Source organism: Streptomyces sp. NPDC060205, from assembly GCF_042728395.1.
Taxonomy (GTDB): domain Bacteria; phylum Actinomycetota; class Actinomycetes; order Streptomycetales; family Streptomycetaceae; genus Streptomyces.
The window spans coordinates 1-51797 of record NZ_JBHWZP010000025.1 but is presented as its reverse complement, the minus strand read 5'-3'; the positions used below and the strand labels follow the sequence as shown (position 1 = coordinate 51797).

General features: G+C 70.7%; 37 protein-coding genes. 26 read left to right on the top strand and 11 right to left on the bottom strand.

Annotated elements, in window-relative coordinates:
* Nucleotides 1–1046 (bottom strand): amidase family protein (locus ACFWGJ_RS07020; RefSeq protein WP_387321541.1); only part of this gene is annotated, 1046 nt, incomplete at its 3' end.
* Nucleotides 1047–1450: 404 nt separating this feature from the next.
* On the opposite strand from ACFWGJ_RS07020, the gene ACFWGJ_RS07015 reads away from it, so the two are divergent.
* The 4 genes from ACFWGJ_RS07015 to ACFWGJ_RS07000 all read left to right on the top strand — a co-directional run bounded on the left by ACFWGJ_RS07015 (nt 1451) and on the right by ACFWGJ_RS07000 (nt 6961).
* Nucleotides 1451–2239 (top strand): BTAD domain-containing putative transcriptional regulator, encoded by a 789-nt coding sequence (locus ACFWGJ_RS07015; protein ID WP_387321540.1) that lies wholly within the window; start codon nt 1451–1453, stop codon nt 2237–2239.
* Nucleotides 2240–2365: 126 nt separating this feature from the next.
* Entirely contained in the window at nt 2366–5311 is a 2946-nt protein-coding gene (locus ACFWGJ_RS07010; protein ID WP_387321539.1) for a polyketide synthase, read from the top strand.
* Nucleotides 5308–6486: an L-prolyl-[peptidyl-carrier protein] dehydrogenase gene (redW, locus tag ACFWGJ_RS07005; RefSeq protein WP_387321538.1), complete on the top strand. Its 1179-nt coding sequence runs from the start codon at nt 5308–5310 to the stop codon at nt 6484–6486. Before ACFWGJ_RS07010 ends, redW begins: the two co-directional genes overlap by 4 nt.
* Before the next feature lie 130 nt (nt 6487–6616).
* Nucleotides 6617–6961: a RedY protein gene (locus tag ACFWGJ_RS07000; RefSeq protein WP_387321537.1), complete on the top strand. Its 345-nt coding sequence runs from the start codon at nt 6617–6619 to the stop codon at nt 6959–6961.
* A gap of 47 nt (nt 6962–7008) precedes the next feature.
* Here ACFWGJ_RS07000 and ACFWGJ_RS06995 read toward each other — a convergent pair whose 3' ends face one another.
* The 6 genes from ACFWGJ_RS06995 to ACFWGJ_RS06970 form a co-directional block, all read right to left on the bottom strand.
* Nucleotides 7009–7740: a DNA-binding response regulator gene (locus ACFWGJ_RS06995; RefSeq protein WP_387321536.1), complete on the bottom strand. Its 732-nt coding sequence runs from the start codon at nt 7738–7740 to the stop codon at nt 7009–7011.
* A 364-nt stretch (nt 7741–8104) separates the two neighbouring features.
* Nucleotides 8105–9409: a RedV protein gene (locus ACFWGJ_RS06990; RefSeq protein ID WP_387321535.1), complete on the bottom strand. Its 1305-nt coding sequence runs from the start codon at nt 9407–9409 to the stop codon at nt 8105–8107.
* A gap of 95 nt (nt 9410–9504) precedes the next feature.
* Nucleotides 9505–10287, bottom strand: coding sequence for a 4'-phosphopantetheinyl transferase family protein (locus ACFWGJ_RS06985; RefSeq protein ID WP_387321534.1), 783 nt, complete (start codon nt 10285–10287; stop codon nt 9505–9507).
* Between the two features lie 10 nt (nt 10288–10297).
* The gene (locus ACFWGJ_RS06980) at nt 10298–11188 is read right to left on the bottom strand and encodes a DUF6206 family protein (protein WP_387321533.1); all 891 of its coding nucleotides are present in this window, start codon (nt 11186–11188) and stop codon (nt 10298–10300) included.
* A gap of 10 nt (nt 11189–11198) precedes the next feature.
* Nucleotides 11199–11642 (bottom strand): DUF6041 domain-containing protein, encoded by a 444-nt coding sequence (locus ACFWGJ_RS06975; protein WP_387321532.1) that lies wholly within the window; start codon nt 11640–11642, stop codon nt 11199–11201.
* A gap of 94 nt (nt 11643–11736) precedes the next feature.
* Nucleotides 11737–12975 (bottom strand): beta-ketoacyl-[acyl-carrier-protein] synthase family protein, encoded by a 1239-nt coding sequence (locus ACFWGJ_RS06970; protein ID WP_387321531.1) that lies wholly within the window; start codon nt 12973–12975, stop codon nt 11737–11739.
* Between the two features lie 526 nt (nt 12976–13501).
* On the opposite strand from ACFWGJ_RS06970, the gene ACFWGJ_RS06965 reads away from it, so the two are divergent.
* The 12 genes from ACFWGJ_RS06965 to ACFWGJ_RS06910 all read left to right on the top strand — a co-directional run bounded on the left by ACFWGJ_RS06965 (nt 13502) and on the right by ACFWGJ_RS06910 (nt 34468).
* Complete coding sequence (locus tag ACFWGJ_RS06965; RefSeq protein ID WP_387321530.1) at nt 13502–14509, top strand: beta-ketoacyl-ACP synthase III; 1008 nt, start codon at nt 13502–13504, stop codon at nt 14507–14509.
* Nucleotides 14510–14580: 71 nt separating this feature from the next.
* The gene (locus tag ACFWGJ_RS06960) at nt 14581–14835 is read left to right on the top strand and encodes an acyl carrier protein (RefSeq protein ID WP_387321529.1); all 255 of its coding nucleotides are present in this window, start codon (nt 14581–14583) and stop codon (nt 14833–14835) included.
* Between the two features lie 61 nt (nt 14836–14896).
* Nucleotides 14897–15157, top strand: a complete 261-nt coding sequence (locus tag ACFWGJ_RS06955; RefSeq protein WP_387321528.1) for an acyl carrier protein — start codon at nt 14897–14899, stop codon at nt 15155–15157.
* Nucleotides 15154–17121 carry an aminotransferase class I/II-fold pyridoxal phosphate-dependent enzyme gene (locus ACFWGJ_RS06950; protein ID WP_387321527.1) on the top strand — a complete coding sequence of 656 codons (1968 nt, stop codon included), beginning with the start codon at nt 15154–15156 and terminating at the stop codon, nt 17119–17121. Before ACFWGJ_RS06955 ends, ACFWGJ_RS06950 begins: the two co-directional genes overlap by 4 nt.
* A 7-nt stretch (nt 17122–17128) precedes the next feature.
* Nucleotides 17129–18862 (top strand): amino acid adenylation domain-containing protein, encoded by a 1734-nt coding sequence (locus ACFWGJ_RS06945; protein ID WP_387321526.1) that lies wholly within the window; start codon nt 17129–17131, stop codon nt 18860–18862.
* 11 nt (nt 18863–18873) lie between these two features.
* On the top strand, nt 18874–26784 hold the full coding sequence (locus ACFWGJ_RS06940; protein WP_387321525.1) for an aminotransferase class I/II-fold pyridoxal phosphate-dependent enzyme: 7911 nt from the start codon (nt 18874–18876) through the stop codon (nt 26782–26784).
* A gap of 20 nt (nt 26785–26804) precedes the next feature.
* The gene (locus ACFWGJ_RS06935) at nt 26805–27653 is read left to right on the top strand and encodes a thioesterase II family protein (protein WP_387321524.1); all 849 of its coding nucleotides are present in this window, start codon (nt 26805–26807) and stop codon (nt 27651–27653) included.
* A 13-nt stretch (nt 27654–27666) separates the two neighbouring features.
* Nucleotides 27667–28791, top strand: a complete 1125-nt coding sequence (locus ACFWGJ_RS06930; protein WP_387321523.1) for an SAM-dependent methyltransferase — start codon at nt 27667–27669, stop codon at nt 28789–28791.
* Nucleotides 28792–28810: 19 nt separating this feature from the next.
* Complete coding sequence (locus tag ACFWGJ_RS06925; RefSeq protein ID WP_387321522.1) at nt 28811–31543, top strand: PEP/pyruvate-binding domain-containing protein; 2733 nt, start codon at nt 28811–28813, stop codon at nt 31541–31543.
* A 67-nt stretch (nt 31544–31610) separates the two neighbouring features.
* On the top strand, nt 31611–32837 hold the full coding sequence (locus ACFWGJ_RS06920) for a Rieske 2Fe-2S domain-containing protein (RefSeq protein ID WP_387321521.1): 1227 nt from the start codon (nt 31611–31613) through the stop codon (nt 32835–32837).
* A complete protein-coding gene (locus ACFWGJ_RS06915) occupies nt 32837–33490 on the top strand; it encodes a methyltransferase family protein (RefSeq protein WP_387321520.1) in 654 nt (217 codons plus the stop codon). The genes ACFWGJ_RS06920 and ACFWGJ_RS06915 overlap by 1 nt, the downstream gene beginning before the upstream one ends.
* A 60-nt stretch (nt 33491–33550) precedes the next feature.
* The gene (locus ACFWGJ_RS06910) at nt 33551–34468 is read left to right on the top strand and encodes a lysophospholipid acyltransferase family protein (RefSeq protein WP_387321519.1); all 918 of its coding nucleotides are present in this window, start codon (nt 33551–33553) and stop codon (nt 34466–34468) included.
* Between the two features lie 27 nt (nt 34469–34495).
* Here the strand turns inward: ACFWGJ_RS06910 and ACFWGJ_RS06905 are convergent, their stop codons facing one another.
* Nucleotides 34496–35440, bottom strand: a complete 945-nt coding sequence (locus ACFWGJ_RS06905) for a helix-turn-helix domain-containing protein (protein ID WP_387321518.1) — start codon at nt 35438–35440, stop codon at nt 34496–34498.
* A 135-nt stretch (nt 35441–35575) separates the two neighbouring features.
* On the opposite strand from ACFWGJ_RS06905, the gene ACFWGJ_RS06900 reads away from it, so the two are divergent.
* The 3 genes from ACFWGJ_RS06900 (at nt 35576) to ACFWGJ_RS06890 (ending at nt 38602) form a co-directional block, all read left to right on the top strand.
* Entirely contained in the window at nt 35576–36613 is a 1038-nt protein-coding gene (locus ACFWGJ_RS06900) for a saccharopine dehydrogenase family protein (RefSeq protein WP_387321517.1), read from the top strand.
* 143 nt (nt 36614–36756) lie between these two features.
* Nucleotides 36757–37824 carry a phospho-N-acetylmuramoyl-pentapeptide-transferase gene (mraY, locus tag ACFWGJ_RS06895; RefSeq protein WP_387321516.1) on the top strand — a complete coding sequence of 356 codons (1068 nt, stop codon included), beginning with the start codon at nt 36757–36759 and terminating at the stop codon, nt 37822–37824.
* Between the two features lie 118 nt (nt 37825–37942).
* The gene (locus ACFWGJ_RS06890) at nt 37943–38602 is read left to right on the top strand and encodes a class I SAM-dependent methyltransferase (protein ID WP_387321515.1); all 660 of its coding nucleotides are present in this window, start codon (nt 37943–37945) and stop codon (nt 38600–38602) included.
* 44 nt (nt 38603–38646) lie between these two features.
* On the opposite strand, the gene ACFWGJ_RS06885 is transcribed toward ACFWGJ_RS06890, so the two are convergent.
* Both ACFWGJ_RS06885 and uvrA read right to left on the bottom strand, forming a co-directional pair.
* Nucleotides 38647–39294 (bottom strand): hypothetical protein, encoded by a 648-nt coding sequence (locus tag ACFWGJ_RS06885; protein WP_387321514.1) that lies wholly within the window; start codon nt 39292–39294, stop codon nt 38647–38649.
* A 136-nt stretch (nt 39295–39430) separates the two neighbouring features.
* Nucleotides 39431–41905, bottom strand: coding sequence for an excinuclease ABC subunit UvrA (gene uvrA / locus ACFWGJ_RS06880; protein ID WP_387321513.1), 2475 nt, complete (start codon nt 41903–41905; stop codon nt 39431–39433).
* Between the two features lie 232 nt (nt 41906–42137).
* On the opposite strand from uvrA, the gene ACFWGJ_RS06875 reads away from it, so the two are divergent.
* A complete protein-coding gene (locus ACFWGJ_RS06875; RefSeq protein ID WP_107017285.1) occupies nt 42138–42377 on the top strand; it encodes a hypothetical protein in 240 nt (79 codons plus the stop codon).
* A complete protein-coding gene (locus tag ACFWGJ_RS06870) occupies nt 42374–42748 on the top strand; it encodes a toxin Doc (protein ID WP_210894310.1) in 375 nt (124 codons plus the stop codon). The genes ACFWGJ_RS06875 and ACFWGJ_RS06870 overlap by 4 nt, the downstream gene beginning before the upstream one ends.
* A gap of 116 nt (nt 42749–42864) precedes the next feature.
* On the opposite strand, the gene ACFWGJ_RS06865 is transcribed toward ACFWGJ_RS06870, so the two are convergent.
* A complete protein-coding gene (locus ACFWGJ_RS06865) occupies nt 42865–45507 on the bottom strand; it encodes a PA14 domain-containing protein (protein ID WP_387321512.1) in 2643 nt (880 codons plus the stop codon).
* Between the two features lie 434 nt (nt 45508–45941).
* On the opposite strand from ACFWGJ_RS06865, the gene ACFWGJ_RS06860 reads away from it, so the two are divergent.
* The 5 genes from ACFWGJ_RS06860 to ACFWGJ_RS06840 all read left to right on the top strand — a co-directional run bounded on the left by ACFWGJ_RS06860 (nt 45942) and on the right by ACFWGJ_RS06840 (nt 51795).
* On the top strand, nt 45942–46955 hold the full coding sequence (locus ACFWGJ_RS06860; RefSeq protein ID WP_107017287.1) for a LacI family DNA-binding transcriptional regulator: 1014 nt from the start codon (nt 45942–45944) through the stop codon (nt 46953–46955).
* A gap of 165 nt (nt 46956–47120) precedes the next feature.
* Nucleotides 47121–48212 carry an ABC transporter substrate-binding protein gene (locus tag ACFWGJ_RS06855; RefSeq protein ID WP_387321511.1) on the top strand — a complete coding sequence of 364 codons (1092 nt, stop codon included), beginning with the start codon at nt 47121–47123 and terminating at the stop codon, nt 48210–48212.
* Between the two features lies 1 nt (nt 48213).
* Nucleotides 48214–49812, top strand: a complete 1599-nt coding sequence (locus ACFWGJ_RS06850; protein WP_387321510.1) for a sugar ABC transporter ATP-binding protein — start codon at nt 48214–48216, stop codon at nt 49810–49812.
* Nucleotides 49805–50767, top strand: a complete 963-nt coding sequence (locus ACFWGJ_RS06845) for an ABC transporter permease (protein ID WP_387321509.1) — start codon at nt 49805–49807, stop codon at nt 50765–50767. Before ACFWGJ_RS06850 ends, ACFWGJ_RS06845 begins: the two co-directional genes overlap by 8 nt.
* A 23-nt stretch (nt 50768–50790) precedes the next feature.
* Nucleotides 50791–51795: an ABC transporter permease gene (locus tag ACFWGJ_RS06840; protein ID WP_387321542.1), complete on the top strand. Its 1005-nt coding sequence runs from the start codon at nt 50791–50793 to the stop codon at nt 51793–51795.
* The last annotated feature ends 2 nt before the right edge of the window (nt 51796–51797 follow it).

Here is a 51797-nt window from a genome sequence, read left to right as displayed (position 1 = left end):
ACGGTCGCCCCGGCCGCGCGCAGGATGGTGATCGCGCGTTCCGCGATGTCGTCGGCGTGGTGGCTGTAGCCGAAGTACACCGTTCGCGGTACGCCGATCCGCGCGCCCCGCAGCCCGTCGGCGTCGAGGAACCGGGTGTAGTCGCGGTGGAAGCGGCCGCGGCTCGCCCTGGTCGCCGGATCACGGTCGTCGACCCCGACGAGGGCGCCGAGGAGGATCGCGGCGTCGCGGACCGTGCGGGCGATCGGGCCGACGCTGTCCTGGCTCGGTACGCCGGGGACGACACCTCCGCGGCCGACCAGTCCGACGGTCGGCTTCACGCCGACCACGCAGTTGGCCGAGGACGGGTCGATGATCGACCCGTTGGTCTCGGTGCCGATGGCGGCTACGCACAGGCCTGCCGCGGCGGCGACCGCGCTGCCGGAACTCGACTCGTTCGGTGACCGGTCCAGTTTGTAGGGGTTGCGGGTCTGTCCTCCGCGGGCGCTCCAGCCCGCGTGGTGGGTGAGTGACATGCCGCCCGCCCACTCGCTCAGGTTCGTCTTGCCGAGGAGGACGGCACCGGCGGCGCGCAGCCTGGCCGCGACGGTGGCGTCGGCCGTCGGACGCAGGCCCCGCAGGGCGAGTGATCCGGCCGTGGTGTGCATCCGGTCGGCGGTCTCCACCAGGTCCTTGAGCAGGACGGGCATACCGTGCAGCGGTTTGCGCGGGTCGCCCTCGGCGTCCAGGCGCCGGGCTTCCCGCAGCGCGTCGGGGTTCACCTCGATCACGGAGTGCAGGAGGGGATCGACGCGTTCGATGCGGTCCAGGTAGTGGCGGGTGAGCCGTTCGGCGTCGAGCCGTCCGTCAGCCATCCGTTGGCGCAGTTCGCCGATGCCCAGCTCATGCGGTGCCGTGGCCGACGCGGGGCGCGTACTGCCCGCGGTACGGGCCCGGGCGGGTGCCGTGCCGAGCAGGGGCGTGGTGGCCGCGGCCGTGCCGAAGGCGAGCACGGTGCGGCGTGGGGTGTCGGTCCGGTCCGTTCGGTGCGGCTCCTGGGACGTCATGCACCAGCACGCTAGAGGTGTGGCCGGCGTTTCTCGCTCCGGCTGTCCCCCGCTTCCATGGTGCGAGCAGCCCCCCGCGGAAGCGGGGGACAGCCGGAGCAGGTCCGAACGGTCTAGATCCCGCTCCCCGTCCTCCCACCGCGGTCCACCTTTCGTCGACTCGTGGCGCCGCCCTCCTCAACGAACGGTTGAGCCGATCACGCCCCGGGGCTCGACCGGATGTGTAAGGCGGAAATCGACCGGCTGATCGATGACACCTGTCAGAAGGGCTGAAATACTGAACCCCAGCGGTTTTCGGCCGCGTTTTCCAAAGCAGCGCGGATTTCACGCCGGTCTCTCCACGAAGCAGCACATCGCGCAGCACACAACGGGGGAACAGCTTGCGGATCAACATTCTGGGACCTGTGTCCATCAGCATGAACGGCAAGCATCACACCATACGTGCCAACAAAGTACGGGCATTTCTCGCCCTTCTCGCGCTGGAGGCCGGCCGGGCCGTGTCGAATGAGGACCTGGCGGAAGAACTGTGGTCCGGACAACTTGTGGGCAACACCCGGAACGCCTTGCAGGCGCATGCGACGCGGCTGCGCAAGGTGATCGTCGGATCCGCGCAGCAGCGCCAAGGTGCCACCGTCCTGCGGGCCGTGCACAACGGCTACCTCCTCGAAGTGCCGCCCGAGTGCGTCGACAGCAACAGGTTTCTCGACCTGGCGGCGCGCGGGGCCGCCGAGTTGCCGGTCCGTCCGGACCGCTCGCTGGAGCTCCTGCAGCAGGCTCTCGCACTCTGGCAGGGGTCCGCGCTGCTCGACGCCGGTGACGGACTGCGGGCCCGCGGCGCCGCCGCCCTTCTCGACGAGCGCCGGCTCACGGCCTGGGAGAACCTGGTCAGCGCCTATCTGGCCGTGGGGGACGACGCGGGCGCGATCGCGGAGCTTCGTCAGCTCGTCGCCCGGTACCCGCTGCGCGAGCGGTTCTGCGAACTGCTCATGCTGGCGCTGTACCGGACCGGTCGGCAGGGTGAGGCCCTCGATCTGTTCCAGTGGGCCAGGAGGCGGCTGGACGAGGAGCTGGGAGTCCGGCCGGGCGCCCCGCTCCAGCGCCGTCACACGGAGATCCTCGCCCAGGACCCGTCACTGACACTCCCCTCCGCGGCCATCCCGGGCCGGCGGGAGCCCGCCGCCGCCAGAAACTGACGGGCGCGGGACCGCACCCTCCTTGCGCCTTGTATTCACCTGCGGATTTCCTTGTTCTCCGGCTTTCCGCTTACACGGAATGCGTGCACCGTCGGCCGGGCCAACCAGCGGGAGTGTTCAGACATCATGCGGTTCGATGCGGCGGAACCCGTGGCGATCGTGGGTATATCCGCCCTTTACCCGGGCGTGCGGGGCCCCGACGAGTACTGGCAGTTGCTGAACGAGCAATTCCCCGTCCCCGCGACCTCCCGGGCCGTATCGGGCCTCGACGACGTAGAAGTGGACGTCGCGCGGTTCGGAATTCCACCGGCCCAGGCGCGTTCCATGGCCCGCATGCAGATCCTCATGCTTGAGGCCGCGCGGCAGTGTCTGGCGGACGCCGGGCATCCCGGGCGCGCTCTGCCCGTCGAGCGAACGGATGTCATCACCGGCACCTGCTTCGGCCTGGACCGCCAGCACGCCAACGCGCTGCGCGTCGAGGCGATCCGCCATGTCCGCGAGGTCGAACGCGCGGCGCTCTTCGCGGGCGCCGATGCCGACAGCGCGAGGCGGGCCGCCGAGGAACTGCGGCTCCTTCTGGCCGGGCGCCTGCACGGTTCCCCGCACGACCGGGTCGGGGAGATGGCGAGCACGATCCCGGCGCGCATCGCGACAGCCTTCACGTTCCACGGCAGGACGCTGGCCATGGAGTCCGCGGACGCGACCTCGTACGCGACTGTCGCACAGGCCGTGCTCAATCTCCGCGGCGGACTGTCCGACGCGGTGCTGGTCGTCGCCGGGCAGCGCCGGGAGAGCCCGCTGTTCGCCCGGGCCCTGGCCGCGAAGGGGCTCACCTCCGGCACGAGCCACCCGTTCGCGACGGCCGACTCGGGCTCGGGCTCCGGTTTCGTGCTCGGTGAAGGCGTCGGGGCGCTCCTGCTCAAGCGCCTGTCCACCGCCGTACGCGACGGTGACCGGATCTACGCCACGATCCTCGACTGCTCGCTGCGTCACGACCCCCGCCCGGGTCCGTTCTCCGCCTCACCATCCGTGGGGCTCCGCCACTCGACGGCCGTCGGCTCACTGCGCGCGGCGGCGGTACGCCCGGAGACCGTCCAGTACGTCGAATGTGTCGGTTCCGGTGTCCCCCACGAGGTCCGCGCGGAGCTGGCGGCGCTCGCCGCGCTCCACGAGGGCGCCGCCGCCGGGTCCGTGACCGTCGGAAGTGTGAAGGACCGGCTCGGGCACACCTTCGCCAATGCGGGGATCGCCGCTCTCAGCAAGGTCGCGCTCGCGTTGCACCACCGCAGGATCCCGCCCCAGCTGGAGCCGGCCGACGCGGCGGAGTTCGCGCGCTCCGGCACACCGCTCCGGCACTCCGACGCGGGCCGGCCGTGGCCCACGGGCAGGGAAGGCCACCCGCGTCGGGCGACCGTGCACGGCACCTCCCTCACCGGCACGCTCTGCCACCTCGTACTCGAAGAACACCAAGGCCCCGTACACGGCGAAGAACCGGACGGACTCCGGTACGAGCAAGAGGAACATGAGCGGGCGGGCTCGCACGGCCGGACGCCTGCCGTCGAGGCCGCGCGCCCGACCCCGCCGCGCCCGCCGCACCCCCTGACTCCGCTGACCCGGCTGCCCGGGGACGGCCCGACGGCCCGGTACGCCGTCGGAAACACGGCGTCGGACGCCGAGCCGATCGCGGTGGTCGGGCTGGCGGGGCGGTTCGCGGACTCACCCGACACGGAGAGCTTCTGGCAGGCCGTACGCTCCGGCGTCAGCCGGATCGGCCCGGTGCCGCAGACCGTCCTCGACCGGGACCTGTACTACGCCCCGGGCGCGCTGAGCCTGACCCACAGCTACACCGACCAGGGCGCTCACACGACGCTCCCGACCGCGCCCCCGCCCGGTCTGGGGATCTCTCCCGCGCGCCACGCCTCGATGGACGGCGCGCAGCGCCTGGCCCTGGATGTCGCCGCACAGCTCCTCGCAGGACGCGGCACGACCACGGTGGACGGCCGGGGACTGATCGCCGTCGGCAGCAATCTCGGCCTGTCCCGCGAACGCCGCTTGAACGCCGAGTCGTCGCTGCAGGAGCTGGAGGAGACGATCGGCCGCCTCGACGCCCTCGGCGGCCTGTCCCCGCTGCAGCGGAAGTCACTCCTCACGTCCCTGCGCGACCGCATGGGCCCGCCCGACGAGGGCGTACCGCCGGATCTGCTCGACGGCTGCCTGGCCGGCGGGATCGCCGCCCTCCTCGCCAACGAGTACGGGCTCGACGCGGTCCCCCTCGCCGTGGAGGCCGCGTGCGCCTCCTCCCTCGCGGCCATCGACGTGGCGGTCGGCGCGCTCCGCGCGGGGACCGCCGACTTCGCCATCGCCGGCGGTGTCGAACTGGCCTGCAACGCCCGGGACATGGTCCTGTGCTCCGCGCTCGGTCTGCTGTCGCACAGCAGGAACGCGCCGTTCGACGCGGGCGCCGACGGTTTCACGCCGGGCGACGGCTGTGGTCTGTTCCTGCTCAGACGCTACGGTGACGCGCTGCGCGACGGCGACGAGATTTTCGGTCTCGTCCGGGGCGTCGGAGCCTCCAACGACGCCAAGTCCCTGATCGCACCCGATGTCGCGGGACAGACACGCGCGATGGAACGGGCCTTCGCGCAGGTCGACTTCGCGCCCTTGGCGGTCGACTACCTGGAGGCGCACGGCACCGGCACCAAGGTGGGTGACCGGGTGGAGATCGCCGCGGTCGCGAAGGTCTACGGCGGCGCCGGGCGCGCCCGTCCGCTGGAGATCGGCTCGGCGAAGTCGTTCTACGGGCACACCTTCGCCGCCGCCGGGAGCGCCGGGCTGCTGCGCACGCTGCTGGCGATGCGGGCGCGGACCCTGCCGCCCCACACGAACCTGCGCACCCTCAATCCGGCGCTCGACCTGGCCGCCGTTCCCGCCGTGATCTCGACCGAGCCCTCTGTGTGGACCAGGCAGCCCGGGCAGCCGAGGCGCGCTGCCGTGAGTTCGTTCGGCACGGGCGGCATCAACTATCACGTACTCGTCGAGGAGCACGCAGAGCACATGGACGGATCACGATGAACTTCGAGTTCGACCCGGACGTCGAGGAGATGCGCACCACGACGGTGGCGTTCGCCCGACGCGAACTGGACGGCCGGCACGAGGAGTCCGGTGCGGCCTTCGACGCCGACGGGTTCCGCGGGCGCTGGCTCCTCGCGGGCAAGCAGGGTGTGGTCGGTGGCGTCGTCCCGGTCGAGTACGGCGGCAGCGGTCTGGACGCGGTCGCCGCGTCGGCGGTCATGGAAGCCCTCGGGTACGGATCCTGCGACACGGGCTTCGCCTTCTCCGTCGCGGCGCACCTGTTCGCGTCCCTGATGCCGATCGTGGAGTTCGGTACGGAGGAGCAGAAGCGGCGTCTGCTGCCGGCGCTCTGCTCGGGAGAGCGCATCGCGGCCCATGCCATCACCGAGCCCGAGGCGGGTTCGGACGCGCTGAACCTGCGTACGCGCGCCGAGTTCCGGGGCGACCACTATGTGCTGCACGGCAGCAAATGCTTCATCACGAACGCGCCGGTCGCCGATGTGTTCGTCGTGCAGGCGGCGACCGAACCGGGCCGTGGCTTCTTCGGCCTGACGGCGTTCGTCGTCGAGGCGGGCACACCAGGGCTCACGGTGGGGCCGCCCTACAGCAAGGTCGGTCTGCGGGGCTCCCCGACGGCCGACGTGCACTTCGACGGGTGTGTGGTGCCCTCGGCCGATGTGCTCGGGGCCCGGGGCGCGGGGGCGAGTGTGTTCTCCTCGTCCATGAAGTGGGAGCGCACCTGTCTCTTCGCCGCCTACCTGGGTGCGATGCAGCGGGTCCTGGAGTCGACGGTCGAGTACGCGGGAGACCGTGAGCAGTTCGGCGCCCCGATCGGCAGTTTCCAGGCGGTCAGCCATCGCCTCGTCGACATGACCGTGCGGCTGGAGTCCGCCCGGCTGCTGCTCTACAAGGCCGCGTGGGGGCTGGCGCGAGGGTCCGAGGACGAGGTGGGCCCCGCGTTGGCGAAGCTGGCCGTCAGCGAGGCCGCCGTGCAGCTGGGTCTCGACGCGATCCAGGTGCGCGGTGCGCTGGGCGTCCTCGAAGGGGAGGCCGAGACGCTGTTGCGTGACGCGCTCCCCGCACGGATCTTCTCCGGCACCAACGAGATCCAGAAGAACAACATCGCCCGGGCGCTGGGCCTGAACGGCAGCCGTCGCCGGGCCGGACGCCGCTGATGCACCCCTTGGCCGGGCTGATTCACGCAGTCAAGAAGCTCAACCACCAACTGGCCATGCTGATCCGCCGGTTGCTCCGGCAACCACTCGTCGGCCCGGTCGGCTCGGCCGGTCCGGAACGGAGTACACCATGACGATCATCGTCCACCGGATCCGTCTGCTCGACGGTGTGGCACCGGACCGCTTCGAGACATGGGTGCGAGACGTCGACTACGCCACGTGCCCCGAGCTGCCCAGTGTCCTGTCGTTCAGCGTCCAGCGGGTGGTCCGGGGCGGGGGCGGCACGGAGGACGGAGAGGCAGCGCAGGACACGCCCCCCGCCTACGTCGAAATCATCGAGGTATCGAGCCTCGCGGACTTCGACCACGACATGCAGAGTCCGCCCTTTAGAAAGCTGGTCTCCGACTTCGACCGGATGGCCGAGGTCGTGTCCGAGACGGTGGGCGACCGTATCGGAGACGGCTATCGCGTGTGAATAGCGGAGGGGCCGTCGGCGTCGAAAGGCCTTTTGCTTTGCAGTCGTCAGCTCCGCCCCGAGTCCTTTGAATTCTGTTCAATGGCCGCCATGAGTCCGGTCTCGTAGGCGACGGCCACGGCCTGGGCACGACTTCCGACACCCAGTTTCCTCAGCAAATGGTGAACGTGGGAGCGAACAGTCGCCGTGGAGACCGATAATTTCTCCGCTATCTCCGCATTGGACTTTCCCTGTGTGAGCAGCGCGATCACCTCGGTCTCCCGCGGCGTCAGCGAGGGCACGACGCTCGCGGCGAGCGCGGAGGCATGGCGCTGCGGCAGGTGGTCGAGGCTCCTGCGGGCCGCCTCGGGGATGACCATGGCACTGCCCGCGCTGACCGTCCGCAGGACATGGATCAGCTCGTCGGCGGAGGTGTCGGGGGCGAGGACGGCACGGACACCGAGCCGCAGGATCTCGATCGAGCGGCTGGCGCTCTCCGCCTTCGTGATGTGGACGACCTTGGTCAGTGCCGCGAGAGCGGTCAGCTCCCGCTTGTCCTCGATGGTCAGGGCGGGGGCCACCACCACGGTGACGTCCGGTGCCGAGTCGGCGGCGGCGGCTTCCGAATCCGTCCCGGTCGCGTACCCGATGACAGCGATGTCGGGCTGCTGGTCGAGAAGGGCCCGCATTCCCGCGCCCACGATCGATCCCTCACAGCAGAGCAGCACCCGGATGTCGCGGGCGGCACCACCGCCCGGGGCGGTGTGATGCGCCGGGGAGGCCGGCCAATCGTCCCGCACGGCTCGGTGTCCCGACCTCCGCCGGTGGACGCTCATCGCTCGGCGATCAGGTAGGTCGTCCACGCGAAACGATGAGTGGCATTGAGGCCCGTTCGCCGAGAGCAGTGCAAGGTTCGTTCCTCCCCCGAGATTGACGCGACCCTGCGTGTTCCAGGAGACCCTCGCTGCTTATCGGTCTCGCAACATCGAGGCCGCATGGCATATGCAGGGTAACACAGGAGACACACGATCACGGCTCTCCGAGGACCTCATGGAGTTTTACCACCGAGTAACCTCGTGCCTTATCTGTCCGGTATTTGGTGGCTGGTTCTGACAACCCACAGGAGAATTTCATGAAACCTTTGGACGCCGTGTCGGATCGTGGTCAGATCGTGCGTACGGCACGGGCTCCTATCCGGCGCGGTGATCGCGGGAAATCCGTGAGAGGGTGCCCCAATCTGCTCACGAAGAAGGTCCGGCCGGGCAGTCCCAGCTGGTCCTGCAGCTCCTTTCGTACGTCGTCGTGCTGCAGGACGACGCTGACGGGGTGCAGCGCGAGCCCCGCCTCCGTGGCCCGCAGCCAGTACTCGGCCAGGCGGGCTCCGCCGCGGACGGTGGCCTCGACACCGGGGGACGCGTCAGTGAGACCCATGGCGACGACGACCGGCGACGGCCCTACGACGCGGGCGAGTTGGCGGGCGAGCACGCGGTGGTAGCCGGCGTGGCGGAGCGCCCTCATCGTGGTGGGAGCCAGCGCCAGGCGCAGGGCGTGGCGCCTGGGGGTCGACAGCGGCCCGAACAGCTGACTGAGGGGGAAGCCGTCGCCCAGCGCATGGGCCTCGGCCTCGTCCCGGCGCACGAACGAGTACGTCTCGCGCCAGGCCTGTCGATGGCTGAAGTCGCGTCCCCCGTGGCGGGCCACGAGGCCGGCGAAGGCGGCGCGGTCGCTGTCGGCCACGAGATGCCGGACGGTGACGTCCGCGCCCTTGGCGACGCCGGCCGACGGGGCGGACAGGCCGTCCAGGACGGCTGGTTCGACCGCGTCGGGCCGGTAGGGCGCGCGGTTGGTCCGCCGGGCCAGGGCGGTGCGGCGGAGTTCGGCGAGTCCGCCGTCCGCCTCGCCCGTGCGACGCAGCCGGACCGCGCACAGGGGTGACCATGACACCGGCCAGGTGTCACCGAGAGGGCGACCGGCGTCGTAACCCCCGCCCGCCCGGGCATCAGCCACGCCTGTCCGTCCCTCGGCCCTGCCCGCCCGTCCGCCGGTGAGCGGTTCGACGAAGTGGATACGGTCCGTCGACCAGCCCTGGAGGGTCAGGGAGCGCAACAGGACCTGGAGGTACGCCCCACAGCTGACCAGCATCTCGACGGCGTGCGCGGGCAGGGAGGTGAGTTCGCGCTCCCGGTCGAGGGCCAGGATCACGTACTCGTCCGTGGCACCACCCCCGGTGCCACTCCCGACGAAGATGCCAGTTGGCGCTTCGGGCCCGTCGGCCGGAGCCTCGTCGACGAGCCGTTCCACCGCGCGGCGCGCGTCACGGCCGGTGGGCCAGGCGACACCCCAGGGCTGACAGTTGTGCGACGACGGGCTGAGCGCGGCGATGCCGGCCGCTTCGCGCAGGGCGTGTTCGAAGGATGCCCGGCGGTCCGCGGAGGGCGGCCGGGGTGTCGAGGCGGGTGAGCTGGTCACGGTGTCCGTTCTCCTCAGTGCCACACGGGTCCTTTCAGCGCCACACGAGTCCCATTACTGCCTTATGGGTCTCCTCGCTGCTGCACGGATCTCCCTCATTGCCACACGAGTGCCAGGGCGTAGCCGTCCACTTCCCGGGCCCAGCTGTCGAAGCGGGAGCCGTCGGCGGCCGGTGCGTGACGGCGCAGTTCCGGTCCGGCCCGCCAGGCGAACCGGCCGTCTGGCCACCACTGGGTGAGCCGCACCTCGCGGCTGTCCACCCGCATGCCGAGCCCGAAGTGCTTGAGCACCGCCTCCTTGCAGGCCCATCGCAGGGGCAGCGGCATCGCGCCCACTCCCCCGAGGCGGGGGTCCGCCGCGATCTCCGGGGGATGCGTGAGCAGTTCCGCGAGCGGTGGTGGCACCTGGCGGCTGCGCTCGACGTCGATCCCGACGGCGCGCGGCCCGCAGACGGCGACGGCGAAGTCCACCGAGTGGGACAGACCCACCTCCACGCGGGCGTCGACGACGGGTTTCCCGGCGCGGAGCCCGTCCGCGACGGCACCGACCGTGATGTCGCGAGGGCGCAAGGAGGTGCCGGCGTGCCGCCACTGATAGGCGCTCACGCTGTGCTTGATGGCCAGACGCCCGGCCAGCCACTCCAAGCGCCTTTTGCGCAGGCGCAGTTGGGCCGCCTGCCGGTTCTCGTCGTCGCTGAGGTGCCGGGCGCCGATCGTCGCACGGTCCGTCTCGTCGCGTGCGCGCAGCCAGGCGATCGACACCACGGCGAGGGTCAGCGGGCCGCGGGCGTGAGTGACGTACAGGGGGCGCGCGGGGTCGAGGGCCATGCTGTCGTCGAGGCTGCGGGCCGCGAGGCGGTCCGGCGAGGTGGTCGTCATCGCCGGGTCTTCAGCGCTCCACGCGCGGGGGCAGCAGGAACGGGTAGGTGCGGCGTCTGATCCTGTGGTGCCAGAAGCGGTCGGCCTGCCGCAGCCGCTGGATGAGTTCCCACATCCGGGCGTCGTCGCGGTAGTACGCGGCCACCTCCTCCACGGTGACCGGCCTGTGCAGCCGGGCGTTGGCCTGTTCCAGGAACCCGGGTACGAGATCGTGGAGCCGTTCCTTGTACAGGTTGCCGAGGAAGTCCAGCAGGACACCACGGGGCTCGTAGAACTTGTCGAAGATCGACTTGGTCATCGAGACGCGGACGGCGTCGCGCAGGAACCAGGGCAGCGAGCTGAAGAAGAGCCGGACGTCCAGCCGTTCGCGGTTGCGGGCGTCCCGCATGAGGGGCGTCGTCACATCGATGTACACCAGCTCACCGCCGACATCGATCCAGTTGTTGGCCTGCGCGTCCAGTCCGAGGGTGGGCTCCACGGCGCGCTCGACCCGGTCGAGGAACCGGGAGAAGAAGTCCTTGATCCAGATGTCGTCCTCGGTGTGCAGCAGTCTGGAGCACAGCCGGTGCGAGGGCAGTTCGCGCTGCACGCAGTAGGCCGTGATCCGCCCCGACGGCAGCTGTGTGTGCCACAGCTCGGTGTCGGCGACGCCGAGGCCGTTGTCCCCGAGCCTTCCCAGGTACTCGCGCAGGCCCTCCTCGTACCGTTCGAAGCGTCCGCGGTCGGGGAACACCGGCAGTCGTTTGCACGCGAAGGGGCCGTCACCGCTCTCCAGCCGCAGCACCAGGCTGACTTCGCCGTACCCGAGGACATCGAGGGCGCTGTCGTCCATGGTCCTGAGCGCGGCTTGAACCCGGTCTTCCAGCTGGGCGAGTTCGACGTGCGGAACGGTGAAGGACATGGCGTGACCCTTAACTCTGGTTGTCCGTCCTGGCCCGCGAGGTGGCCGCGGCGGACGGGGACGGTGTGCGCCGGTGCCGCACGAGGAGGTAGATGGCCGCGGCGAAGAACGCGGCGTCGAGCACGAGGATCTGCGGCACGCTGCTGACGAGGATGACGACCAGGCAGACCAGCATGAGCAGCTGGCCGTAGAGCGCGGAGACGACCAGGTGGCGGTCGAGGATCAGGACGATCCCGCTGACGGCCATCGCCGCCGCGACGAACACGGTGACGCCGGTGGGGTGTGCGGCGAGCCAGTCGGTGAACGGGCCGAGGACGGCGACGCCGTCGTTGCCGTCCGCGGCGCCGTCGAGGCGCTCTTCGACCGACTCGATCTCCGGGAAGAACTTGCCGATGCCGGCGATGACGTAGAGGACGCCCACCGTGCGCTGGAGGATCAGGTCTCGTTTGGTCACCCGATGGAGTCTTCCGGTGTCGTGGCCTGGCGGCCGGGGCTTTTTCGGACGAGAGCCACCGACGGTGCGATCCGGTGCTCGTGGGTACGCCGGTTCAGGCGGCCGTGATCACCAGGACCGCGTTCTGTCCGCCGAAGCCGAACGAATTGCTCACCGCGACCTCCACCTTCCGTTCCCGGGCCGATCCGGCGACGATGTCCAACTCGACCTCGGGGTCCTGCCGTTCGAGGTTGGCGGTCGGCGGGACGGTGCCGTTCTCGACGGTCAGCACGGTCAGCGCGGCCTCGATCGCGCCGGCCGCGCCCAGGGTGTGGCCGGTCACCCCCTTGGTGGAGGTGACGGCGGGGCCTTCGCCGAGGAGCCCTCTCAGCACCTTGGCCTCCACGGCGTCGTTGAGCGGTGTGGAGGTGCCGTGGGCGTTGACGTGGTCGACCTCCCCGGGCGTGACACCCGCTCCCGACAGGGCCGTGCGCAGCGCCTGCAGCACCCCGGTGCCCTCGGGGTCGGGGGCGGTCATGTGGTACGCGTCGGCGGAGGCCCCGTACCCGGCGATCCTCGCCCGGACCGTGGCCCGGCGCGCGCGTGCGTCCGCCTCGCGTTCGAGGACGAGCATGCCGCTGCCCTCGCCGATGACGAACCCGTCGCGGTCCGCGTCGAAGGGACGGGACGCGGCGGACGGCGCGTCGAGCCTCCTGGACAGCGCGCCCATCTGCGCGAAACCCGTCACCATCAGGGGGCTGACCCCGGCTTCGGCGCCGCCCGTGACGACCACGTCGCAGCTTCCGTCACGCAGGAGTTGCATGGCCGTGCCGATCGCCGTGGCACCTGAGGCACAGGCCGTCGCCGTGACCAGGTTCGGCCCCTTGGCGTGCAGGTCCATCGCCAGGTGTCCGGCGGCCATGTTGGGCACGAGCATCGGGATCAGCAGGGCGGACACCGCTTCCGGCCCCTTCTCTAGCATCCGCCGGTGCTGGGTCTCCCAGGTCGCCACTCCTCCGAGGCCGCATCCGACGACGACCCCGACGCGGACGCCGTCCCAGGTCCCGGGGTCGAGGCCGGCGTCGGCGACCGCCTCGCGTGCCGCGGTGATGCACAGCTGGCTGAAGCGGTCGTGCGCGAGGGAGCTGCGTCGGCCCACGTGTTCGCGGGCGGAGAAGCCGGGCACGGTGCACGAGATGTCCACGGGGAGACCGGCCAGCGAGGGGTTCGTGGCCGCCGGGGACCGGCCCGCGCACACACCTTTCCAGGTGTCGTCGGCGCCGATGCCGGCCGCGGTCACCAGGCCGACCCCCGTCACGGCGAGGGGCGGCGAGGGCGAACTGAAGGTGGTCATGCCCGTTCCAGCCTGCCGTACATCATGCTCATGCGTCCCTCACGCTCATACGTCCCTCACACTCATGCGTTCCTCTCGCCGACGCGATGCACCCTGCCTTCCGGCGCTCGCAGGACACCGCCACGCCGCTTCGCCGTCGAGTGTGGGCGGCCGGGCTGACCGACCGCTGACCGATGGCTGACCGCGCGCTGACGGACCGTCCCCCTGCGGCGCGGTGGCGCTGTGTCAGTCATCGGTCAGTGCCTCGTCAGCGATCGGTCAGCCCTCCGGACCAGACTCGGCCCGGACACCACCCCGGACACCCCGGAACACATGACCCCTGCACCACATGACAGTCACCGCCACGTGACAGTTCCCACCGCATGACTGTCCGCACCGCATGACCGTCCGCACCGCATGGATCTCCGGAGCACATGGCCGTCCGGAAGACGAGGAGCACTCCCGTGGTTGCACGTCTTCGCGACCGACCGGCACCGCGCTGCGTCACCGGTGACCGCCCCGGCCGGCCGGGCCAGGACGGTGTCCGTTGAGCCGGGCCGCCGTGCTGACGGGAGTCGGCAGCTGCCTGCCGCCCAGGGCCGTCCCGAACGACGAACTGGCCGCCGGGCTGGACAGTTCCGGGGAATGGATCCGCTCGCGCACGGGCATCGAGCAGCGGTACTTCGCTGAGCGGGGCACGGCGACCTCCGACCTGGCCGTCGGGGCGGGCGAGAGAGCCCTGAAGAGCGCGGGCGTCTCCGGTGTGGACACGGTGCTCGTCGCGACGACCACCCCGGACCGCCCCTGTCCGGCGACCGCCCCCGTGGTGGCCGCCCGGCTCGGGATGAGGGGAACGGCCGCCTACGACGTGTCCGCCGTCTGCACCGGGTTCGTGTACGGGCTGGCGACCGCGGCGGGACTCATCTCCGCGGGTGTCGCGGACCGTGTGCTGGTGATCGGCGCGGAGACGTTCTCCACGCTGCTCGATCCCGAGGACCGGTCCACGGCTGTGATCTTCGGGGACGGCGCCGGAGCCGTCGTACTGCGCTCGGGAGATCCGGCGGAGCCCGGCGCGCTCGGCCCGTTCGACCTGGGCAGCGACGGGGACGGCGAGGACCTGATCACCGTGCCCGCGGGCGGCTCACGCCAGCGCCTGTCCGGGCTGGCACCGGCGGCAGGCGAACGGTACTTCGCCATGTCGGGCAAGGAGGTCTTCCGGCACGCGGTGCTGCGCATGACCGCATCGGCCCGCACGGTCCTCGCCCGGGCGGGCTGGCGGGCGCGGGACGTCGACCATCTGGTCAGCCATCAGGCGAATCTCCGGATCACCAACCATGTCGCCGACGACCTGGGGATTCCCCGGAGTCGCTGCGTCAGCAACATCGCCGAGGTCGGCAACACCGCGGCGGCCTCCATCCCGCTCGCCCTCGACCAGGCGCACACCGAAGGTGCGCTGCGGCCGGGCGGGCGGATGCTGCTCACCGCGTTCGGCGGCGGGCTCACCTGGGGGTCCGCGGTGCTGACCTGGCCGGACCTGGACCCGGCGCGCGCGTGAGCACCAGTACCAGTACCAGTACCAGGGCCAACAGGAGCGCGAGTACGAGCACGAGCGAAGGAGCACACGGCATGAGCGTGATGTACGGCAGGCTGGTCGATCTGCTGGTCGACCGTTTCGAGGTGGACCGTGCGGAGATCGGCCCTGACACCACGTTCGAGGACCTCGACATGGACTCGCTGTTCCTCGTCGAGCTGCTTCTCGTCATCCAGTCCGACTTCGGTGTGCAGGTCGGTGACGACGCCGCTTCTCCCGGCGACACGATCACGCAGGTCGCCGACCTGATCGAGCGCCTCGCGTCCGCCGAGGTCCCCACCGGGCCGTGACCAGGCCGCAAGGAGCCGGCAGCCAGGCCGGAGTCCGCCGGAAAACGAGCCGAGGACGACCATGACCACCCAGCAGTCCATCATCAACTACATCGCCGGTGTGTGGCTCGACGGTGACGCCGAGGGCCTCGACGCGCAGGTCCCCCTCGCCGAGCTCAACATCATCGACTCGGCCGGGATCTTCGACCTCGTGCACTACATGCAGGACGACTTCCGTGTCACCGTCCCGCTGCGGGAGATCTCCCCGGCGAACTTCCGGACGGTCGACGCGATGGCAGCACTGGTCGAGCGGCTGCGGCGAGAGGGGGAGACCGTCCGATGACGAACATCACCGGGGACAGGCCGGACAGTCACGACGGGCGGGCCGGGCAGCACGGGCAGGACGGCGGCGGCGTCCGGCGTCAGGTCGTCGACATCATCGCCTCACGGACGCTGTACGACGAGTCCTACCTCCTGCCCGACAGCCACTTCGAGGCGGAACTCGGTATCGACTCGGTCATCTTCGAATCGATCCTGGCCTCGGTGAAGGAGCAGTTCGCGCTGGTGGCGCCGCTGCCGTCCGGCCTCGTGACGGTCGGCGACCTCGTCCGCGCGGTCGAGCAGGCCTGTCAGACTCCCCCTGCGGTCGTCCTGCGACCGGCGGACACCGCACCGGGCGGCTCACTCCTGGAGACGGTCGTCACCACCACCATGCGGCACACCCAGTACCAGCGCGATCAGCTGGCGCCGGGCGCCGACTTCGAGAGCGAGCTGGGCATCGACTCGGTGGTCCTGGCCTCGATCGTGGCCGACGCCGCACGTGAGCTGGGCCTCCCCTCCGGCCTGGCGGGCACCGTCACCGCGACGTCCCTGGACGAGCTGGTGGAGGCCCTGCGTCCGTACCACGAGGACGGGCAGCGGGTGGAGCAGGCGCTCACCGGCCTCGGTCGGGGTGCGGAGCGGATCCCGGACGAGCGCGCGGCGGCCCAACGCGCCACGGACGACCTGAACACGGGCGACCTGGACACGGCCGACCTGGACGCGGCCTGGGACGGCCGCTCGATGAAGGACTTCGTGGAGGAACGCGACGGCGACCTGTTCGCAAAGACCCGCAGCTTCGGCAGGTATCTGCGGCGGCGCGAGGCCGAGCGGCTCTACTGGTACGGCATGCCCCTGCACTCCCGCTCCTCGAACCGGGCCGTCGTCTTCGACGAACTGGAGGGGCGCGAACGCGAGTTCCTGATGTTCGCGTCCAACAACTACCTGGGCCTGGCCAACCATCCCCAGGTGATCGAGGCGGTCTGCGACGCCACCCGCCGGTACGGGGCCACCCACACCGGCTCCCGGTTCATCGGCGGGACGAACATGCTCCACAAGGAACTGGAGCGGCGCCTCGCGGCCTTCAAGCAGCGGCCGGCCTGCATCGTCTATCCCGGTGGCTACGCGGCGAACATCGGCGCGATCTCCGCACTGGTCAAGAGCTACGACACCGTCGTCGTCGACAAGCTCAACCATATGAGCATCGTCGACGGCGCCCGGCTCTCCGGCGCCACCCGCCGGATCTACCAGCACAACGACATGGCGGACCTGGAGCGCATTCTGAAGCGCTGCGACGAGGGGCCCGGCGGCACACTCGTCGTGGCCGACGGTGTGTTCAGCATGCACGGCGACATCTGCGACCTGCCCGAGATCGTCCGCCTCGCCAAGGAGCACGGCGCCCGGGTCATGATCGACGACGCCCACTCCACGGGAGTGCTCGGCAGGCGCGGCTCGGGAACGGCCGAGCACTTCGGGCTAAAGGGTGAGGTGGACCTGGAACTCGGCACGATGAGCAAGACCCTCGCGGGCATGGGCGGTTTCGTCGTCGGCGACGAGGAGGTCGTCGAGTACCTCCGCTTCTACTCGAACTCATACGTCTTCGCCGCGAACATCCCCGCCGGTGTCGCCGCCGGGCTGATCGCGTCCATCGACGTCATCGAGTCGGAGCCCGAACGCATCACGAAGCTGTGGCACAACATCCGCGTTCTGCAGAGCCAGTTGGCGGACGCCGGCTTCGATCTGGAGAACACCAGCAGCGCGATCCTTCCCCTGGTCGTCGGTGACGAGCGCAAGGCCATGGAGATGGGCCGCGCGGTCCGCGCGAGAGGGCTGTACTGCCAGACCGTGGTGTTCCCGGGTGTGCCGCTCGGTGACGCGCGGCTGCGGGTCAGCGTCACCTCGGAGCACACCCCCGAGGACCTGGAGACCGCAGCGGGCATCTTCGTCGAGGCCGGCCGCGAGGTCGGTGTCCTGCCGTCGGCGGGGTGAGGCGACGATGACGGAAACAGCACTGCCGCGGATGCCGCACGGCCGCGATTCCTCACCGCCCGGCTCCGGCGCACCGGCGAACGCCTCCGGAGTCTCAGCGGATGGCTCCGACGACACCTCGCTGATCAGGCTGCCGCGGTCGCTGTCCCGGGAGCAGGCGGCCCGGCCCGCGTTCGTCGGCAAGCAGACAGTCACGTACGGGCAGTTGGGGGCGGGCGTCGCCGCCGTCGCGTCCGGTCTGCTCGGACTCGGCGCGACGCTCGGCGACCGGGTGGCGATCTGGATGGACAAGACACCGCGTTACGCCGAGGCGATCCTCGCGGCCCTGCGCGCCGGTTGTGCCTATGTCCCCCTCGACGGCGGCCAGCCGGCCGCACGCGTGGAACACATCCTCACGGACTGCGAGCCCTTCGTCCTCTTCACCGACCACCGGCACCTGGGACTGCTCGCGAATCGTGAACTGCCCACCTCCGTACGGGCGGTCGTGGTGACCGACGACACCACCGGTCAGGTATCGAACGGGACCGCGGTGAGCGCGACGGCACCTGTCCGGCCGTGGGCCGACTTCGCCGCGCCGGCAGGGGAGAGGGCGGCTCCCGTCGAGATCGCGCCCACGCCGGATCGCGACGACCTCGCCGCGATCCTCTACACCTCCGGTTCGACGGGCACGCCGAAGGGGGTGCGGATCTCCTACCGGAACCTGGCGAACTTCATCCGCTGGGCCCGTACGGAACTGGCCGTGGGACCGGACGACGTCTTCGCCAACCACGCCTCCTTCAACTTCGACCTGTCGACCTTCGACCTCTTCACCGCGCTGTCGGTGGGCGCAGGGGTCTGGATCGTCGCCGACGACCAGACACGTGACGTCACGGCACTGGCCGGGGGGATACGCGAGTACGGCGTCACGGTGTGGTACTCCGTGCCCTCCGTGCTGAACCTCCTGACCCGCTCGGGAGCGCTCACCCCGGACACGGTACGCACCCTGCGGTACGTCCTCTTCGCCGGCGAGGTGTACCCGATCGGGCAGTTGCGTTCCCTGGCGACCCGGTTGCCCGAGGAGACGGCGCTCTACAACCTGTACGGGCCGACCGAGACCAACGTCTGCACGTACCACCGGGTCCGTGCGCAGGACCTCGCCCGGGACGAGCCCGTACCGATCGGCACCCCGGTGCCCGGCGGCCGTGTGTCCGTCGTGGACGAGGACGGACGCACGCTGCACGGGCCCGCAGCCTTCGGCGAGTTGATCGTGGAGGGTGACTGTGTCACGCCCGGCTACTGGCGAAGGGCGTCGGACCCGGCCGACCCAGGAGACGTGGCCGCCGGACACCGGAAGGGCCGCCACGCCACCGGCGACCTGGTGAGCCACGAGGGAGACGGCCTCGTCTACCGCGGGCGCCGTGACCGGATGGTCAAACTCCACGGCTACCGCGTGGAGTTGGGCGAGATCGAGGCAGCGGTGCTCAAGCACCCGGCCGTCGCGTCCGCCGCCGTCGTGGTCGACACACAGGGCGCGGAGCCGCGGATCGCCCTCTACTACACCCTCGGCCCGGGCGCCCGGCGGCCGAACCTCATCGAGATCAAGCGGCACTGCGCGCAGCACCTGCCGCGCTACATGCTGCCCCAGCTGGCCGACTGTCTCGATGAACTGCCCCACAACGCCAACGGCAAGACCGACTACCACCGCCTGGGCAGCGGGACGGCCGGTCCTGTCCGGCACTCGCAGGCCGTGCCCGGCAACTGACGGAGACGCTCATGAACCAGGATCCCGACAAGACCCCCTGGCAACCCTGGCAGGGGAAAGAGCCGAAGACCGTCGCCGGGCTGCTGCGCCGCCATCTCGAACACCGTCCGGACGCGCTCGCCTACCGCTTCCTCACCGGAACCGACACGGTCCGCGCCGACGCACTGAGCGCGACAGAAACAGGCGAGGCGGGACAGGGCGAGTCGTGGAACTACCGTGAGCTCGACCTCCGGACCCGGGCCGTGGCCGCACTCCTCCAGCGCGAAGGCCTCGCCGGCAGACCCGTCCTGCTGCTGCATCCCCCGGGGCTCGACTACATCGCCGGCTTCCTCGGCTGTCTGTACGCGGGAGCCATCGCCGTACCGGCCTACCCGCCGGACACCCGGCGCTTCGGCCAGACCATGCCCCGGCTCGCGGCCATCGCCCGGGACTCCGGTGCCACCCACGCCCTCACGACCGGAGCCCTGTCGCGGTTCGCGGCCACGAAACGACGTGAGATGGACTCGCTCGGGCTCGGCGGTCTGCGCTGGCTGGCGCTGTCCGAGCTGGACACCGCCGGAGCCGACGACTGGTACGAGCCTTCCGTCGAGAGCGATGCGACGGCCTTCCTCCAGTACACGTCCGGCTCGACCTCGTCCCCCAAGGGCGTCATGGTCAGCAACGGCAACCTGCTGCACAACCTGCGTTCGATCCATCGCAGGCTGGAGCACGACGCCGGATCGGGCATGGTGTCCTGGCTGCCCCCGTACCACGACATGGGACTCATCGGCGGCATCCTGACCCCCCTGTACGGCGGGTTTCCGGCCCACCTCATGTCCGCGATGTCGTTCGTACGGCAGCCGCTGCTGTGGCTGGAGACGCTGTCGCGGACCGGGGCGTCGACCAGCGTGGCCCCCAACTTCGGCTTCGAGCACTGCGTGCGCCGGATCACGGACGAGCAGCGGGACGGCCTGGATCTGAGCCACTGGAGGCTGGCGCTGAACGGCGCCGAGCCGGTCCGCGCGGACACGCTCGACCTGTTCGCCGAACGGTTCGCGCCCTGCGGCTTCGAACGCCGTGCCCTGCTGCCCTGCTACGGGCTCGCAGAGGCGACGCTGATGGTGACGGGGGTCGGCGCGCACGAGGCGCCGCCGGTCGGCGCGTTCTCGTCCGCCGCGCTGGGCGCGGGGGCCGCCGAGCCCGCGCGGGGCGAGCGGGCGGTCCGGCTGGTCGGATGCGGCCCCGCCGTCGACGGCGTGGACGTGGCGATCGTCGACCCCGGCACGCGAGGGCGGATCACGGCCGAGGGCCGCGTCGGTGAGATCTGGCTCGCGGGCGGGAGCGTGGCCCACGGGTACTGGGGCCGCCCCGAGACCAGCGAGGCCACCTTCCGGGCCCGTATCGAGGGCGAGGGGCCGGCCCCCTTTCTGCGCACCGGCGATCTCGGCTTCCTCAAGGGCGGCCACCTCCACGTGGTCGGCCGTATCAAGGACGTCGTCATCGTGCAGGGCCGCAACCACTACCCGCAGGACGTCGAACTGACCGTGGAGCGGGCCGACGAGGCGGTCCGGGCAGGGTCGGGCGCCGCCTTCTCCATCGAGCTCGACGGCGCCGAGGAACTCGTCGTGGTGCACGAGGTCGAGAGCAGGCGCCCCGACGGGGCGCCCGCGCTCCTGGCGAAGCTGCGCACGGCGATCGCCGAGGAGCACGACGTGGCACCCCACGCCGTCGTCCTCCTCAAGAGGTCGACGGTCCACAGGACGACCAGCGGAAAGATCCAACGCCAGGCGTGCAAGCGGGACTTCCTCGGACTGGGGTTCACCGTGGTGGCGGCCAGCGTCACGAGGGACCTGCTGACACCCCTTGCCACCGGTGCCCTGACCGGCCTGTCCAGCGGCGCGCGCAGGCAGCGGGTGGTCGACGCGGTCACCGAGGTCCTGACGGGTGTCCCGGCGACACCCGACGCGCCGGACGTCACCGGGTGGACGTTCCTCGAACTCGACCTGGACTACCCGGCGCTCCTGGCCGCCGTACACGCTCTGGAGGAGCGGCTCGGCACCAGGATCCCCGTGGGCGCGCTGCTGGTACGTCCGAGGGTCGACACCCTGATCGGCCTGTTCCTCGGTGAGGAACCACGGGAGGAGCCCGGAGAGGAATCCCCAGGGAAACCGGGTGCCGAGGCCGGTCAGCGGCCGCTCTCCGGGGACCGGGCGGCCGATCCGTGGGACGCGGACACCGTCGAGGCCTGGCTGGTCGAGGAGGTGGCGACGCGCCTCGGCCTGTCCGCCGCCTCGGTCGACGTCACCACTCCCCTGGCCTCGTTGGGCCTGGACTCCAAGCAGGCCGTGGCGATCCTCGCGGAACTCGGCGCGCGGACGGGGCGCGCGACGAGCACGGGCACCGCCTTCGAGCATCCGACCATCCGGGCCGTCGCGGCCCACGTCGGTGCCGCCGGGCACTCGACGGGCACGGCGGTCACGACGGCACCGCCACCTGAGTCGAAGCCGTGGCGGCGACCTTCACCGCCGCGGGACTCCGGGCACGAGCCCATCGCCGTCATCGGCATGGGGTGCCGTTTCCCGGGAGCCCCGGACCCGGACAGCTACTGGCGGCTCCTGGTGGACGGGCGCGACGCGATCACGGCGGTGCCGGGCGGCCGTTGGGCCACCGAGCAGGTGGCGGCGCCCGCGTTCGGCGGCTTCGTCGATCGCGTGGACGAGTTCGACGCGCGCTTCTTCGGTCTGTCGGCCAGGGAAGCGGCACGGATGGACCCCCAGCAGCGGCTGCTCCTGGAGACGGCCTGGCAGACCGTGGAGGACGCGGGCCTCGACCCGACCGGCCTCGCGGGCAGCGCGACCGGCGTCTTCGTCGGCATCAGCAGCCATGACTACTCCGCGCTGCAGATGAGCCGGCTGGAGACGATCGACGTCCACGCGGCGACCGGCAACGCGCACTCCATCGCCGCGAACCGGCTCTCGTACACGCTGGATCTGCGCGGGCCGAGTCTCGCCGTGGACACCGCGTGCTCTTCGTCGCTGCTGGCGGTGCACCTCGCCTGCGAGAGCATGCGGCGCGGCGAATGCGACACGGCCCTGGCCGGTGGAGTCAACCTGCTGCTCTCGCCGGGCCTCTCGGTGGCGTTCGCCCAGGGCAGCATGCTCTCCCCCGACGGACGGTGCCGTACGTTCGACGACGCGGCGAACGGCTACGTACGCGGCGAGGGCGTCGGTCTCGTCCTCCTCAAGCCGCTCTCCGCGGCGCTCGCGGACGGCGACCCGGTCCACGCCGTGATCCGGGGGTCGGCCATCGCCCACGGCGGCAGGAGCAACGGCCTGACCGCGCCGAGGGGTTCGGCCCAGCGGTCCGTGATCGACCGGGCCCTGGCGCAGGCGGGTCTGAGCGGTCCGGACATCGACTATGTCGAGGCGCACGGCACCGGCACCTCGCTCGGCGACCCCGTCGAATGGGAGGGCCTGGCAGCCGCCTACGGCCGGGGCAGGCCCAAGGACAGCCCGTGCCTGGTGGGATCGGTCAAGACCAACATCGGTCACCTGGAGTCGGCCGCGGGCATCGCCGGGCTCATCAAGGCCGCCCTCGTCGTCCGACACCGTCAGGTTCCGCCGACACTCCATCTGCGGACCCCGAACCGCCGTCTCGCATGGGACGACGCCGGGCTCGACGTGCCGACGCGGCTCACCGGCCTGCCGGACACCGGCAGCGTACGGGCAGGTGTCAGTTCATTCGGGTTCGGCGGGGCGAACGCGCACGTGGTGCTCGAATCGGCTCCCGATCCCGACCCGATCGACGCGGTGGCTCCGAAGCGGCCGACCCACGCCCTGTGCCTGTCGGCGCACACGCCGACGGCGCTCACCGCGCTGGCCCAGCGCTGGCGTACGCACCTGGCCGCCCATCCCGACGCGGAACTCGCGGACCTGTGCCACACGGCCAACACCGGCCGGGCCCGGCTCGCCTTCCGGGCGGTCGTCACCGGGGGTTCCCAGGAGGCGTTCGACACCGCGCTCGACGCCCTGGCCCGCGGCGGGCCGTCCACCGCCGTGGTGCGCGGCCGGCCCCGGCCGGGCCCCGCGCCGAAGGTCGCGTTCCTCTTCAGCGGCCAGGGCACGCAGTACACGGGCATGGGCAAGGGCCTGTACGACACCCACGGCGGGTTCGCCCGCACCCTGGACCGCGCCGACCGTGTCCTGCGACCGCACCTCGGCGTCCCGCTCACGGAACTGCTGTTCGGGGAGGGGAGCGCCGACCTGCTGGCGAGCACCCGGTACTGCCAGGCCGCGCTGGTGGCGCTGGAGGTCGCCCTCGCCGAGTTGTGGATCTCGCTGGGTGTGCGGCCCACCGCCCTGCTCGGGCACAGCATCGGGGCGTACGGTGCCGCCTGTGTCGCCGGGGTGATGTTCCTGGAGGACGCCCTGACCCTGGCCGTGGTGCGAGGCAGGCACATGGCAGAGCAGCCCGGCGACGGCGCGATGATCGCCTGCGCCGGGGACGCGGAGGCGATCCGCGCCGAGGCCGCCGCCGAAGACTCCGTCGCGGTCGCCGCCGTCAACGCCCCCGGGCATCTCGTCCTGTCCGGGCCCCGTACGGAGATCGACCGGGTACGAGCGCGGCTGGAGAGCCGGTCTGTCGTCGTCAGGCCGCTCACGGTGTCGCACGCCTTCCACTCCCCGCTGATGGCCGGTGCGGCCGGGCCGCTGCGCGCCGCGGCGGACGGTGTCGCGTTCCGGCCGCCGGAGATCCCCTGGGTCTTCGACGCCACGGGCGAACCGGTCACCGGGCCGGTCGGGGCCGACGACTGGGCACGGCACATGCTGGGTCCGGTGCGTTTCGCCGACGGCTTCGCGACCCTGCGCCGCCTCGGCTGCGACGCCTTCGTGGAGATCGGCCCGCATCCGACCCTGCTCACCATGGCACGCACCATGACGACCCCGGACGACGAGGGGACGGTGCTGTGGCTGCCCTCCCTGCGCCGCGCACGCGGCGGCCCGGCGGGCGACGGTGACTGGCAGACGCTTCTCCAGTCGCTCGGCCGGCTGCACTGCGCGGGCGGACCGGTGGACTGGGCCGCGCTGGACGAGGGTGCGCGCAGGCCGCGGATCCCGGTGCCGCACGCGGTGCTCGAAGGGCAGCGGTACTGGTTCTCGGCGCAGTCGTCGACGGCGGGCGCTGTCGCGCAGGACGGCAGCACGGATCTTGATCCGGCTCCGCGGTCCGCCCCGGCGCCGCAGTCCGCCCCGGCCGCCACAGTCACCGCGCCCCCGGTCACCACCGCTCCTCCGGCTCCCATCACCCCGGCTCCCCCGGCCACCGCCGACGGCGACATCCGCAGCGAGGTGGTCGACCACGTGGCGCGGGCCTGCGCATTCCCGCCCGAGCAGATCCCCCTGGACGCACGCCTGGGCGCGGACCTCGGTTTCGACTCGCTGATGCGCACCGAACTCGAACGCGCCCTCGCCCGCCGGTACCCCGAACAACTGGACACGTACCGGGAATCGGTACCCGAGGACCCGACCGTCGGTCAGCTGGTGGCCCTGCTGGGCACCGGTGACCGGACGCCACCGGTCACCGGGAGCCCCGCTCCCCCGCCTGCCGTCGCAGGCCCCCCGGTGAAGCAGGAGCGCGCGTTCGAGGAGTGGGCCGAGTACGCGGAACTGCAGGGCCGCCTCCGCCAGACCACGACCAGCGGCTCGAATCCGTACGGCCGGATCCACGAGGGCCACAACTCCGGCCGTGTCTCCATGGACGGCCGCGCCGTCATCAACTTCTCCTCCTTCAACTACCTCGCTCTGTCGCACCACCCGCGGGTACGCAGGGCCGCGCAGGAGGCCATCGACCGGTACGGCACCTCCAGTTCGGCCACGCCCCTGCTGTTCGGCGAGACGCCGCTGCACCACGAACTCGACGCGGAGATCGCCTCGTTCCTCGGCACGGAGGCCGCGATCGTCTTCGCCGGCGGGCACGCGACGAACGTGGCGACCATCGGGCACCTCTTCGGGCCCGAGGACCTGGTGCTGCACGACGAGTGGATCCACGACAGCGCGCTGCGCGGCTGCATGCTCTCGGGTGCGCGCCGCCGGCCCTTCCCGCACAACGACTGGCGCGCGCTGGACTCGATCCTGGGCACACTGCGCTCGCAGCACCGGCGGGCCCTGGTCCTCATCGAGGGCGCGTACAGCCAGGACGGCGACCTCCCCGATCTGCGCAGGTTCATCGACGTGAAGAAGCGCCACGGCGCGATGCTGATGATCGACGAGGCGCACTCGATCGGTGTCCTCGGGCGTACGGGCCGGGGCATCGGCGAGTACTTCGGCGTCGACCGCCGTGACGTCGACCTGTGGATGGGCACGCTCAGCAAGGCGCTCGGCAGCCTCGGCGGGTACATCGCGGCCCGCGAACCGATCGTCGAATACCTCCGGTTCACCGCGCCGCTGCACATCTTCAGCACCGGTATCTCACCGGCGAACACGGCCGCCGCCCTGGCGGCGATCCGGGTCGTCAGGGACGAGCCGCAGCGCGTGGCCCGGGTGCGGCACCTCGCCGAGCACTTCCGCGACTCGGCCCGCGCCCGCGGCCTCGACATCGGGGTGTCCCGCGCCTCGGCGGTGATCCCGGTCGTCATCGGCGACTGGGAGAAGACCATGGCACTCTCCAACGCCCTGCTGGAGCGGGGCGTGAACGTGATGCCGATCGGCTATCCGGCCGTCGCACGCGACGAGTGCCGACTGCGCTTCTTCGTCAACGCGGACCACACCGAAGAAGACCTGGAACACTCCCTCGACCTCCTGGGACGAGCCATGGCGGAACACACCCACGCGACCCACTCCCCTTCCCACGGCCCCGAGAAGCAGCCGACCGCGACTTCACACCCGACCGCTCACGCCCCTCGCCCTGTACCTGTCCCCGGCCCGTCAGGCGGCTCCGTCGCGGACGTCCTGGTCACCGGCGCGAGCGGGTTCATCGGCGGACATCTGACACGTCGGCTCACCGAACACGGCCACCACGTACGGGTGTTGGTGCGCGAGGGCAGCGACCGTTCCGCCTTCGCGGACCTGGACGTCGAGGTGGCGACCGGCGACCTGAGCGACCCGCAGAGCCTGCGCCGCGCCGCCTCGGGTGTCCGGCACGTCTACAACTGTGCGGGCCTGTCGGCCGACTGGGGCCCGTGGGAGGAGTTCAGGCGGATCAACGTCGACGGCAGCCGCACCCTCGTCGAGGCCGCCCACCACGCCGGGACCGTGGAGCGCCTGCTCCACCTCAGCACCACCGACGTGTACGGCTATCCGGTCACCCCCTGCGACGAGAGCGCGGAGCCCAGGGACATCGGGCTGCCCTACAACCGCAGCAAGGTGCTGGGAGAGCGTGCCGTGCGGCAGGCCGCCGAGCGGACCGGGCTGCCGGTCACCGTCGTACGGCCGGTGTCGGTCTACGGGCCGCGCAGCAAGGACTTCGTCATCGAGATCGCTACGCTGCTGCTGAGCCGGCAGATGGTCTACGTCCGCGGCGGCGCCGTACCGGCGGGGCTCGTCTACGTGGGCAATCTCGTCGACGGAATGATCGCGGCCTGCGCGTCGGACACGGCGGTCGGCAAGGCGTACAACATGCGGGATCCCGACCCGACGACCTGGCGGGAGTACGTGGAGGCGCTGGCGCGCGGTCTGGGTGTGAAGCCTCCCGCGTTCAGTCTGCCGACTCCGGTGGCGCGGGGCGTGGCCACGGTGTCCGAGCGGGTCTACGGCGCCCTGGGAATCAGGTCCCGGCCCGTGCTCACCCGTCATGCCGTCCATCTCTTCGACCGCGATCAGTCCTACGCCATCGACCGGGCGCGCGACGACTTCGGGTTCAAGAGCGAGGTGGGCTTCGAGGAGGGCATCGAGCTGACGCTGGCCTGGCTGGACTCGCCGGAAGGCCGCGCGCTCGTCAGCCGCTGACCCCGACCGGGAGGATCCACGTGCACACGATCGAGCGGCCGGCGGCGAAGGGCCCTGGGGCTTTGCGACCGGCGACTGCCGCCTGGTTCCCGGGCTTCGGCCCGAGCGCGACCACAGCCACGGGTGCCGCGGCACGCCCCGCCCCCCTGCGTCTCGTCTGCCTCCCGTACGCGGGCGGCACGCCGTCCGTCTACCGCAACTGGGCGGCGCACCTCGGCGACGACGTGCAGGTCGTCCCCGTGCTCCTGCCCGGCCGGGGACTGCGCGTGCGGGAGGCGCCGTACACCGACATGGGTGCGCTGGTCACGGATCTCACGGACGCGCTGGTCGAGCACGAACTCGCCGATGGATACGCCCTGTTCGGGCACAGCATGGGAGCGCTGCTCGCCTACGAGGTGGCGCGTGAGCTGCGGGACCGCGGGCTGCCCGAGCCGGCGCACCTGTTCGTGTCGGGCAGCAAGGCACCGCACCTGTACGGCGACCGCAGCGACCACACGCTCTCCGACGCGGATCTGCGGCAGCTGGTGCGCGACCTCGGCGGCCTGGGCGCCGACGACACCATCGGCGGCTCGTACCTGGAACGGCGGCTGCCGGTGCTGCGCGCCGACCTCACCGTCTGCGAGACCTACCGGTGGGCCCCGCGCAGCCCGCTGAGCTGCCCGATGACCGCGTTCTCCGCCACCCGTGACCCCATCGCGCCGGCGCGCGAGATGGAGACATGGCGCGTCCACACCCGGGGCTCGCTCCTGCGCCACCACGTGGAGGGCGACCACTTCTTCCTCAACGGCGCGTCCAGGCCGTACCTCCTGCGCGAGATCCGTGCCGAACTCGCCCGCCACCTCGCCCGCCGCCTCGACCGACCACTGTGAAGAGGGAACCCTCATGGATCTACTGAGCCTGGCCAGGACCGTCAAGGACCGGGTGGAGGCACCGATCACGGACGCGCTGGCCGTGGCGAAGGTCGTCACGGACCCGCGGACCCCGCTGCTGCTGGCGCTCTCCACGGTGGTGGTGACGCCCCTGTACCGGGCGGCCTTCCTGGCGTCCGCCTCGGGCTCGGGTGTGCTCCAGTGCCTGGCCGTGCGGCCCTGTGATCTGGACAGCCTGGTCGAGTACCTGGAGGTGCCGCAGGACCGGGAGCGGCTGCGCGCGTGGCTCGACACCGGTGTCCGCCTCGGTGAACTCGACGTACGCGAAGGGTGCTACCGCCTCCGCGGCACGCCGGCCAAGCTCCTGGCCCGGGCGGGGAACGACGCGGTGGCCGCCGCCCTGGAAGAGATCATGCGCTTCCATGTGCCGGCGCTGCTGGACGCGCCCCGGATGCTCCAGGAGGGCCGTCGTTTCTCCCTCAGCGACCAGGACGGCACGGTCATCGCCCGTTCCTCCCTGGCCCTGCAGGGCATGGTGCGGGAGGCGATCGACCGGCACCTGGAGCGCGCGGCCCCGGTCCGGCTGCTGGAGATCGGCTGCGGTTCGGGGGCGTACGTCCGGCACGCCGCACGGCTCAATCCCCGCCTGACCGCCCTCGCGGTCGACCTGCAGCCGGAGGTCGCTGCGCGGGCCGCCGCCCACATGGCCGAGTGGGGGCTGACCGACCGGGTGGAGACCCGCCAGGGTGATCTGCGCACCCTCGAACTCCAGCCCCAGTTCGATCTCGTCACCCTGCACAACAACATCTACTACTTCCCCGAGGCCGAGCGCGTCGAGGTGCTGGAGCGGGCCCGCTCCTTCCTGGCGCCCGGCGGCCGGCTGCTCCTGACCTCCTCGTGCCAGGGCGGCGGCAACGCCGGGCTCGACGTGCTCAACCTGTGGTTCGCGTACGCCGACTTCGGTGGCCCGCTGCCCCGGGAGGACGAGCTGGTGGCCCAGTTGGAGAGGGCGGGCTTCACGGACGTCCGGGCCGCGGGGGTCGTCCCCACTCAGCCGTTCCGCGTGTTCACCGCGACCAACGGCGCCGCCGGCGTCAGTGCCGGCCGCGGCACCCACAGCATCCACGTTCAGGCCTGACGGGCCAGGAGACCTCATCATGGACACACGCACGGCAAGCACTCCGGCCCCCGCCTCCTCCCCCACCCCCTCTCCCGCCTCACTTGTGGTCGTACTCGGTCGCACGACGGGCATCGGCGGCGAGACACTGGGCGGCAAGGCCGCACGGCTCGGCGAGATGATCGAGGCAGGCCTCCCCGTCCCGCCCGCGTTCTGCCTCACCACCGGGCTGTTCGACCTGTTCCTGCGGGAGACGGGCCTCGGCGCGGAGATCCGGGCCGCCGAGGCGCGCGGCACGGACCCCGGGGTCATCCGTGAGCTGATCACGGCCAGGGACATACCCGAACCGCTCACCCGTGCCGTCGTGGCCGCCTACGAGGACCTGGGCAGGCCCCGGGTCGCGGTCCGTTCGTCGGCGTGCCGGGAGGACTCGGCCGCCCAGTCCTTCGCGGGCCAGCACGACACCGTCCTCGATGTGTCGGGCGACGCGGACCTGCTCGACGCGGTCAAGGTCTGCTGGGCCTCCCTGTGGTCGGACCGTGCGGCCGCCTACCGCGACGGGACGGGTCCCGCGGGCTCCATCGCCGTGGTGGTGCAGGAGATGGTCCAGGCGGATGTCAGCGGGGTGCTGTTCACCGTCGATCCGGTCGGCGCGCGGCCCAACCGCCTTGTCGTGGAGGCCTGTTGCGGTCTCGGCGAGGGGCTGGTCTCCGGCCGGGTGTCCAGTGACTTCTTCGTCGTCGACGACCGCACGCTGGAGGTGATCGAGGAGCATGTGCGGTACAAGGTGACCAAGTGCGCGCCCCTCGCCCCCGGCCGGATCGGCATGACGAAGGTCGACGCCGCCGACCGCGACGCGCCCTGTCTGACCCGGGAGCAGCTGGGTGTGCTCGCCGGGCTCGCGGTCGAGGTCCGCGCGCACTACGGCACCGAGCAGGACATCGAGTGGGCCATGCGCGACGGAGAACTCCACCTCCTCCAGGCCAGGCCCGTCACCACGCGTCCGCAGGACAGGGCCACGGCGGACGGGGAGCGCAGCCCGTACCTCAAGCGGCAGAGCGACCCCGTGCAGCAGGGCACGCTCTGGTCGCGGATGGACATCGGCGAGATCTTCGTCGGCCTGATGTCACCGCTCGGCCTGAGCTTCGCGCAGTACTACCAGCGCCATGTGCACGGGGACTGCGCCGCCGCGCTCGGGGTGCGGGACACCGGTGACGTGGGTCTGCAGATGGGCTTCTTCCAGGGGCATGTGTACTTGAACATCTCCTACACCGCCTATCTGCTCGGCCAGTGTCTGCCCACCCGCGATCAGCGCCACTTCACCAAGCGCTTCGTCAGCGAGGAGGTCGACCTCGCCGCGTACAGGAACCCCTTCGGGACGTTTCCCGGGGGTGTGGAGGATCTGCTCTCGACGGTGCACTGGGTGCAGGCCACGGCCACCGAGATGCTGAGCATGAAGCAGCGCGCGAAGGACATGGCCGGCTCGCGGCTCTACGAGTTCGACCGGGCCCGGCAGCTGGACCTGACGCGGATGAGCCGCCGGGAACTCGACGCCGAACTGACCCGCTACCTCGGCTACTTCCACGACGCGCACGTCGGCTACATGCCGTACTACATCAACGCGTTCGGGTTCTACGGGATCCTCACCGAGCTGTGCGCGAGCTGGCTCGGCGCCGACGGCGACGGCGACAATCTGCAGAACCGCATCAAGACCGACATGTCGAGCCTGCGGACCGTCGCGTCGGCGCAGGAGATCTGGGGTGTCGCCCAGGCGGCGAAGGCCAGGCCGCGCGTGCTGAGGATCATCGACGAGGCTCCCCTCGACGAGATCGAGGAGCGGCTGCGCGCCGACGACGAGGGCCGGGCGTTCTGGGACGCGCAGGTGGAGCCGTTCCTGCGCGCCAACGGCACCCGTGGGCGCCAGGAGATGGAGCTGACCCATCCGCGCTGGATCGACGACCCGTCGTACATCTTCCAGATGATCCGCCGGTATGCCGCCGACGGGATCTCGGTGGACGACCTCATGGGACGCAGCCGCGCCCGCGCGGAGGGCGACGGGCGGGCGGTCCTGGAGAAGCTGCCACCGCACAAGCGCAAGGTCCTGGAGACCGTCATCTCCCTGTACAGCCTGTGCAGTGAACTCCGCGAGACCACCCGTATGTCGATGATCACCTCGATCTGGCTGGTCAGGAACGTGGTGTACGAGGTGGGCAGGCGGCTCGTCGCGGAGGGGGTCCTGCACTCGCTGGACGAGGTCGCCTTCCTCAACTTCGAGGACGTACGGGCCTATCTGGCCGGTGCCGCCACGGAACGTGAGGCGTTCTCCCGGGCCGAGCTGGACGAACGGCGGCGTCTGCACGAGTACCACAACCGGCTGCCCGAGCCGCCGCTCACCTTCGTGGGCGAGCACGACATCACCCAGGCGGTACGGCCCACGGCCGACGGGACCCGGCTCGAAGGGCTGGGCTCCAGCCCGGGGCGGATCATGGGCCGGGCGCGGATCGTGGAGGACCTGGTCTGGCAGGCGGACGAGTTCCAGCCCGGCGAGGTCCTGGTCACCCGCTACACCGACGCGTCCTGGACCCCGCTCTTCGCCATCGCCGGCGCGGTGGTCACCGACATCGGTTCGATGCTCTCCCACAGCTCGATCGTGTCGCGGGAGTTCAACGTGCCCTCCGTGGTCAACACCAAGCACGCCACGCAGCGCATCAACACGGGCGACCTGATCGTCGTCGACGGCGACACGGGTGTCGTGGAGGTCGTCGAAGGCTGAGCCTCCCCCCGTGCGTCAGCGAACAGTGCCGCTCCCGTGGAGCGGTCACCCCCAGGAAGGCAGCGAGATGATCCCCAATCAGTGGTACCCGATCCTGCAGACCGGTGACATCGAACGCGACAAGCCCACCGGCGTACGGCGCATGGGCGAGGAGCTCGTACTCTGGCGCGACCTCGGCGGCACCCTCGTCTGCCAGAGCGCGCGCTGCCCGCACAAGGGCGCCAACATCGCCGAGGGCCGGCTCAAGGGCAACACGGTGGAGTGCCCGTACCACGGCTTCCGTTACGACGCCCAAGGCACCTGCAAGGTCGTCCCCGCGCTCGGCGCGAACGCCCGGATCCCCCAGTCGCTCCAGCTGAAGACCTACCCGGTGCGCGAGCAGCACGGGCTGGTGTGGCTGTGGTGGGGCGAGGCACGCGAGCAGCTTCCGGAGATCGAGCTGCCCCGCGAACTCGTGGGCAACCCGCGCCCGTACGAGACGATCTCCTGGACCCGGCCGGTTCACTACACGCGGTACATCGAGAGCCTTCTTGAGTTCTACCACGTGACCTTCGTGCACCGGGATCACTGGACGAACAACATCGACTACACGTTCATGTACGGCACCGCGCGCAATCTGTGGATGGACGGGCGGGAGCGCTACCTCGCCGCGAACAAGATCGTCAACCATGAGGTCGAGGTCGACGGCACCACGATCCGTTCCACCTTCGACCAGTGCGAGGAGGCGAACCCCGCCAACAGCTCGCACTTCAACCTCATCTACCAGGCGCCGGGACTGACTCACGTCAAGACCGGTCTGCTGGAGATCACGACCTGGCTCACACCGGTCGACGACGAGAACACGCTCGCGATCATGCGGCTGTACGAGTACCCGCAGCTGCGGACCATGGTGCCCATCAAGCCACTCAGGCCCTGGGTGTTGCGCGCCTCGCTCCTGATGGAGAAGCTCGTCCAGGACCCGCAGGACGTGGGCATCATGCTCCGGCAGGAGCCCAAGGTCAGTGAGCGCGGCGTGAACAAGTTCATCGCCGTGGACGAGATGAACGCCAAGTTCCTTCAACTGCGGGACAGGCTCAAGGCCGAGGCGCAGGCGGGGGCGGGGACGGAAGCCGGGGCCGAGGCGAAGGCAGCACCTACGAACACCCCGGAGACCCCTGTGGCACAGACCGCACAGACACCTCCCGCGACCAACGGCAACGGCAACGGCAACGGTGCGAAGAGCGCGCACGGCACCCGCCGCAAGCGGACCGGGCCGGCGGACCGTGAGGACGGCCTGACGAAGGCCCGTTCCTGATGTATGGCAGGTACGACGCCTCGACGGGACCCAAGATCCTGGTGACCGCGTGCAACGCGCTGGCCGTGGCGGTCGCCGGGTGGTTCCTGTCCGGTGGCACCGACCGGGTGGACGCCGAACCGCTGCGCCGGGGCGTGCTGTTCGCCCTTTCGGCGGTCTACCTGCTGCGCTTCGTCGCCACGACCTTCGTCATGCTGAAGAGGAGCATGGAGTGGTCCGAGGCCGCGACCGTGGGCGTCTGGGTCGTCGTCATCCACGGCACGATGGCGTACCTGGGCGGCACCAACTCCGCTTCCGTGGGTGTGGTCACCTGGCTCGGGGTGGTGCTGTACGTCGTGGGTTCGTACCTCAACACGGGCTCGGAGTACCAGCGCAAGCTGTGGAAGCGGGCGCCGGAGCACAAGGGCAAGCTCTACACCGAAGGCCTCTTCAAGTACTCCATGCACATCAACTACTTCGGTGACGTGGTGCTGTTCACCGGATTCGCCCTGGTGACGGGCAGCCTGTGGGCCCTGGTCATCCCGGCGATCATGGCGTGCATGTTCTCGTTCATGAACATCCCCATGCTCGACAAGTACCTCGCCGAGCGGTACGGGGCGGCCTTCGACGAGTACGCGAAGAAGACGGCCAAGCTGGTCCCCTTCGTCTACTGACCCGGCCGTCGACCGGCAGCACATCGAACGGCACACCGCACGACGCAGGAGGAGGAGCGCATGGCCGAGACGGCCGACGAACGGTCCGGGACCGCGCAGGAGCGGGTGGGCCCGGCCGAGCTGTTCACGCAAGTGCTCGCCCAGGGTCTGCTGGCTCTCGCGCGGGGCCGCGACCTCGTCGACCGGTGTCTGACGGAGGATCAGAGCGTCGACGACTTCGGCTTCGACCCCGAACTCACCGACGACCTGATCCTCGCCCCCTTCCGGCCCCTGTACGAGAAGTACTTCCGGGTGACGGTGGAGGGCCTGGAGAACGTGCCGGGCGCGGGCGGTGCCCTGGTGGTGGCCAACCACTCGGGCACGCTCCCGCTGGATGCGCTGATGCTGCAGGTGGCCCTGCGCGACCGTCATCCCGCCCACCGGGCGCTGCGCCTGCTGGCCGCGGACCTGGTGTTCGACCTGCCCGTGCTGCGTACGCTGGCCCGCCGGGCCGGGCACACCCCGGCCCGTATGGACAACGCGCTGCGGCTGCTGGAGCGCGGCGAACTGGTCGGCGTGATGCCGGAGGGCTACAAGGGCCTCGGCAAGCCCTTCGGCGAGCGGTACCGGCTACGGCGCTTCGGGCGGGGCGGCTTCGCGTCCGCCGCCCTGCGCACGGGGACACCGATCGTGCCGTGCGCCGTCGTGGGCGCCGAGGAGATCTATCCGATGGTCGCCGACGCCCGCCCCGTGGCCAAACTCCTTCGGCTGCCGTACTTCCCGGTCACCCCCACGTTCCCCCTGCTCGGACCGCTCGGCGCGATCCCCCTGCCGACGAAGTGGACGATCCGTTTCGGTACGCCCCTGCCGACCAATTCGTACGCGCGGGACTCGCTGGACGATCCGATGTTCGTCCACAAGATGTCCGACGAGGTCCGGGACACCGTCCAGGACATGCTCACCGAGATGGTCGGCGAGCGCCGGTCGCTGTTCGGGTAGGTCTCGTACAGCTGCGTTCGGCCGCGTTCACGTGGGCCGTGAGCGGAAAGTGCGGCGATAGGTGTCCGGCGGGACGCCGAGCGTGTGGTTGAAGTGGCGGCGCAGCGTCGTGGCGGTGCCCATACCGGTGGCCTCCGCGATGGCCTCCACACCGGTGTCGGTGGTCTCCAGCAACTCCTGGGCGCGGCGGATGCGTTGGGACAGCAGCCACTGGAGCGGGGTGGTGCCGGTCGCCGCCCTGAAGTGCCGGCCGAGGTGGCGCGCACTCATGCCCGCCCGGCGGGCCAGGTCGTCCACGGTCAGCGGCTGGTCGAGGCGTTCGATCACCCAGGGCAGCAGGGCGGCGAGCGGGTGATCGTCCCGGGCGGGTACGGGCGTGGCGACGAACTGCGCCTGGCCGCCGGCCCGGTGGGGCGGTACGACCAGGCGGCGGGCCACGGCGTTGGCGACGGCCGAGCCGTGGTCGCGGCGGACGAGATGGAGGCACAGGTCCATCGCGGCGGCCTTGCCCGCGGAGGTGAGCACGCTGCCGTTGTCGACGTAGAGCACGTCCGGGTCGACCTGTACGCGGGGGTGGCGGGCGGCGAGTACGTCGGTGTGCGCCCAGTGCGTGGTGGCGCGTTTGCCGTCCAGCAGTCCGGCGGCGGCGAGCACGAAGGCGCCGGTGCACAGGGAGGCCACCCGTGCGCCCGCCTCGTGGGCCGCGCGCACCGCGTCGACGAGTTCGCCGGGCGGGTCCTCGTCGACGTCGGCCCAGGCCGGGACGAGGACCGTGTCGGCGTGCGGCAGCCGGTCGAGCCCGTGGTCGGGCTCCAGCCGGAACCGGCCGACCCGTACGGCGGCGGACCCGCAGACCTCGACGTCGTACCAGGGGACGTCCACGCCCGCCGGGGCGCTGCCGAACACCTCGCAGGCCACGGCCAGTTCGAAGTGCAGCATTCCCTCGGTGGCGACCACCGCGACAGAACCCATGTCCGTAATTGTACGCAGCATGTCGTTCCGGACACTCACGTTCAGGTCCCGGCACTCGACAGGATGATCACAACGGATCCGAACAACGGATCCGATCAGGGGATCCTGACGGACCTTCGAGTACGGGGAGCAGCCATGAGCACGAGTCCGGGGCACACGGTGGCGGTGTACGGCGCGTACGGGCACACCGGACGGTTCGTGGTGGCGGAGCTGCTGGCGCGCGGGTTCGTGCCGGTGCTCTCCGGCCGCGACGAGGGCAAGCTGCGGGCGCTGGCGGCGACCCGTCCAGGCCTCGGCGTCCGGCCCGCCCCGGTCGGCGATCCGGCCGCGCTCGACCGCGCACTGGCCGGTGCGGCGGCGGTGATCAACTGCGCGGGCCCCTTCACCACCACGGCAGCCCCCGTGATCGAGGCGGCCCTGCGCGCCGGGATCCCGTACGTCGACGTGGCGGCCGAGATCGAGGCGAACGCCGACACGCTCGCGCACTTCGCGGACCGTGCCCGCGCCGCCGAAACCGTGGTCGTGCCCGCGATGGCCTTCTACGGCGGGCTCGGCGATCTGCTGGTGACCGCGGCGATGGGTGACTGGACCGCGGCCGACGAGGCGCACATCGCCTACGGGCTGAGCGGCTGGCACCCCACCGCCGGGACGCGGATCGCGGGCGCGGCCGTCCACGCGCGGCGAGGCGGACAGCGCGTCCGCTTCCGGAAGGGGCGCCTTGAGTACCACCGGGACGACCTGCCCACCCTCGACTGGCACTTTCCCGCCCCGCTGGGCACGCGGGCCGTCATCGGGGAGTTCACGATGGCCGACGTCGTCACCGTCCCCAGTCACCTGTCCATCCCCGAGGTGCGCACCTACATGACCACGGAGGCGGCCGGTGACCTGGCTACCCCGGACACTCCGGCGCCCACCGCCGTCGACGGGAGCGGGCGGTCCGCGCAGACCTTCCTCGTCGATGTCGTCGTACGCTCCGGCGGCACCGAGCGCCGGGCCACGGCCTCGGGGCAGGACATCTACGCCGTCACCGCGCCCCTTGCCGTGGAGGCCGTCCACCGTGTCCTCGACGGGCGGACCGGCCGCACGGGTGTCGTCTTCGCCGGTGCTGTCTTCGACGCCCCCGACTTCCTCGACGCGCTCGCCCCGCACATCACGTACTCGACGACAAAGTAGCCTCCGGCGCGGGGTCGTGGGGCGGCAACTACCCACCGGCGTAGAGCGATTGGCTCTATGCATAGGGTGTGGGCTGCGACCGCCGCTCGCACCGGTGGGGCGGTCACGCACGAGCACGCAGTCGAGGGGAAAACCGCCGTCCGATGAACCAGATCCTGTTTGCCGGGGCCATAGGCCTGTTCCTGACACTCGGCGGCACACCACTGCTGATCAAGCTGCTGGCCCGCAAGGGGTACGGCCAGTTCATCCGTGACGACGGGCCCCGCGGCCACCTCGGCAAGCGGGGCACGCCCACCATGGGCGGCATCGCCTTCATCCTGGCCACCCTCGCCGCGTACGTCCTGACCAAGGTCATCACCGGTGAGCCGCCGACCTTCCCCGGTGTCCTGGTGCTGTTCCTGATGGCGGGCATGGGTGTCGTCGGTTTCCTCGACGACTACATCAAGATCGTGAAGCGGCGTTCGCTGGGGCTGCGGGCCGGTGCGAAGATGGCGGGCCAGCTGATCGTGGGCATCCTGTTCGCCGTCCTGGCGATCCGGTTCGCCGACGACCGCGGGCTGACTCCCGCCTCGCTGAAGCTGTCGTTCGTGACGGACTTCGGCTGGACCATCGGGCCGGTGCTGTTCGTCGTCTGGGCCCTGTTCATGATCCTGGCCATGTCCAACGGGGTGAACCTGACCGACGGTCTGGACGGGCTGGCCACCGGTGCCTCGGCGATGGTCCTCGCCGGCTACACCTTCATCGGCCTGTGGCAGTTCCAGAACTCGTGCGCCAACGCGATGAACCTCACCGATCCCGGCTCCTGCATCGAGGTGCGCGATCCGCTCGACCTGGCCGTCGTCGCCTCCGCGTTGATGGGTGCCTGCATCGGGTTCCTCTGGTGGAACACCTCACCCGCCAAGATCTTCATGGGGGACACCGGTTCGCTCGCCCTCGGCGGTGCGCTGGCGGGTCTGGCCATCTGCTCCCGCACCCAGCTGCTGCTCGCCCTGCTGGGCGGGCTCTTCGTCCTGATCACCCTGTCCGTGGTGATCCAGGTCGGCTCGTTCAAGCTGACCGGTAAGCGGGTCTTCAAGATGGCGCCCCTGCAGCACCACTTCGAGCTGAAGGGCTGGTCCGAGGTCCTGGTCGTGGTCCGCTTCTGGACCATCCAGGGGATCTGCGTGATCCTCGGGATCGGTGTGTTCTACGCGGGCTGGGTGGCGGGCTGAGCCCGATCCGGCCCGCCCGGGTGCGCGTTGAGCCCGATCCCCGCCCGCCCGGATGCCGGAGGGCGCGGCGGCCCCTGATTCCCGGTCCGGCGACCGGCACCTGGGCTAGCCTCCGGGTGTGAGCACCGGACGGGAAGACCCACAGACCGAGCGCTGGCTGGCGGACACCCGGGCGTCCTACGACGCCGACGCCGTCGGCTACGCGGACGAGACACGCAACCTCCTGGCCGAACTGCCGCCCGAGCAGGAGGTCATGGCCCTGTTCGCCGAGTCGGTGCGGGCGGCGGGCGGGGGGCCCGTCGCGGACGTGGGGTGCGGGCCCGGGCGGATCACCGCCCACCTGCGGGACCTCGGTGTGGACGCCTTCGGGATCGACCTGTCACCCCGGATGATCGAGGTGGCCCGGAGCGAACACCCCGGGGTGCGGTTCGAGGTGGGCTCGATGACCCGGCTCGCGCCGGCGGACGGCTCCTTGGCCGCGCTGCTCGCCTGGTACGCGATCATGCATGTCCCCGACGAATCGATCGGCGGGGTCCTCGCCGGCTTCCGTCGGGTGCTGCGGCCCGGCGGTCTGCTGCTCCTGGGCTTCCACGCCGCGGGCACCTCACCGCCGAAGGCACAGGACACCGACGAAGCGTGGCCGGAGTCCTACGGCCGCCTGCGCCGACCGAGTCAAGTGGCCGGCTGGCTCACCGAGACAGGCTTCACGGTGGAGACCCACCCCACCCTCACCTCGGCCGCGCGCACGCTCGGCGGAGTACTGCTGGCACGCCGCTGACGCCCCGCCCGGACAGACCCCGCCCTCGGCGAAGGGCCGACCGCCTACTTCACATTGCCGGTGAACACAGCGGTCTTCGACTCGTAGTCGGGTGCGACTTCCACCTGTAAGTACTGCTGGTCCTTGGGGAGTTCGCAGGCCCAGACGACGGAGAGGGAGCGCCCGGCCAGGATGCGGGTCTCGGGAAGGCCGTCGAGCCCCTCGTCGAAGATGGCGTCGCCCTCCTTGCCCTCGTCGCCGTAGGCGCAGTTGACGCTGAGTTCGTCGGCGTTGACGCTCTCGTCGGACCCGTTCACGATCTTGATGGTGAACTTGGCGTAGGGCGTGTTCCCCGGGGAGGCGTAGTCGCTCGACGTGCCCCGCGAGAACTTCGACAGACTGACCTCCACGTCGTTCCCGTAGGCGACCGGTTCACTGAGGCCGTACACGCCGTCGCCGGACTCCTCGGCGGCCGGCCGGGCGTCGTCCTCGGCCACGACGGGGGCGTCGTCCGGGGTGGCGACCTCGGTGACCGTGACGGTGGGTCCCGGCTCGGCCGCGCCGTCACGGCTGCCACTGACGGCGATGCCGGTGGCGACGACCGCGACGACGACGGCAGCCGCGGAGCCGATGACGACGACGTTCGACGGGTTCTTCTTCGAGGGTGACGGGAGTAAGCCCGGCGTGGGCGGCGGTGTCGACTCATGACTCATGTGTCCCCCTGGGCGGTGCTGCTGACGGATGCATCATGACGTTGCGAGCGAGTCTTGTGGACCCTCTGTGGCCAAATAGTTCTCATGATGCGTGCGCACTGTCCGAATCCCGCATCAGCCCTCCGTCTTCGGCTTCTCAGGCCCCCGCCAACCGCCGTGCCAGGTAGGGCGCCGTCACACTTCGGCGCGATCTCGCCACCTTTGCCGGGGGGCCTTCGGCGATCACCCGGCCGCCCGCGTCGCCGCCACCGGGACCCAGGTCGATGATCCAGTCGGCGGTGGCGATGGTGTCCAGGTCGTGTTCAACCAGGACGACCGTGTTGCCCGCGTCGACGAGCCGGTGCAACTGCCTCAGCAGCAGGGCGATATCGGCCGGGTGGAGCCCGGCCGTCGGCTCGTCGAGGAGGTAGAGCGCATGGCCACGGCGGGCCCGCTGCAACTCGGTCGACAGCTTGATGCGCTGGGCCTCACCACCGCTCAGCTCCGTCGCGGGCTGCCCCAGTCTCAGATACCCGAGCCCCACTTCGCGCAGCGTCTCCAGGCTCCGGGAGGCGGCCGGGAGGTCGGCGAGGAACCCGGCGGCCTCGTCCACGGGCATGGCCAGTACGTCGGCGATGTTCCGTCCCCTGTAGGTGACTTCGAGCGTCTCGGCGTCGTAGCGCGCGCCGTGGCAGGCCGGGCACGGGGCGTACGTGCCGGGCAGGAACAGCAGCTCGACCTCCACGAACCCCTCCCCCTGGCAGGTCTCGCAGCGGCCCTCGGCGACGTTGAAGGAGAACCGCCCCGCCGAGTACCCGCGTTCCCGCGCCTCGTCGGTGGCCGCGTACAACTTGCGGACCGCGTCGAACATGCCCGTGTACGTGGCCAGGTTGGAGCGGGGCGTCCGGCCGATGGGCCGCTGGTCGACCCGTACCAGCCGGTCGAAGGTGTCGAGGCCCGACACGTCCCGCAGGTCGACCTCCAGCTCCGCGTCCTGGCCGTCGCTGTCGTCCGGGCCCTGGCCGAGGTGACGGCGTACGACCTCGGCGAGCACCTGGGTCACCAGTGTCGACTTCCCGGATCCGGACACGCCTGTCACCGCGGTCAGCACCTGCAGGGGGATGTCGACCGAGACGTCCCGCAGGTTGTGCCGGGAGACACCGCTCAGGCGCAGCCGTCCTTGCGGTGTGCGCGGGCGGTGCTCGACCGGGGGCGCGTGTCCGAACAGATGGCGGCCGGTGGCGGACTCGGCGACCGCTTCGAGGCCGGGCACCGGACCGCTGTACAGGACGCGTCCGCCGCCCTCGCCCGCCTCCGGGCCGATGTCCACGACCCAGTCCGCCCGTCGCACGACGTCCATGTCGTGCTCCACGACGAAGAGCGAGTTGCCCGCCGCCTTCAGCCGGTCCAGCACGTCCAGCAGGGGCTCCGCGTCGGCCGGGTGCAGCCCGGCGGAGGGCTCGTCGAGTACGTAGACGACGCCGAACAGTCCGGAACGGAGCTGGGTGGCGATGCGCAGCCGTTGCGCCTCGCCGGGCGACAGGGTCGTCGAGCGGCGCCCGAGACCGAGATAGCCGAGGCCGAGGCCGAGCAGGACCTCGATCCGGGCGACCAGGTCCGCGCAGATGCGTACCGCGACCTCGCTCGTCTCCCCGTCCGGGTCCGCCGCGGTGGCCGCCTTCGCCTCGGGCAGCTCGGCGACGGGCCGCAGCAGCGCGACGACCTCGGTGAGGGGCAGCGCGTTGACCTCGGCGATGGAGCGTCCCGCGAAGGTCACCGCCAGGGCCTCCTGCCGCAGCCCGCTGCCCTCGCACTCCGGGCAGGGCACGCTCCGCACGAAGCGCATCGCCCGTTCCCGCATCCGCTCGCTCTTGGAGTCGGCGAGCACATGCATGACATGGGCGCGGGCGCTCCAGAACTTCCCGTAGTAGCCGTAGTCGATCCGGTCGGCCTCCGGCTCGATCAGAACGGACGGCTGTTCATCGGTGTACAGCAGCCATTCCCGGTCCTTCTTCCTGAGCCTGCGCCACGGCTTGTCGATGTCGATACCCAGACCACTCACGACGCTGCGCAGGTTGGCGCCCTGCCAGGCGCCGGGCCAGGCCGCGATGGCGCCGTCGCGGATGCTCAGGGAGGGGTCCGGTACGAGCAGGTCCTCGGCCACGTCGATGACGGCCCCAAGGCCGTGGCACCGCGTACAGGCACCGGCGGCGGTGTTGGGCGAGAACGCCTCGGCGGGCAGCCGCGGGGCCCCGTCCGGGTGGGTGCCGGCGCGGGAGTACAGGATGCGCAGCAGGTTGCTCAGCGTGGTGAGGGTGCCGACCGTGGACCGCGAGCTGGGGGCGCCATGCCGCTGCTGCAGGGCGACGGCGGGCGGCAGCCCGGAGATCTCCTGGACGTGCGGGGCACCGACCTGCTGGAGCAGCCGCCTGGCATAGGGCGCGACGGACTCGAAGTACCGCCGCTGGGCCTCGGCGTAGAGCGTGCCGAAGGCCAGCGAGGACTTGCCCGACCCGGAGATCCCGGTGAAGGCGACCATCGCGTCGCGCGGAACGTCCACGTCGACGTTCTTGAGATTGTGCTCACTGGCACCTGTGACATGCACGAACGGATCGGACGCAGCGCGATCCACGGCTTCTCCTCACACGACGGCTCAGGCCCCCACACATCCACCCTGACCCTCCTGCGCCACTTCAGCACCTGGGGATGGGAGGAACAGGGGCGCAGCCCCGTTCCTCCAGGGGCGCGGGGAACTGCGCGCCCAGCCCTCACCGAACCCGCACCCAACCAGCAACCCAATCCCCGCTCCCCCCGGCAAGGGGCACCGCTTGCCCGCCACGGTACCTACTAGGTACCATCCGACCATGCCGTCCTTGAACATCACCTACAGCGACGAGGAGATGCAGGAACTGCGCGCCGCAGCCGCAGCCGCAGGCACCTCCCTCAAGCAGTACGTCCACGACCTCTCCCTGCGCGAACGCCAGCGCCAGCAGTTCGTGCGCTACGCCGTCTCCTGGGGCGAACTGCAGCGCGCGGAGTTCGACGAGGCGTTCCCGGACGAGATCCCGCCGGCCGGCCGCCATCAGGGAGCCGAAGCCGCCTGATGCTCCATGTCGACATCGCCTGGCTGCTCGACATCCAGGAGCAGGCCGTCCCCGAGGACGTGACGGTCGGGGACTACTCGGCCCTGGTGGCCGCGGTCGCCCGCCACAAGACCCGTATCCCGCGCCCCGGGCTCGCCACACCGGACGCGTCCTGGCGGGCGGCGGCGCTCCTGCACACGATCGTCCGGCTGGAGCCCCTGCCGTACCGCAACTCCCTGTACGCCTGCCAGGTCGCCGTCGCCTACATGCACACCTCCGCCGAGGGCATCGACCCGCCCTACGGGGCGCTGGTGGAGTTGGTGCGCGACATACAGGCCCGCAAGGCCACGGTCTACCAGGCCGCCGACCGGATCCGTACCTGGCGCATCTGACGGCGGGCGGGCCGCTCCGACGCCGGACGGGCCGACCGTCGCAGACCTGGCAGCAGGCGAAGGCCGCCCGGTGAGCGGCGGGGAGGCATCTCACCGGGCGGCCCTGGCGCACGACGTCAGACGCAGCCCGCGGGGATCGCCCGGGACACCTCGTCGATCAGGGCCTCATGCGCCGCCTTGACCCGCGCCACATCGGGCTTGACGACCGCGCGGTCGTACGTGATCAGCCCGTTCAGCTCGCCCTCGACGTCGGCGATCTGGGTGTACACCGCACCGTTGCCGCCCTTGCAGGCCAGCGCGTGCACCTCGGCAAGTTTCGTGAGGTAGTCGTCGGTGTACGTCGCCGGGTCGACGTCGACATAGGACTGCTGCACCGACCAGGCATGTCCGGGCACGGCGAGTCCGAGACCGCCGTACTCACCCATGACCAGCGCCCGTCTGCCGTCCGGATGTGGTGGCAGTGCGGGGCTCGGATAGCCGTGCTCGTCCATGATGTCGCCCGTACCGCCGTCGGCGCCGAGGTTGAGGCCCGACTGGTTGTTGACCAGCCGTGTCGGGTCCCAGGCCTTGGCCTGTGCGGCGATGCGGCCCACGTCGTACTGGCCCCACCCTTCGTTGAAGGTGACCCACATGACGATCGACGGGCTGCTGATGTGCTCGTCGATCATCTGCTTCATCTCGCGCTCGTAGGTGGCGCGCGCGGTGGCGGACGGGTTCACGCCCGCCGTCATGGCCGGCATGTCCTGCCACACCATCAGGCCCAGCTTGTCGGCCCAGTAGAACCAGCGGTCGGGTTCGACCTTGATGTGCTTGCGGACCGCGTTGAAGCCCATGGCCTTGTGCATCTTCAGGTCGTGGGCGAGCGCCTTGTCGCTCGGCGCGGTGTGCAGTCCGTCCGGCCAGAACCCCTGGTCGAGAGTGGCCATCATGAAGACCGGCTTGCCGTTGAGGACGGTACGAGGGGTGCCCTCGACGTTCTCGACCGCGATGGACCGCATACCGAAGTAGCTGCCGACACGGTCGGAGCCGACGCTGACCAACAGGTCGTACAGGAACGGGTCGTCCGGCGACCACAGCCGCGCGTCACGGATCTTCAGGGTGAGCGGGCTGCCCGTGCGGCCGGAGACGGTGGCCACCTTGCGCTTGCCCTCGTACGCCGTCGCGGTGACCGGGACTCCGTCGCGTACCCCCTTCGGCGCGACCGTCAGCGTGCCGGCGGTCACGTCCGGGGTGAGGGCGAGCGAGTCGGCGTGGTCGGCGGCGACGGGCTCCATCCACACGGTCTGCCAGATACCGGAGGAGGGCGTGTACCAGATGCCGCTCGGGTCGAGACGCTGTTTGCCGATGGGCGGGTTCTCGCCGTCGGCGGCGTCCGTCGGGTCGTAGACGCCGACGATCAGCTCCTGGGTGCGGCCCGGCTTGAGGGCGTCGGTGACGTCGGCGCTGAACTTGTCGTAACCGCCCTGATGGTCGGCGACCTTCGTGCCGTTGACGTAGACCTCGGAACGCCAGTCGACCGCGCCGAAGTTGAGCCGCAGGCGCTGCTTCGAGCCGATCTTCCAGTCCTTCGGGACGGTGAAGGTGCGCCGGTACCACATCCGGTCCTCGTGCCGCTCGATGCCCGACAGCTGCGACTCGACGGGGTACGGGACGAGGATCTTCTCGGCGAGCTTCTTCCCCACCGGGGGCTGCTCCCCCGCCTCGGCGGCGGCGAACTGCCAGCTGCCGTTGAGGTTTTTCCAGTTGTCGCGGGTGAGCTGCGGCCTCGGGTACTCGCGGTGGGCGTTGGCCGGGGTGACGTCCTTGCCCCACCGGGTGCTCAGCTGGTGGGTCGAGCGGTTGGTGCCGCTGCTCCAGAAGGACTTGACAACGTTGCCGTCCTGGGCGGAGAGACCCCCTGCCCCGTCGTAGCGCACATCGGCGCTGCCGCGCGCGGTGCCCGTCCTGTTGCCGACCACGGGTTCCTTGAGCGCGATCAGCAGGGACCTGGAGTCGGCCGGGTCGAGCTTGATGCGGCCGAGGGGCCAGGTGGCCCCGCCGATGACGGCGTCCAGGTGGTCGAGGAGGCCGGCCGGGGGTGCCTTGAGCTTTTGGGCGAAGTCGAGCCGCAGGGTGCGGCCGTCCTTGAGGACGGTGGTGGCGATGGCGCCGTCGTAGTCGTAGCCCGCGGGCAGCAGGAACGCCGACTGCGGGATCGCGGTCTTGGTGCCGTCCGGCGGGGTCCAGCGCAGGTGGAGGTTGGAGCCTCCGTAGTGCTCGAAGTACTCGACCTTGATGTCATAGGCCGTGCCGGCGGTCAGCTGCACCGGTTCCGCACTCTGTTCGCGGTCCCAGTCGTCGACCCAGTGGTCGATGGTGAGTTTCCCGTCGACCCAGAGACGGAAGCCGTTGTCCCCGATGATGGAAAAGGTGGTGGGGCCGGTTTTCTCGGGCACGATCCGGCCGGTCCAGCGCACGCTGACGTCGTCCGACTTCCCGGTCGCGGCGCGCAGCCGGGACTCCAGATTGTCGAAGTCGAGCTGCGCGTCCATCCCGGTGGCCTTGAGCTCGTGGAAATCGAAGGCGCCGGGGGCGGACTGGGTGTAGTACTCCCCCTTGAGGCCGTGGACCTCCACAGGGTCCTCCCCGGCTGTCGCGACCGGTGCGGCGGCCAGTCCCGCGGCCCCGAGTAATACGGCGAGGAGCAGGGCGAGTCGTTGTCTGAGTTGTATGCGTGCTCTGCGCGGTCCGAGTGACGTGATGAGTGATCTGATGCGCACGAATCCTCCTAGGGAGCTTCTGACGAATCCCCGCGGCGTCGGGACACCCGGTCCCGGCAATGTCGCGACACCCGGTCCCGGCGGTGTCACGACGCCCGGCACGCGCCCCCCGTCCGGGGACCGGCTCCACCCGGCCCGGTCGGGGGTCCCACGCCCTTCAGGCAGTGCGGAAGCACCGAACCCCGCTCCTCCCACAGGGGTCCACCGGAAACTCCCCGGGCCGTGTCCGCAAAGTTCCGCCTGCCCCGTGGTCCGGGTGGACGACGGGGCTTTGCGGACACGGCCTAGGGTGAGGAAGGGTGGCGGCTCGGAGCTTCAGTCTGTACAACGTTGGAAGCAGAGGCAGTTGGCATGAGAGCACGGGCTCCCACCCGCTGTCCAGGTTCATGACACAGCTCCGGTCGCGGAGTTCCCGTCGATGCCGAGGAGATCCCTTGCGGGTCAGCCTGAAGGACGTGGCCGAACGGGCCGGCGTCTCGATCAAGACCGTTTCCAACGTCGTGAACAACTATCCGCACATCACGCCAGCGATGCGCGCCAAGGTCCAGGAGGCGATCGACGAACTCGGCTACCGGCCGAACCTCACCGCACGGCATTTGCGCAAAGGCCGTACGGGCATCATCGCGCTGGCCGTCCCCGAGCTGGGCAACCCCTATTTCGCCGAGCTCGCGGGCGCGGTGATCGACGCCGCCGCCGAGCACGAGTTCACCGTCCTGCTCGACCACACCCGGGGCGAGCGCCAGCAGGAACTGCTGGTCAGTCAAGGTTTCCGGGCCCGGGTGATCGACGGGCTGATCCTCAGCCCGCTGGAGCTGGAGGCCGAGGATCTGCAGGGCCGGGCCGACGACGTGCCCCTGGTGCTGCTCGGCGAGCGCGAGTACGGTCTGCCCTTCGACCACATCGCGATCGACAACGTCGCCGCCGCCCGGGCGGCGGTGCGCCATCTGCTCGATCGCGGCCGGACCCGGATCGCCTATCTCGGGGTCCGCACGGACTCCGCGAACCGTCCCGCCCATCTGCGGCTCGACGGCTGGCGTGCGGAGTTGGCGGCGGCGGGCCTCACCCCCGACGAGGACCTGATCGTGCCCGTCGGCGGCTGGGACCGGGACGACGGCGCCCGGGCCATGGCCGAGCTGCTGGACGCGGGGCACCGGCCCGACGCGGTCTTCGCCTTCAACGACCTCATCGCGATCGGCGCCATGCGGGTGCTGCACGAGCGCGGGCTCAGGGTGCCGTGGGACATCGCCGTGGTCGGCTTCGACGACATCGCCGAGAGCCGGTTCGGGGCGGTTTCGCTGACCACCATCGCGCCCGACAAACAGGCGATCGCCCGCCTCGCGGTGGCCTCGCTGCTGCGCAGTCTTTCCGGCCGCCAGGACCCGGGCGGACGTGAACTGACGGCGGAGTTCCGGCTGGTGGAGCGGGAGAGCACCCTCGGGCGGCGCTGACGGCGGGCCGAACGAATCGGTCGAGATTTCGGACGGAGGGGTTTACACGACCTCTCCAACGATGTAAAAACCTCCCCTGAACGCCGTGCACGCCGTATCGACCGTCTAGTGCCGAACTCCCGGGAGCGCTCTCAGCTCCAGGGCCGCGCCGTTATGGGGATCTCCATGAAGTCGACCGCATCTTCTCGTCGCACCACCGCTCGCGCCCTCCTCGCCACCGGCATCCTCACGAGCCTGGCACTCACCGGATGCACCAAGTCCGAGGACTCCTCCGACGACAAGGCCACCGAGCAGCAGGCCGACGCGGGCCAGGAGGTCGCCTCGCCGAGCGCCGGCTCCGGGCCCTCCTGCACCATCGACACTTTCGGGGGCGAGAAGCTCGACCTCAAGAACGCCACGGTCGGCTTCTCGCAGTCCGAGAAGGAGGCCAACCCCTTCCGGATCGCCGAGACCGCCTCGATCGAGGCCGAGGCGAAGAAGCGCGGCATCAAGCTCCTCACCGCCAACGCGCAGTCGCAGTTCTCCAAGCAGATCAGCGATGTCCAGGACCTCATCGCCAAGGGCGCCGACGTGCTGGTGATCGCGCCGCTCAACTCGGACGGCTGGGAGCCGGTGCTCAAGACGGCGGCGGCCAAGCACATCCCGATCGTCACGGTCGACCGCAAGATCAACGCCGAGGCCTGCAAGGACTATGTGAGCTTCATCGGCTCCGACTTCGTGGAGCAGGGCAAGCGGGCCGCCGACCAGATGATCGAGGCGACGGGCGGCAAGGGCGAGATCGCCATCCTGCTGGGCGCGGCGGGCAACAACGTCACCACGGAACGCACCAAGGGCTTCGTGGACCAGATCAAGGCGGAGGCCCCCGGCCTCAAGGTGGTGTTCCAGCAGACCGGTGAGTTCGCCCGCGAGAAGGGCCAGTCGGTCACCGAGAACCTCATCCAGTCCAAGCCCGGCATCAAGGGCATCTACGCCGAGAACGACGAGATGGGCCTCGGCGCCGTCAACGCCCTCAAGGGCGCGGGCAAGAAGGCCGGCGACGTGAAGATCGTGACCATCGACGGCACGCGCAACGCCGTCCAGGGCATCGTGGACGGCTGGATCAGCGGTGTGGTCGAGTCCAACCCGCGCTTCGGTCCGCTCGCCTTCCAGACCCTCGACAGCTTCACCAAGGGCGACGAGGTGTCGCAGGACATCGTCATCAAGGACACCGAGTACACCGAGGCCAACGCCGAGTCGGACATCGCCAAGGCCTACTGAGATGCTCTCCGTCACTGGCGTGTCCAAGCACTTCCCCGGCGTGAAGGCGTTGTCCGACGTGGACTTCACCGCCCGCGCCGGGGAGGTGCACGCCCTCGTCGGCGAGAACGGCGCGGGCAAGTCGACCCTGATCAAAGTACTCACCGGGGTCTACCAGCCGGACACCGGCGAGGTCGTCCACAACGGCTCACCGGTCCGCTTCACGACCCCCCTGCAGGCCCAGCAGGCGGGCATCTCCACCATCTACCAGGAGGTCAACCTCGTCCCGCTGATGAGCGTGGCGCGCAACCTCCTGCTCGGCCGTGAACCGCGCGGCCGGCTCGGTCTCATCGACCTCCGGCGGATGCACCGGGAGGCCGACGAGGCACTGCGGGGCCTCGGCATCCGGGTCGACGTGAGCCGGCCGCTGCGTGAACTGGGCGTCGGCGCCCAGCAGATGGTGGCTCTCGCGCGAGCGGTCGCCATCGACGCACGGGTCGTGATCATGGACGAGCCCACCTCGTCGCTCGAACCGCGCGAGGTGCGCACCCTGTTCGACGTGATCGGCATGCTCCGCGAACGCGGCATCGCGGTGGTCTACGTGAGCCACCGCATGGACGAGCTGTACGAGATCTGCGACGCCGTCACCGTGCTGCGGGACGGCCGGGTGGTGCACACAGGGCGGCTCGCCGACCTCGACCGGCTGCGGCTGGTCTCGCTGATGCTGGGCCGGGAGATCGGCGAGGTCCGCAGCGAGGGCCTCACCAAGTTCACCGGCTCTCACCAGGCGGCGGCCGAACCGGTGCTGCGCGCCGAGGGACTGACGATCCGTCATCAGTTGCACGACGTGTCACTCGACATCCGTCCCGGTGAGGTGGTGGGTCTCGGCGGGCTCCTCGGCTCGGGCCGCAGCGAGACCGCGAGGGCGATCGCGGGGGCGCTGCCGGCCGACTCCGGCCGGGTGTCGGTCGGCGGCACGCCCGTGCGGACCGGTTCCACACCGGCCGCGATCCGCGCCGGCATCAGCCTGCTGCCGGAGGACCGCAAGGCCGAGGGCATCTCCCCCGGCCTGTCGGTACGGGAGAACATCGCGCTGGCCGCCCTGCCCGGACTCTCACGGTTCGGTCTGGTGGACAACGCCCGCGTCGACAAGGTCGTCGACACGTTCGTGAAGCGGCTGCGCATCAAGTCCGCGGGACCGCACCAGAAGGTCGGCGAGCTCTCCGGCGGCAACCAGCAGAAGGTGCTGCTGGCCCGCTGGCTCGCCATGCACCCGAAGGTGCTGCTCCTCGACGAGCCCACCCGGGGCATCGACGTGGGGGCCAAGGCGGAGGTCCAGTCCCTCATCGACGAACTCGCCGAGGAGGGGCTCGCCGTGCTGCTGATCTCCTCCGACACCGAGGAGCTGATCGAGGGCAGCGACCGGATCATCGTCCTCAAGGACGGTGTGGTGGTCGACGAGCTGACCGGCGACGCCGTCACCGAGGACGCGCTGATGCGCGCCATCGCCGCCGAGCCCTCGGCACCCTCCGGAGCGGCGGACCTGCCGGCAACGCCGGACCGCCCGGCATCGCCGGACCTCTCGAAGAACGCGAAATCCGCTGGGAGCGCCCATGACTGACCTGACGCTCGTCCGCGGTCAGGTGGACCGCGAGCGGCTGCTGCGCCTGCTCCAGGAGTACGGCGTCTACGCGGGCGTCGCGGCCCTGCTCGTCTTCAACTTCGTCTTCACCTCGAACTTCGTCTCCGCGGAGAACTTCCGTACCCAGGCCGTCCAGGTCGCGCCGGTCCTCATCGTCGCGCTCGGCATGGCCCTGGCGATCGGCACCGAGGGCGTCGACCTGTCGGTGGGCTCGGTGATGGCCCTGTCCACCTCGCTGCTGTCCCTGTACCTCGGCTACGGCCCGTGGCTCGCCGTCCTCATGGCGGTGGCGGGCGGCATCGTGATCGGCCTGGCGAACGGTTCACTGATCGCCTTCCTGGGCGTCCAGCCGATCGTCGCCACCCTGGCCCTGATGGTCGCCGGGCGCGGGATCGCCCTGGTGCTGCTCCCGCAGCTGGAGGACGTACGCGACCCGGGCATGGCCTCGCTCGGCTCCGGTGACGTGCTGGGGGTGCCGTATCTCGTCCTCATCGCGGCGGCCCTGGCGCTGCTGGTGGCCTTCGTGGTGCGCCGCACCACCTTCGGGCGCCAGTTGCTCGCCGTCGGCGACAGCAGGCCCGCGGCACGCCTCGCGGGGCTGCCGGTGCGCCGGGTCCTCATCGTGGTGTACGCGTGCTCCGGCGCGCTGGCCGCGGTGGCGGGCGTCCTCGCCACCGCCCGGCTGACGGCCAGCGATCCCACCTCGCTGGGCAACCTCATGGAACTGTCGGCGATCACGGCGGTGGTCGTCGGCGGCACTCCCCTGTCCGGGGGCCGCGTACGCATCGGCGGCACGGTCGCCGGGGCCGTGCTGATCCAGCTGCTGACCACCACGCTCATCAAGCACGACCTGCAACCGTCGTGGACGCAGATGGCCCAGGCCGTGGTGATCATCGCCGCCGTCTACGCGGCCCGTGAACGGGGGAAGCGATGACCACCGGGACCACAGAGGCCGGCATGCGGCCGGCCCCCGTCCACCAGGAGCCGGACAAGACCGACGCTCCCACCCGCGCGGAGCGCTTCAGCGCCCTGGCGCAGCAGCACGGCGCCCTGGTCACCCTCCTGGTGGCCATGGTCGCGGCGTCGCTGAGCTTCGACACCTTCCTGACCGGTGACAACCTGGAGAACATGGCGCTGTCCTCGGCCTTCCTCGCCGTGGTCGCGCTGGGCATGACGTTCGTCATCGTCACCGGCGGCATCGACCTGTCGGTCGGCTCGCTCTTCGCCCTCGGCGGGGTGCTGGCGGCCTGGGGTTCGCAGTACGGCACGGCGGTGGCCCTGCTGCTCCCGCTCGCGGTGTGCGGGCTGATCGGGGTCGTCAACGGCCTGCTCATCGCCCGGTCGGGCCTGGCCCCCTTCATCGTCACCCTGGCCGCCATGCTCGGGGCGCGCGGCATCCTGCTGGCGATCACCGACGAGGGCTCGAAGACCTACCTCGTCGACAAGGACTCGTTCTTCGCGACCCTCGGACAGGGCTCACTGCTCGGCATCGGCGTACCGATCTGGATCACGGTGGCCCTGTTCGTCCTGGGCGCCGCCGTCCTGCGGCTCACCCGGTTCGGACAGTACGTGTACGCGGTCGGCGGCAACGAGGACGCGGCGGCCCTGATGGGTGCCCCCGTGGCCCGTACGAAGATCGCCGTGTACGCCCTGTCGGGACTGTGCGCCGGTCTCGCGGGCGCGCTCAACGCGGCCTGGCTGGTGTCGGGTGTGACGATCCTCGGGTCCGGCATGGAGCTGGAGGCCATCTCGGCGGTCGTCATCGGCGGCACCCTGCTCTCCGGCGGCTTCGGTTTCGTGAGCGGCTCGCTGGTGGGCGTGCTCCTGCTGAAGGTGATCCAGAACGTCATCAACCAGATCGGCTCCCTGGACTCCGCGTACCAGCAGGTGGTCAGCGGTGCCTTCCTCGCCGTGGTCGTGGTGGCCCAGACCTGGCTGGGGCGCAGGCGCCGGGTGCTGTGAGT

What these genes read in the sequence shown, in the direction of transcription:
- ACFWGJ_RS06855 (WP_387321511.1), top strand. Translation starts at nt 47,121, where the DNA reads ATGAAGTCGACCGCATCTTCTCGTCGCACCACCGCTCGCGCCCTCCTC.
- ACFWGJ_RS06875 (WP_107017285.1), top strand. Translation starts at nt 42,138, where the DNA reads ATGCCGTCCTTGAACATCACCTACAGCGACGAGGAGATGCAGGAACTG.
- ACFWGJ_RS06915 (WP_387321520.1), top strand. Translation starts at nt 32,837, where the DNA reads ATGTATGGCAGGTACGACGCCTCGACGGGACCCAAGATCCTGGTGACC.
- ACFWGJ_RS06960 (WP_387321529.1), top strand. Translation starts at nt 14,581, where the DNA reads ATGAGCGTGATGTACGGCAGGCTGGTCGATCTGCTGGTCGACCGTTTC.
- ACFWGJ_RS07000 (WP_387321537.1), top strand. Translation starts at nt 6,617, where the DNA reads ATGACGATCATCGTCCACCGGATCCGTCTGCTCGACGGTGTGGCACCG.
- ACFWGJ_RS06925 (WP_387321522.1), top strand. Translation starts at nt 28,811, where the DNA reads ATGGACACACGCACGGCAAGCACTCCGGCCCCCGCCTCCTCCCCCACC.
- ACFWGJ_RS06885 (WP_387321514.1), bottom strand. Translation starts at nt 39,294, where the DNA reads ATGAGTCATGAGTCGACACCGCCGCCCACGCCGGGCTTACTCCCGTCA.
- mraY (WP_387321516.1), top strand. Translation starts at nt 36,757, where the DNA reads ATGAACCAGATCCTGTTTGCCGGGGCCATAGGCCTGTTCCTGACACTC.
- ACFWGJ_RS06840 (WP_387321542.1), top strand. Translation starts at nt 50,791, where the DNA reads ATGCGGCCGGCCCCCGTCCACCAGGAGCCGGACAAGACCGACGCTCCC.
- ACFWGJ_RS06970 (WP_387321531.1), bottom strand. Translation starts at nt 12,975, where the DNA reads ATGACCACCTTCAGTTCGCCCTCGCCGCCCCTCGCCGTGACGGGGGTC.
- ACFWGJ_RS06910 (WP_387321519.1), top strand. Translation starts at nt 33,551, where the DNA reads ATGGCCGAGACGGCCGACGAACGGTCCGGGACCGCGCAGGAGCGGGTG.
- ACFWGJ_RS06950 (WP_387321527.1), top strand. Translation starts at nt 15,154, where the DNA reads ATGACGAACATCACCGGGGACAGGCCGGACAGTCACGACGGGCGGGCC.
- ACFWGJ_RS06930 (WP_387321523.1), top strand. Translation starts at nt 27,667, where the DNA reads ATGGATCTACTGAGCCTGGCCAGGACCGTCAAGGACCGGGTGGAGGCA.
- ACFWGJ_RS06985 (WP_387321534.1), bottom strand. Translation starts at nt 10,287, where the DNA reads ATGACGACCACCTCGCCGGACCGCCTCGCGGCCCGCAGCCTCGACGAC.
- ACFWGJ_RS06900 (WP_387321517.1), top strand. Translation starts at nt 35,576, where the DNA reads ATGAGCACGAGTCCGGGGCACACGGTGGCGGTGTACGGCGCGTACGGG.
- ACFWGJ_RS06940 (WP_387321525.1), top strand. Translation starts at nt 18,874, where the DNA reads ATGAACCAGGATCCCGACAAGACCCCCTGGCAACCCTGGCAGGGGAAA.
- ACFWGJ_RS06945 (WP_387321526.1), top strand. Translation starts at nt 17,129, where the DNA reads ATGACGGAAACAGCACTGCCGCGGATGCCGCACGGCCGCGATTCCTCA.
- ACFWGJ_RS06955 (WP_387321528.1), top strand. Translation starts at nt 14,897, where the DNA reads ATGACCACCCAGCAGTCCATCATCAACTACATCGCCGGTGTGTGGCTC.
- ACFWGJ_RS06980 (WP_387321533.1), bottom strand. Translation starts at nt 11,188, where the DNA reads ATGTCCTTCACCGTTCCGCACGTCGAACTCGCCCAGCTGGAAGACCGG.
- ACFWGJ_RS06850 (WP_387321510.1), top strand. Translation starts at nt 48,214, where the DNA reads ATGCTCTCCGTCACTGGCGTGTCCAAGCACTTCCCCGGCGTGAAGGCG.
- ACFWGJ_RS06905 (WP_387321518.1), bottom strand. Translation starts at nt 35,440, where the DNA reads ATGGGTTCTGTCGCGGTGGTCGCCACCGAGGGAATGCTGCACTTCGAA.
- redW (WP_387321538.1), top strand. Translation starts at nt 5,308, where the DNA reads ATGAACTTCGAGTTCGACCCGGACGTCGAGGAGATGCGCACCACGACG.
- ACFWGJ_RS07010 (WP_387321539.1), top strand. Translation starts at nt 2,366, where the DNA reads ATGCGGTTCGATGCGGCGGAACCCGTGGCGATCGTGGGTATATCCGCC.
- ACFWGJ_RS06920 (WP_387321521.1), top strand. Translation starts at nt 31,611, where the DNA reads ATGATCCCCAATCAGTGGTACCCGATCCTGCAGACCGGTGACATCGAA.
- ACFWGJ_RS06845 (WP_387321509.1), top strand. Translation starts at nt 49,805, where the DNA reads ATGACTGACCTGACGCTCGTCCGCGGTCAGGTGGACCGCGAGCGGCTG.